The 57,671-nt window shown below is 61.5% G+C and carries 48 protein-coding genes and 1 tRNA gene (2 of these 49 only partly in view); 34 read left to right on the top strand and 15 right to left on the bottom strand.

All coding sequences use genetic code 11. The features are described 5' to 3' along the window. Both carB and greA read left to right on the top strand, forming a co-directional pair. Positions 1–1,578 carry the 3' portion of a carbamoyl-phosphate synthase large subunit gene (gene carB / locus C8D92_RS10720; protein ID WP_116919353.1) on the top strand. 1,638 nt of this gene lie to the left of the window's left edge, so only the last 1,578 of its 3,216 coding nucleotides appear in the window; its start codon lies beyond the left edge, outside the window; it ends in the stop codon at positions 1,576–1,578. Positions 1,579–1,583: 5 nt separating this feature from the next. Continuing rightward, positions 1,584–2,063, top strand: coding sequence for a transcription elongation factor GreA (gene greA, locus C8D92_RS10715; protein WP_095610141.1), 480 nt, complete (start codon positions 1,584–1,586; stop codon positions 2,061–2,063). A 90-nt stretch (positions 2,064–2,153) separates the two neighbouring features. Here greA and yhbY read toward each other — a convergent pair whose 3' ends face one another. Beyond that, positions 2,154–2,459: a ribosome assembly RNA-binding protein YhbY gene (yhbY, locus tag C8D92_RS10710; RefSeq protein WP_116919352.1), complete on the bottom strand. Its 306-nt coding sequence runs from the start codon at positions 2,457–2,459 to the stop codon at positions 2,154–2,156. Between the two features lie 130 nt (positions 2,460–2,589). Between yhbY and rlmE the strand changes: the two genes are divergently transcribed. The 13 genes from rlmE (at position 2,590) to rpsO (ending at position 15,662) form a co-directional block, all read left to right on the top strand. Further along, on the top strand, positions 2,590–3,210 hold the full coding sequence (rlmE, locus tag C8D92_RS10705; RefSeq protein WP_116919351.1) for a 23S rRNA (uridine(2552)-2'-O)-methyltransferase RlmE: 621 nt from the start codon (positions 2,590–2,592) through the stop codon (positions 3,208–3,210). Between the two features lie 169 nt (positions 3,211–3,379). Beyond that, positions 3,380–5,320: an ATP-dependent zinc metalloprotease FtsH gene (gene ftsH, locus C8D92_RS10700; protein WP_228151106.1), complete on the top strand. Its 1,941-nt coding sequence runs from the start codon at positions 3,380–3,382 to the stop codon at positions 5,318–5,320. An 87-nt stretch (positions 5,321–5,407) separates the two neighbouring features. Then, entirely contained in the window at positions 5,408–6,235 is an 828-nt protein-coding gene (gene folP, locus C8D92_RS10695) for a dihydropteroate synthase (protein ID WP_116919350.1), read from the top strand. Then, a complete protein-coding gene (glmM, locus tag C8D92_RS10690) occupies positions 6,232–7,578 on the top strand; it encodes a phosphoglucosamine mutase (protein ID WP_116919349.1) in 1,347 nt (448 codons plus the stop codon). The genes folP and glmM overlap by 4 nt, the downstream gene beginning before the upstream one ends. 60 nt (positions 7,579–7,638) lie before the next feature. After that, positions 7,639–8,388 carry a triose-phosphate isomerase gene (gene tpiA, locus C8D92_RS10685; protein ID WP_116919348.1) on the top strand — a complete coding sequence of 250 codons (750 nt, stop codon included), beginning with the start codon at positions 7,639–7,641 and terminating at the stop codon, positions 8,386–8,388. An 11-nt stretch (positions 8,389–8,399) separates the two neighbouring features. Continuing rightward, positions 8,400–8,831 (top strand): preprotein translocase subunit SecG, encoded by a 432-nt coding sequence (gene secG / locus C8D92_RS10680; RefSeq protein WP_116919347.1) that lies wholly within the window; start codon positions 8,400–8,402, stop codon positions 8,829–8,831. A 7-nt stretch (positions 8,832–8,838) separates the two neighbouring features. Beyond that, positions 8,839–8,923, top strand: a tRNA-Leu gene (locus tag C8D92_RS10675). A 321-nt stretch (positions 8,924–9,244) separates the two neighbouring features. Then, positions 9,245–9,706 carry a ribosome maturation factor RimP gene (rimP, locus tag C8D92_RS10670; RefSeq protein WP_095610149.1) on the top strand — a complete coding sequence of 154 codons (462 nt, stop codon included), beginning with the start codon at positions 9,245–9,247 and terminating at the stop codon, positions 9,704–9,706. A gap of 42 nt (positions 9,707–9,748) precedes the next feature. After that, positions 9,749–11,242, top strand: a complete 1,494-nt coding sequence (nusA, locus tag C8D92_RS10665; RefSeq protein ID WP_095610150.1) for a transcription termination factor NusA — start codon at positions 9,749–9,751, stop codon at positions 11,240–11,242. A 19-nt stretch (positions 11,243–11,261) separates the two neighbouring features. After that, a complete protein-coding gene (gene infB / locus C8D92_RS10660; protein WP_116919346.1) occupies positions 11,262–13,820 on the top strand; it encodes a translation initiation factor IF-2 in 2,559 nt (852 codons plus the stop codon). Between the two features lie 104 nt (positions 13,821–13,924). Further along, the gene (gene rbfA / locus C8D92_RS10655) at positions 13,925–14,347 is read left to right on the top strand and encodes a 30S ribosome-binding factor RbfA (RefSeq protein WP_095610152.1); all 423 of its coding nucleotides are present in this window, start codon (positions 13,925–13,927) and stop codon (positions 14,345–14,347) included. Further along, on the top strand, positions 14,344–15,255 hold the full coding sequence (gene truB / locus C8D92_RS10650) for a tRNA pseudouridine(55) synthase TruB (RefSeq protein WP_116919345.1): 912 nt from the start codon (positions 14,344–14,346) through the stop codon (positions 15,253–15,255). Before rbfA ends, truB begins: the two co-directional genes overlap by 4 nt. Positions 15,256–15,392: 137 nt before the next feature. After that, positions 15,393–15,662 carry a 30S ribosomal protein S15 gene (gene rpsO / locus C8D92_RS10645; protein ID WP_095610154.1) on the top strand — a complete coding sequence of 90 codons (270 nt, stop codon included), beginning with the start codon at positions 15,393–15,395 and terminating at the stop codon, positions 15,660–15,662. Between the two features lie 94 nt (positions 15,663–15,756). Here the strand turns inward: rpsO and C8D92_RS15595 are convergent, their stop codons facing one another. Further along, positions 15,757–15,939 carry a hypothetical protein gene (locus C8D92_RS15595; RefSeq protein ID WP_133243126.1) on the bottom strand — a complete coding sequence of 61 codons (183 nt, stop codon included), beginning with the start codon at positions 15,937–15,939 and terminating at the stop codon, positions 15,757–15,759. Between the two features lie 67 nt (positions 15,940–16,006). Between C8D92_RS15595 and pnp the strand changes: the two genes are divergently transcribed. Beyond that, on the top strand, positions 16,007–18,124 hold the full coding sequence (gene pnp, locus C8D92_RS10640; RefSeq protein ID WP_095610155.1) for a polyribonucleotide nucleotidyltransferase: 2,118 nt from the start codon (positions 16,007–16,009) through the stop codon (positions 18,122–18,124). Between the two features lie 139 nt (positions 18,125–18,263). Here the strand turns inward: pnp and C8D92_RS10635 are convergent, their stop codons facing one another. The 3 genes from C8D92_RS10635 to C8D92_RS10625 all read right to left on the bottom strand — a co-directional run bounded on the left by C8D92_RS10635 (position 18,264) and on the right by C8D92_RS10625 (position 21,497). Beyond that, complete coding sequence (locus C8D92_RS10635; RefSeq protein ID WP_116919344.1) at positions 18,264–19,133, bottom strand: alpha/beta hydrolase; 870 nt, start codon at positions 19,131–19,133, stop codon at positions 18,264–18,266. Continuing rightward, positions 19,103–20,962, bottom strand: a complete 1,860-nt coding sequence (locus C8D92_RS10630; protein ID WP_116919343.1) for an Lnb N-terminal periplasmic domain-containing protein — start codon at positions 20,960–20,962, stop codon at positions 19,103–19,105. The genes C8D92_RS10635 and C8D92_RS10630 overlap by 31 nt, the downstream gene beginning before the upstream one ends. Positions 20,963–21,035: 73 nt before the next feature. Then, positions 21,036–21,497, bottom strand: coding sequence for a DUF3015 domain-containing protein (locus C8D92_RS10625; RefSeq protein WP_095610158.1), 462 nt, complete (start codon positions 21,495–21,497; stop codon positions 21,036–21,038). Between the two features lie 226 nt (positions 21,498–21,723). Between C8D92_RS10625 and traT the strand changes: the two genes are divergently transcribed. Together traT and C8D92_RS10615 are read left to right on the top strand one after the other, a co-directional pair. Further along, positions 21,724–22,554, top strand: a complete 831-nt coding sequence (gene traT, locus C8D92_RS10620) for a complement resistance protein TraT (protein WP_095610159.1) — start codon at positions 21,724–21,726, stop codon at positions 22,552–22,554. A gap of 159 nt (positions 22,555–22,713) precedes the next feature. Beyond that, complete coding sequence (locus tag C8D92_RS10615) at positions 22,714–23,157, top strand: hypothetical protein (RefSeq protein WP_095610160.1); 444 nt, start codon at positions 22,714–22,716, stop codon at positions 23,155–23,157. Positions 23,158–23,306: 149 nt separating this feature from the next. On the opposite strand, the gene C8D92_RS10610 is transcribed toward C8D92_RS10615, so the two are convergent. The 6 genes from C8D92_RS10610 to C8D92_RS10585 form a co-directional block, all read right to left on the bottom strand. Next, positions 23,307–24,008, bottom strand: coding sequence for an ABC transporter ATP-binding protein (locus tag C8D92_RS10610; RefSeq protein ID WP_095610161.1), 702 nt, complete (start codon positions 24,006–24,008; stop codon positions 23,307–23,309). 9 nt (positions 24,009–24,017) lie between these two features. Next, positions 24,018–24,773 (bottom strand): high-affinity branched-chain amino acid ABC transporter ATP-binding protein LivG, encoded by a 756-nt coding sequence (gene livG / locus C8D92_RS10605; RefSeq protein WP_095610162.1) that lies wholly within the window; start codon positions 24,771–24,773, stop codon positions 24,018–24,020. 4 nt (positions 24,774–24,777) lie between these two features. Continuing rightward, positions 24,778–26,049 carry a high-affinity branched-chain amino acid ABC transporter permease LivM gene (gene livM, locus C8D92_RS10600; protein WP_095610163.1) on the bottom strand — a complete coding sequence of 424 codons (1,272 nt, stop codon included), beginning with the start codon at positions 26,047–26,049 and terminating at the stop codon, positions 24,778–24,780. Further along, positions 26,049–26,972 carry a high-affinity branched-chain amino acid ABC transporter permease LivH gene (livH, locus tag C8D92_RS10595; RefSeq protein WP_095610164.1) on the bottom strand — a complete coding sequence of 308 codons (924 nt, stop codon included), beginning with the start codon at positions 26,970–26,972 and terminating at the stop codon, positions 26,049–26,051. Before livH ends, livM begins: the two co-directional genes overlap by 1 nt. Before the next feature lie 136 nt (positions 26,973–27,108). After that, on the bottom strand, positions 27,109–28,230 hold the full coding sequence (locus C8D92_RS10590) for a branched-chain amino acid ABC transporter substrate-binding protein (protein ID WP_423837080.1): 1,122 nt from the start codon (positions 28,228–28,230) through the stop codon (positions 27,109–27,111). Positions 28,231–28,369: 139 nt separating this feature from the next. Continuing rightward, the gene (locus C8D92_RS10585; RefSeq protein WP_095610165.1) at positions 28,370–29,353 is read right to left on the bottom strand and encodes a tetratricopeptide repeat protein; all 984 of its coding nucleotides are present in this window, start codon (positions 29,351–29,353) and stop codon (positions 28,370–28,372) included. Positions 29,354–29,699: 346 nt separating this feature from the next. Here C8D92_RS10585 and C8D92_RS10580 point away from each other — a divergent pair, with 346 nt between their 5' ends. Together C8D92_RS10580 and C8D92_RS10575 are read left to right on the top strand one after the other, a co-directional pair. Further along, entirely contained in the window at positions 29,700–30,212 is a 513-nt protein-coding gene (locus C8D92_RS10580) for a MarR family winged helix-turn-helix transcriptional regulator (protein WP_095610171.1), read from the top strand. 125 nt (positions 30,213–30,337) lie between these two features. Next, complete coding sequence (locus tag C8D92_RS10575) at positions 30,338–31,906, top strand: methyl-accepting chemotaxis protein (protein ID WP_116919341.1); 1,569 nt, start codon at positions 30,338–30,340, stop codon at positions 31,904–31,906. Positions 31,907–32,058: 152 nt separating this feature from the next. Here C8D92_RS10575 and lon read toward each other — a convergent pair whose 3' ends face one another. Further along, positions 32,059–34,488 carry an endopeptidase La gene (gene lon, locus C8D92_RS10570; RefSeq protein ID WP_423837078.1) on the bottom strand — a complete coding sequence of 810 codons (2,430 nt, stop codon included), beginning with the start codon at positions 34,486–34,488 and terminating at the stop codon, positions 32,059–32,061. A 158-nt stretch (positions 34,489–34,646) separates the two neighbouring features. On the opposite strand from lon, the gene C8D92_RS10565 reads away from it, so the two are divergent. Together C8D92_RS10565 and C8D92_RS10560 are read left to right on the top strand one after the other, a co-directional pair. After that, on the top strand, positions 34,647–35,510 hold the full coding sequence (locus tag C8D92_RS10565) for a thioredoxin family protein (RefSeq protein ID WP_116919340.1): 864 nt from the start codon (positions 34,647–34,649) through the stop codon (positions 35,508–35,510). Positions 35,511–35,695: 185 nt separating this feature from the next. Continuing rightward, on the top strand, positions 35,696–36,016 hold the full coding sequence (locus C8D92_RS10560; protein ID WP_116919339.1) for a hypothetical protein: 321 nt from the start codon (positions 35,696–35,698) through the stop codon (positions 36,014–36,016). A gap of 297 nt (positions 36,017–36,313) precedes the next feature. On the opposite strand, the gene C8D92_RS10555 is transcribed toward C8D92_RS10560, so the two are convergent. Then, entirely contained in the window at positions 36,314–37,678 is a 1,365-nt protein-coding gene (locus C8D92_RS10555; protein ID WP_095610320.1) for a KamA family radical SAM protein, read from the bottom strand. Between the two features lie 582 nt (positions 37,679–38,260). Between C8D92_RS10555 and aceE the strand changes: the two genes are divergently transcribed. Together aceE and aceF are read left to right on the top strand one after the other, a co-directional pair. Beyond that, positions 38,261–40,921: a pyruvate dehydrogenase (acetyl-transferring), homodimeric type gene (gene aceE / locus C8D92_RS10550; protein ID WP_095610321.1), complete on the top strand. Its 2,661-nt coding sequence runs from the start codon at positions 38,261–38,263 to the stop codon at positions 40,919–40,921. A gap of 10 nt (positions 40,922–40,931) precedes the next feature. Then, a complete protein-coding gene (aceF, locus tag C8D92_RS10545; RefSeq protein WP_116919338.1) occupies positions 40,932–42,587 on the top strand; it encodes a dihydrolipoyllysine-residue acetyltransferase in 1,656 nt (551 codons plus the stop codon). Positions 42,588–43,077: 490 nt separating this feature from the next. Here the strand turns inward: aceF and C8D92_RS15700 are convergent, their stop codons facing one another. Further along, positions 43,078–43,356 (bottom strand): hypothetical protein, encoded by a 279-nt coding sequence (locus C8D92_RS15700; RefSeq protein WP_116919337.1) that lies wholly within the window; start codon positions 43,354–43,356, stop codon positions 43,078–43,080. Positions 43,357–43,489: 133 nt separating this feature from the next. Here C8D92_RS15700 and C8D92_RS10535 point away from each other — a divergent pair, with 133 nt between their 5' ends. From C8D92_RS10535 to astB, 7 genes are all read left to right on the top strand, one after another. Next, positions 43,490–44,959, top strand: coding sequence for an exonuclease domain-containing protein (locus C8D92_RS10535; protein WP_116919336.1), 1,470 nt, complete (start codon positions 43,490–43,492; stop codon positions 44,957–44,959). Positions 44,960–45,027: 68 nt separating this feature from the next. After that, positions 45,028–45,591, top strand: a complete 564-nt coding sequence (locus C8D92_RS10530; RefSeq protein WP_095610325.1) for a DedA family protein — start codon at positions 45,028–45,030, stop codon at positions 45,589–45,591. Positions 45,592–45,614: 23 nt separating this feature from the next. After that, positions 45,615–46,232 carry a class I SAM-dependent methyltransferase gene (locus tag C8D92_RS10525; RefSeq protein ID WP_207775160.1) on the top strand — a complete coding sequence of 206 codons (618 nt, stop codon included), beginning with the start codon at positions 45,615–45,617 and terminating at the stop codon, positions 46,230–46,232. Positions 46,233–46,342: 110 nt separating this feature from the next. Further along, positions 46,343–47,554: an aspartate aminotransferase family protein gene (locus C8D92_RS10520; protein ID WP_116919335.1), complete on the top strand. Its 1,212-nt coding sequence runs from the start codon at positions 46,343–46,345 to the stop codon at positions 47,552–47,554. A gap of 5 nt (positions 47,555–47,559) precedes the next feature. Next, positions 47,560–48,624 (top strand): arginine N-succinyltransferase, encoded by a 1,065-nt coding sequence (gene astA, locus C8D92_RS10515; protein ID WP_095610327.1) that lies wholly within the window; start codon positions 47,560–47,562, stop codon positions 48,622–48,624. Then, entirely contained in the window at positions 48,621–50,099 is a 1,479-nt protein-coding gene (gene astD, locus C8D92_RS10510; protein WP_116919334.1) for a succinylglutamate-semialdehyde dehydrogenase, read from the top strand. Before astA ends, astD begins: the two co-directional genes overlap by 4 nt. Positions 50,100–50,115: 16 nt before the next feature. Beyond that, positions 50,116–51,459, top strand: coding sequence for an N-succinylarginine dihydrolase (gene astB, locus C8D92_RS10505; protein ID WP_095610329.1), 1,344 nt, complete (start codon positions 50,116–50,118; stop codon positions 51,457–51,459). A gap of 236 nt (positions 51,460–51,695) precedes the next feature. Here astB and C8D92_RS10500 read toward each other — a convergent pair whose 3' ends face one another. After that, positions 51,696–52,337 carry a TetR/AcrR family transcriptional regulator gene (locus tag C8D92_RS10500; RefSeq protein WP_095610330.1) on the bottom strand — a complete coding sequence of 214 codons (642 nt, stop codon included), beginning with the start codon at positions 52,335–52,337 and terminating at the stop codon, positions 51,696–51,698. Between the two features lie 136 nt (positions 52,338–52,473). Between C8D92_RS10500 and C8D92_RS10495 the strand changes: the two genes are divergently transcribed. From C8D92_RS10495 to C8D92_RS10485, 3 genes are all read left to right on the top strand, one after another. Then, positions 52,474–53,532 carry an efflux RND transporter periplasmic adaptor subunit gene (locus tag C8D92_RS10495; protein ID WP_243402424.1) on the top strand — a complete coding sequence of 353 codons (1,059 nt, stop codon included), beginning with the start codon at positions 52,474–52,476 and terminating at the stop codon, positions 53,530–53,532. After that, positions 53,529–56,543 carry an efflux RND transporter permease subunit gene (locus C8D92_RS10490; protein WP_116919332.1) on the top strand — a complete coding sequence of 1,005 codons (3,015 nt, stop codon included), beginning with the start codon at positions 53,529–53,531 and terminating at the stop codon, positions 56,541–56,543. Before C8D92_RS10495 ends, C8D92_RS10490 begins: the two co-directional genes overlap by 4 nt. A 144-nt stretch (positions 56,544–56,687) precedes the next feature. After that, a protein-coding gene (locus C8D92_RS10485) for a malate dehydrogenase (protein WP_095610333.1) crosses the window boundary here: on the top strand, positions 56,688–57,671 show its 5' portion. The gene runs 111 nt beyond the window's last position; only the first 984 of its 1,095 coding nucleotides appear in the window; the start codon lies at positions 56,688–56,690; its stop codon lies off the right edge, out of view.

Here is a 57,671-nt window from a genome sequence, read left to right as displayed (position 1 = left end):
TATGAGGAAGAATGCGAAGCCGATGTGTCGGACCGCAAGAAGATTGTGGTGATCGGTGGCGGCCCCAACCGCATCGGTCAGGGGATCGAGTTCGATTACTGTTGTGTCCACGCCTCCCTCGCCATGCGCGAAGACGGCTACGAGACCATCATGATCAACTGCAACCCGGAAACCGTGTCCACGGACTATGACACCTCAGACCGGTTGTATTTCGAGCCGATTACGCTCGAGGACGTGCTGGAGATCGTGTACATCGAAAAACCGGACGGTGTGATCGTCCAGTTCGGTGGTCAGACCCCGCTCAAGCTGTCCCGTGGCCTGGAAGCAGCGGGTGTGCCCATTATTGGTACCAGCCCTGACGCGATCGACCGCGCCGAGGATCGCGAGCGTTTTCAGGAGATGATCGGTCGCCTGGGGCTGCGTCAGCCGGCCAATGCCACTGTGCGCAGCCACGAGGAGGGCATTGTTGAGGCCCGCGGGATCGGTTATCCGCTGGTCGTCCGGCCGTCCTACGTTCTGGGTGGTCGCGCCATGGAAATCGTTTACAACGAGGAAGAACTCGTCCGCTATATGCGGGAGGCTGTGCTGGTCTCCAACGACAGCCCCGTGTTGCTGGACCACTTCCTGAATGCCGCCATTGAGGTGGACATTGATGCGGTCTGTGACGGTAACGATGTCGTGATCGGTGGCATCATGCAGCACATTGAGCAGGCCGGCGTTCACTCCGGTGATTCGGCCTGCTCATTGCCCCCGTACACGTTGCCGGCCGAGGTGCAGGATGAAATGCGGGAGGCCGTCCGCCGGATGGCGCTGGAGCTGGAGGTGGTCGGCCTGATGAACGTCCAGCTCGCCTGGCAGGACGATACGATCTATGTGATCGAAGTAAACCCGCGGGCGTCACGGACCGTGCCCTTCGTCTCCAAGGCCATTGGTGTGTCGCTGGCGAAAGTGGCGGCGCGCTGCATGGCGGGCGTCTCGCTCAAGGAGCAGGGCTTCACGAAGGAGGTGACCCCACACTATTATTCGGTAAAAGAGTCCGTCTTCCCGTTCCCGAAGTTCCCGGCGGTAGACCCGATCCTGGGTCCGGAAATGAAATCCACCGGTGAAGTGATGGGCATCGGCGACAGCTTTGACGAGGCTTTTGCCAAGGCGGCGCTGGCAGCGGGCGAACAGCTCCCGGTCAAGGGCACCGCGTTTATCTCTGTCCGGGAGGCCGACAAGCCGCGAGCGATCACGCTGGCGCGGGATCTGGTGGAAGCCGGTTTCGAGCTGGTGGCCACCGGCGGCACTGCGCAGACGCTCGAAGATGCCGGCATTTCGGTGGACCGGGTCAACAAGGTCCGGGAAGGCCGACCGCACATCGTTGATGCGATCAAGAACGGCCAGATTCAACTGATCATCAACACGACGGAAGGGCGCCGGGCAATTGCTGATTCCGCCCAGATCCGCCAGTCCGCGCTACAGCACAAGGTGACCTATACCACCACGCTGGCGGGCGGCGAGGCCTTCTGCCGTGCCATTAAATTCGGACCGGAGCGGACCGTGCGTCGGCTCCAGCAACTGCATGCAGGAAATTGATTGCCATGAATGACCGAGTACCCATGACCGTCAATGGCGAAAGCAAGCTCCGTGAGGAGCTGCGGCACCTCAAGTCTGTCGAACGCCCGAGGGTCATCGAAGCCATCGCCGAGGCCCGTGAGCATGGCGATCTGAAGGAAAACGCCGAATACCATGCAGCCCGTGAGCAGCAGAGCTTCATTGAAGGGCGGATTCAGGAAATTGAATCCAAGCTTGCGGGCGCCCAGGTGATCGACATCACCAGCATCAACAACACCGGGAAGGTCATCTTTGGCGTGACGGTGACTCTGATCAACGCGGACACGGACGAAGAAGTCCGTTACCAGATCTGCGGTGAGGACGAGGCGGATGTGAAAGCCGGTCGCCTGTCTGTGACGTCACCGATTGCCCGTGCGCTGATTGGCAAAAGCGAAGGCGAGGTGGTTGAGGTGAAAGTGCCGTCGGGCACAGTTGAGTACGAGATTGATCAGGTGGAGCATCTCTGAAGGCGCTGATAACGCGCCTTTCAGTGGCAGAGCCAGTCGCGTCGCCGGGCGGGAGTCCGGCGACGCATTTCGTTGTGGCGGGATCTGTTGTCAGGTGCGGGTCAGGTTGGACAGCTTGGGGTTGGGCTTGGCAGCGCGACGCAGCAGCACGGCCACTTTGCCAATCACCTGAACCAGTTCCGCGCCGGTGTCTTCGCAGATCGCGTCAATCGCGGCCCGTCGTTCGTCCCGGTCCGGGCTGGCCACTTTGACCTTGATCAACTCATGGTCATCCAGAGCCCGCTCCAGTTCCTGCTGCAGGCCCTCCGACAGGCCCTTGTCACCCACCATGACGACGGGTTTCAGGTGGTGGGCAATGGCGCGGTATTCCCGGCGTTGTTCGGGGGACAGGCTCATAATACAGTCTCTCAATCGCAGTCATTTGTCGGGCGACCCGGGGTGACGCTCCGGTTTGCTGTAAACTCGCATTGTAACAGGGAAGCGGGCGTCGATGGGCTGCCCGCACGCCCAGACTCGGAGGTGTCCGTTGGCCAAATCCGGTTCCAGCCGTCGCTGGCTTCGCGAACATCATGACGACCCCTACGTGCGCCAGTCCCGTGCTGAGGGGTATCGCTCCCGTGCCAGTTTCAAGCTCAAGGAGCTGGATGATCGGGACCGCTTTTTTCGGGGCGGTCAGCTGGTCGTCGATCTGGGGGCGGCGCCGGGTGGCTGGTCCCAGGTCGCCATGGAGCGCATTGGTCATAAGGGACGTGTAGTGGCGAGCGACATTCTCGCCATGGACCCATTGCCGGGTGTCGATTTCGTTCAGGGCGATTTCACCGAACAATCGGTGCTCGATGACGTGTTGGCCTCGCTCGGTGATCAGCCGGCGGACGTTGTAATTTCCGATATGGCCCCCAATATGAGTGGTATGGCAGCGGTGGATATCCCCAACGCCATGTACCTTGTCGAGTTGGCGCTGGATACCGCCCAACAAGTGCTCCGCCCGGGTGGCGTATTCGTCACCAAAGTGTTCCAGGGTGAAGGGTTCGATGAACTGCTCCGGGATATGAAGCAGCAGTTCGACAAGGTGGTCAGCCGCAAGCCGGACGCCTCGCGGGCCCGATCGCGTGAGGTCTACCAGGTTTGCCGGGGCTTTCGGGGGTAATTCTTGCCGGACGTTCATCCGAAGGTCGGTCGACCATGGTGGGCCAACGCTGGTTGATGGGCGTACAATTAGGGTAAGGTTGACGATAGCGCGACAGTCCAACCCTTTTCGAAGGGCCCTGTCGCGACTGGGTGGCGTATACCACCCTCTCATTCACAGGTGATGATCCTTGAGCGATATGGCAAAGAATCTGGTTCTCTGGCTGATTATTGCAGCCGTCCTGCTGATGGTTTTTCAGAACTTCTCCCCGACCACGGGAGCGCAGGAAGTCAATTATTCCCAGTTTGTACAAATGGTGCAGCAGGAACAGGTCCGCGAGGTCACAATCGACGGGCTGGAAATTCAGGGCGTGCGTGAGAACGGCTCGCGCTTCCAGACGGTGCGTCCGCCGGTGCCCGACACCAAGTTGATGGACGACCTGCTCGCCAACAACGTACAGATCGTGGGCAAAAAGCCGGACCGGCAAAGCATCTGGACTCAGTTGCTGGTCGCGTCCTTCCCAATCCTTATCATCATCGCGCTGTTCGTGTTCTTCATGCGCCAGATGCAGGGCGGCGGTGGCGGCAAAGGCCCCATGTCGTTCGGCAAGAGCAAGGCCCGCCTGATGAGCGAGGACCAGATCAAAACGGTGTTTGGTGACGTTGCCGGCTGCGACGAAGCCAAAGAAGACGTGAAGGAACTGGTGGACTTCCTGAAGGACCCCAGCAAGTTCCAGCGACTCGGTGGCCAGATTCCCAAGGGCGTCCTGATGGTGGGGCCGCCGGGTACTGGTAAGACGCTACTCGCCAAAGCGATTGCTGGCGAGGCGAAGGTCCCGTTCTTCTCCATCTCCGGCTCCGATTTCGTTGAGATGTTCGTCGGCGTGGGCGCGTCCCGCGTTCGCGACATGTTCGAGCAGGCCAAGAAGCAGAGCCCCTGCATCATCTTCATTGATGAGATCGATGCGGTCGGTCGCCATCGTGGCGCTGGTATGGGCGGTGGCCACGACGAGCGTGAGCAGACGCTGAACCAGTTGCTGGTCGAGATGGACGGTTTTGAGGGCAACGAGGGCGTCATCGTCATCGCCGCCACCAACCGGCCGGACGTGCTGGACCCGGCGCTGCTGCGTCCCGGACGCTTCGATCGCCAAGTCGTGGTGAACCTGCCGGACATCCTGGGCCGCGAGCAGATTCTCAAGGTGCACCTCAAGAAGGTGCCGATGGCCGATGACGTGGACCCGAAGCTGGTCGCCCGTGGCACGCCTGGTTTTTCCGGCGCTGACCTGTCGAACCTGGTGAACGAGGCGGCGCTGTTCGCGGCGCGTCGGAACCAGCGGCTCGTGTCCATGGAAGAGCTTGAGCTCGCCAAGGACAAGATCATGATGGGCGCTGAGCGCAAATCCATGGTCATGAACGAGAAAGAGAAGCTGAACACGGCGAACCACGAGTCCGGTCACGCGATCATCGGGCGCCTGGTGCCCGAGCATGATCCGGTCTACAAGGTCACCATCATTCCGCGCGGTCGGGCGCTGGGTGTGACGATGTTCCTCCCCGAGGAAGACAAGTACAGCCACAGCCGCCGGGCCATTATCAGCCAGATTTGCAGTCTGTTCGGCGGTCGGATCGCCGAGGAACTGACGCTGGGTGCGGATGGCGTGACGACCGGTGCCTCCAACGACATTAAACGCGCGACGGAGCTGGCCCGTAACATGGTCACCAAGTGGGGGCTGTCCGAGAAGCTGGGGCCGCTGCAGTACGACTCCGACAACGAGGAGCCGTTCGTCGGCTACTCGGCGGGGCAAAGCAGCCAAACGGGGCACTCCCCGGAGACGGCCCAGCGCATCGACGAGGAAGTACGGAACATCATCGATGAGTGCTACGAGACGGCCCGTCGCCTGCTCATCGAAAACCGCGACAAGCTCGATCTGATGGCCGATGCCCTGATGCGGTACGAAACCATTGATCGCTTCCAGATCGATGACATCATGGAAGGCAAGGTGCCGAGACCGCCGCAGGGCTGGAATGGTCCGGACGACGGTGGCAACACCAGCGATGGGACGGCCGCTGCGGACGATCGCGACGCCGGTCGTCAGCCCGGAGAAGGTATCGGCGGTCCGGTGGGCGACCACTGACGGTCGACTACCGGCCCGTGCTCATGACGCCGCCCAACGGGCGGCGTTTTTCGTTATGGCAACACAATCATAGGGGGGCGCCCGCCCATGCAGTTTGGGACCCAGCAATGCCGACTCGACGCGCCACGCGTCATGGGCATCATCAATATCACACCGGATTCGTTTTCCGATGGTGGGCACTTCAATACGGTGGATCGCGCTCTGACGCATGCGCGTGAGATGGTGGCTGAAGGCGCCAGCTTTGTGGATGTCGGAGGGGAGTCCACGCGCCCGGGGGCCGCGCCGGTGTCCGTGCAGGAAGAGCTGGACCGGGTCTGTCCGGTCGTGGAGGCGATCGCCTCGGAAGTGGAGACGATCATCTCAGTGGACACCAGCACCCCGGAAGTGATCCTAGAGACGGCGCGCCTGGGGGCGGGGTTGATCAATGACGTGCGGGCGTTGCGGCGCGAGGGGGCGCTATCGGCCGCCGCCGACAGCGGTCTGCCGGTCTGTCTGATGCACATGCAGGGCGAGCCCGGTACCATGCAGGAGCGTCCCCGCTATGACAGTGTCACTGAGGAAGTAGCCGGATTTCTGAAGGCTCGTGTGGATGCGGTCCGGGCGGCCGGTATTGCCGGCGACCAACTGATCCTTGATCCCGGTTTCGGGTTTGGTAAGTCCGTGACCCACAACCTGCAGTTGCTGGGGCGCCTGGAGCGATTCCACGAACTGGGCTATCCATTGCTGGTCGGCATGTCCCGCAAGTCGATGCTCGGCCATGTGACGGGCCGTTCCGTGGACGAGCGCTTGCCTGCCAGTGTGGCGGCGGCGACAATATCCGCCCTGAAGGGTGCACAGATACTGCGTGTCCATGACGTGAATGCGACGATTGATGCCGCCCGGTTGGTGGCTGCGATGGAGGACGCCATAACATGACGGAACGCCGTTATTTTGGAACCGATGGGATTCGGGGGCGGGTTGGCAGCGAGCCCATCACGCCGGATTTTATGCTCAAGCTTGGTTGGGCCGCCGGCCAGGTGTTGCGGCGCGACGGTCAGCGCAACCGGGTGCTGATCGGCAAGGATACCCGTCTGTCGGGCTACATGTTCGAGTCGGCTCTTGAGGCCGGCCTCGCCGCCGCCGGGATTGATGTGCGCCTGCTGGGGCCCATGCCGACGCCAGCGATTGCCTATCTCACCCGCACCTTCCGCGCGTCGGCGGGGATCGTCATCAGCGCCTCTCACAACCCCCATCATGATAACGGCATCAAGTTTTTCTCGCATGAAGGGACGAAGCTGAGTGATTCCGTCGAGGCGGAGATTGAGGACTGGCTGGATCGACCGCTGGCAGTTTGCGATGCTGCGGATCTGGGCAAAGCATCCAGGGTGGACGATGCGCCCGGGCGCTATGTCGAGTTCTGTAAGAGCACGGTGCCCAACGAGTTTCGGCTCGATGGCATGCGCATCGTGCTGGATTGCGCTCACGGCGCGACCTATCACGTCGCACCCAAGGTGTTTCAGGAGCTGGGCGCGATCGTCTCGGTGATTGGTTCTGAGCCCGACGGCCTCAATATCAATCTCGGGGTGGGCTCCACCCATCTGGATGCGCTCCAGAACGAGGTGGTGCATCGGCAGGCGGATCTGGGGATCGCCTTTGACGGGGATGGGGACCGGGTCCAGTTCGTGGACCGGGATGGCAGCGTCGTGGACGGCGATGAGCTGCTGTACATCATTGCCGCCCAGCGCCATCGGGAAGGCCGTCTGCGGGGCGGTGTGGTCGGCACGCTCATGACCAACCTCGGGGTCGCGCTGGCACTGCAGGAACGTGACATTCCCTTCGTCCGCGCGAAGGTGGGCGACCGGTACGTCATGGAGCAGCTCATCTCGCGGGGGTGGCAGCTGGGAGGCGAGGGCTCTGGCCACCTGGTGATCCGCGACTGCACCACGACGGGCGATGGCATTGTTTCCGCTTTGCAGGTGCTGATGGCGGTGTGGCGAGCAGACCGGCCGCTGGCGGAGTTGCGCCGTGAGATGACAAGGCTCCCGCAGGTGCTTGTGAATGTCACTGTCGAAGAACGGTTTGACCCGATGAGTCGGAAGGTTGTCGCCGACGCCGTGGCCGAGGCCGAGAAAGCCCTCGGGGATGCCGGGCGCGTTCTGCTGCGTGCCTCCGGAACCGAGCCGCTGATCCGTGTGATGGTCGAAGGCGAGGATGAATCGGCGATGACAGAGTGGGCTGACCGACTCGCGAACGTGGTGCGGGATTCCGGCGCTGCCTGACGCTTGCCGTGTCCGGGTGCCTCCTGTATAGTTCGCCTTCGCTTGAGGCCGGGGTGAGGTATGCGACGGAAGCTGATCGCCGCCAACTGGAAGCTCAATGGCTCCACGGCAATGGCCAGTGGTCTGGTCGGTGACATTCAGGACGGGCTCGCCGAGCTTGATAATGGTGTTGAGGTTGTTATCATTCCTCCCGCTATTTATGCGACGCTCGTGAATGCTGCTCTGGCCGAATCCGAAACGTCGGTTGGTATTCAGGACGTTTCACGGTGGAACAAAGGGGCGTACACCGGCGAAGTGTCAGCGCCGATGGCGCACGATGCCGGGTGCCGGTACGCATTGGTTGGTCATTCCGAGCGCCGCGAGTTGCTTGGCGAGACCGACACGCTGATCGCCGACAAAGTGGACAACGCGCTGTCGGCCAGCCTCAACGTGATCCTCTGCGTTGGTGAAACAGAGGCTCAGCGTGAGGCAGGCGCTCAGGACCGGGTGGTTGGTGAGCAGTTGAAGCAGGGCTTGTCCCGCGTCAGCGATGCCGATTGGCTCCGGGTCGTTGTGGCTTATGAGCCAGTCTGGGCCATCGGTACAGGCCGGACCGCGACGGCGGAGGACGCACAGAGCGTGCATGCCGTGATTCGCCAGACACTCAAAGGGATGGGTGCTCCGGCAGAAGAGATGACGTTGTTATACGGCGGAAGCGTTAAGCCGGACAACGCGAAAGAATTGTTTGCGCAGCCCGATATTGATGGGGGCTTGATTGGCGGTGCCTCGCTGAGTGCGCCGGACTTCCTAGCCATCTGTCGGGCGGCTTGAGAGAGCGGATTATGTTGGAAACACTGGTAGTCGTTGCTCACGTGCTGATTGCTGTCGCCCTGGTGGCGCTGGTGCTGATCCAGCAGGGCAAGGGCGCGGATGCTGGCGCCGCTTTTGGCGGTGGCGCTTCCCAGACCGTGTTTGGCAGTCAGGGGAGTGGAAACTTTCTGAGTCGTGCCACGGCGTTTCTGGCTGCGGTGTTTTTTGTGACCAGCTTTACGCTGGCCGTGTTCGCCAAAGAGCGGGCGGAAGTGGCTGGTCAGGTTGGTGTGCCTGAGGCTCAGGAGACCTCGGCGCCGGCGCAAAGCGCGGGCGGCAGCCAGGAGCAGTCTGGTGAAAGCGGCGATGTGCCGGCTCTGGAAGAGAGTGGCTCTGACGGCCAGTCGGGTGAGACGAATCAGGGCGAGTCCGGGGGTGGTTCTGACATTCCCGAGCTCGAGTAAGTTTGTTGCCGAAGTGGTGGAACTGGTAGACACGCTATCTTGAGGGGGTAGTGGCGCAAGCCGTGCCGGTTCGAGTCCGGCCTTCGGCACCATACAGGAGCGTTGCCCGAGAGGGTGGTGCAGACTGGTCAAACCTTGACCAGTTTCGCCGGGGTTTTTATACTTCGGCGATCATTGCGGCGGCTACCTGTGCCCGTCCGTGGGATGGGGCACAAAGCCGCTCAGGCAGGCCAGGTGTCTGTCGGCGGAAAAGCAGGGAGCTTTTCCGGCACGCAACGTCTTCAGAAGGCCCCGGATGTACAGGGGCTTTTTGTTAAGGGGCCTGGCACTGACGGGCCCGTGTTTGAAAAAGGGCTGGGAATCAGGCCCTTTTTTTGTTTGTAGCGAAAGAATGTGACGGAGACAGAAGCGACTTGTCCGCCAAACTGCAGAAGCTTGAATCAATACTGACCCCGGTCATTGAAGGGCTGGGCTTCGAGTGCTGGGGGATCGATTATCGCTCGCAGGGCCGTCACTCTGTCCTACGGGTGTTCATTGAGGACGCTGAGAATGGCGTCTCCGTGGATGACTGTGAACGCGTCAGCCGGCAGATCAGCAGCGTGCTGGATGTCGAGGACCCCATCCGTAACGAATACACCCTGGAGGTGTCGTCGCCCGGGATGGATCGTCCGCTTTTCTATCCCCACCAGTACGAGGCATGGGCCGGCCACCGGATTCGGCTTCGCCTGAGAATGGCGTTTGAAGGACGTCGCAAATTCGAGGGACGACTGTGCGGGCTGGAAGACGGTGATGTCGTCGTTCAGGTGGATGACGAAGAACTGGTGCTGCCGTTTGACAGCATTGAAAAGGCGAACATTGTTCCGGTGTTTGATTGAATCATTTGAGTCCAAGTCAAAGGGTTAAGGCAGGGCAAACAGATGAGTAAAGAGATCCTGGCGGTCGTGGAGGCTGTCTCTAACGAAAAGGGCGTGGAAAAGGATGTCATTTTTGAGGCCATCGAGCTTGCCCTGGCGACGGCTGCCAAGAAGCGGTACGAGGAAGAGGAAGCCGATATTCGGGTCGCCATTGACCGCAAGACCGGCGACTACGAAACCTTCCGCCGCTGGCTGGTCGTTGATAATGATGCCGTTCCGGCACTGGGCACGGAGCTGACGCTCCAGGAAGCCGATGAGCTGGAAGGCAGTCTGCAGCCCGGCGATGTGTACGAGGAAAAGGTCGAGTCGGTCTCGTTCGGCCGCATCGGAGCCCAGGCTGCGAAACAGATCATCTTCCAGAAGGTGCGGGAAGCCGAGCGCAGCCGCATCGTGGACAGTTACCGAGATCGGGTCGGCGAGCTGGTTGCCGGCTCCGTCAAGAAGGTCACACGTGACAACGTCATCGTCGATCTGGGGGGCAACGCCGAGGCGTTGCTGCCACGCGATCAGTTGATCCCGCGGGAAACGTTCCGCATGGGGGACCGTATCCGGGCCCTGCTGCTCGAAATCCGCACCGACCATCGTGGCCCCCAGTTGATCCTCAGCCGGACCAGTCCGGCAATGCTGATTGAGCTGTTCCGCATCGAGGTGCCGGAGATTGCCGAAGAGCTGATTGAAATCCGGGGTGCGGCCCGGGATCCGGGCTCCCGCGCCAAGATTGCCGTGAAAACCAACGATCGGCGCATTGATCCTGTCGGTGCCTGTGTTGGCATGCGCGGATCACGGGTTCAGGCGGTGTCCAACGAACTGGGCGGTGAGCGCGTTGACATCGTGCTTTGGGACGACAACCCGGCTCAACTGGTGATCAACGCCATGGCGCCGGCGGATGTCGCGTCCATTGTCATCGACGAGGACCGTCAGTCCATGGAAGTGGCTGTTGCTGAAGACAATCTCGCACAGGCCATCGGCCGTAATGGCCAGAACGTTCGCCTTGCAAGCGAACTGACCGGCTGGACGCTGGACGTGATGACCGAGGATGAGGCCGGCGAGAAGCAGGAAGAGGAATACAACCGTCTGCTCAATCACTTCATCGATAATCTCGATGTGGATGAGGAGTTTGCGGGCGTGCTGATAGAGGAAGGGTTCACCACGCTGGAAGAGGTGGCCTATGTCCCGATGGATGAAATGCTCGAGATCGAAGGGTTCGATGAAGAGACGGTGACCGAGCTGCGGCGCCGGGCCAAAGACCAGCTTCTCAACAAGGCTCTGGCCAGTGAGGAGGCTCTGGAGGGCAATGAGCCTGCCGAAGACCTGCTCAACATGGATGGTATGGATCGGACCCTGGCCTTTCAGCTGGCCGGCATGGGCATTCGTTCCATGGACGATCTGGCGGAACAGTCCGTCGATGATCTGATGGAAATCGACGAAATGGATGAAGAGCGCGCGGGCCAACTGATTATGACCGCACGTGCGCCCTGGTTCGAGGACCAGGAATAACCGGGAGAGGAGGACCAGTATGGCTGAAGTGACTGTAAAACAGCTGGCCGATGATGTAGGCGCTCCCGTGGATCGTTTGCTGCGCCAGATCGTTGAAGCGGGCCTGAAAGCCCGCTCTGAGGACGATTCGGTCTCCAGTGACGAGAAGCAGCAACTGCTCGCGTACCTGCGGAAACATCATGGTGAGGCAGAAGCCGAGCCGCGCAAGATTACCCTGAAGCGCAAGACCACCACGACGCTCAAAACGGGCGCCGGCAGCGGTCGGTCCAAGACGGTGAACGTCGAGGTGCGTAAGAAGCGGACCTATGTAAAGCGCGCCGAAGCGGCAAAACAGGCGGAAGCAGAGGCGGAAGCCGAAGCGCCGGCGACTGAAGCTCCTGCATCGCAGCCGGAGCCGTCCCCGGAACCGCCCCCGGAGCCGGAGCAACCGGCACCGGAGGTTCAGGCTGAAGCGCCGGAGAAGCCAGCGCCGGAAGACGCTCAGGAGGAGGCTCCAAAAGCGGAAACCCCGGAAGCCACTCAAGATCCGGAACCGGCCGCTGCCGAGGAACCGGCACCGGTCGAGGACATGCCGGCCCCGCCGCCCGATCCGGAGAAAGCCAAGCGCAAGGCGAAGAAGAAAAAGGACAAGGGGCGCCGCGACGACGATTTCGAAGACGGCAAGCCGAAGAAGAAATCGGCCGGCCACCGTGGCCCGCGCAGCAGCCGCGCGGCCGCAATGCCGGACGACGAGATGCGTAAGCCGCTCAAGGCCAAGCGTCGTGGTAAGTCGCAATCGAATCGGCATGGCTTCGAAAAACCCACCAAGCCGATTGTCCGTGAAGTGGAAATTCCTGAGACCATCACGGTGGGCGAGCTGGCCCAGCGGATGGCCATCAAGGCCGGTGACGTGATCAAGGCGCTGATGAACATGGGCGTGATGACCACGATCAACCAGGCGCTGGACCAGGAAACCGCCGTACTGGTGACCGAAGAAATGGGCCACAAGGCCAAAACGGTCAGTGAAGACGCTCTGGAGGAAGATGTCCTGAGCGAGATCGCCTCCGAAGGTGAGAAAGGCGAGAAGGAAAAGCGTGCGCCGGTCATCAGTGTCATGGGGCACGTGGACCACGGTAAGACGTCGCTGCTGGACCACATCCGTCGAACCAAGGTGGCCGCAGGCGAATCCGGCGGCATCACCCAGCACATCGGTGCGTATCACGTGGATACGGACCAGGGTATGGTCACGTTCCTGGATACACCGGGCCACGCGGCGTTCACGTCCATGCGGGCACGGGGCGCGCAGTCCACGGACATCGTTGTTCTGGTTGTCGCCGCTGATGACGGGGTTATGCCGCAAACCCGGGAAGCGGTCGATCATGCCCGCTCGGCGGGTGTTCCGATCGTTGTCGCCATCAACAAAATGGACAAGGAAGGCGCGGATCCTGACCGGATCAAGACCGAGCTCGCAGGCATGGAAGTCATCCCCGAAGACTGGGGTGGTGACATCCAGTTCGTGCCGCTGTCCGCTCACACCGGTGACGGCATTGACGACCTGCTTGAAGCGCTGCTGCTGCAGTCGGAAATTCTGGAGCTGGAAGCCGCACCGGAAGGCCCTGGTATGGGCGTCGTCGTCGAGTCCAGCCTGGAGAAGGGGCGCGGTTCCGTTGCCACCGTCCTGGTACAGAACGGCACCCTGCGTCAGGGCGAAACGATTGTCGCTGGCGCTTTCTACGGCAAGGTCCGTGCTCTGATGGACGAAACGGGGCAGCAGGTGAAGTCGGCGGGGCCGTCGATTCCGGTCGAGGTGCTGGGTCTGAACGGCACCCCGGATGCGGGTGACGAGTTCTACGTCGTAGCCGATGAAAAGAAAGCCAAAGAGCTGGCCGAGTTCCGTCAGAAGCGCGAGCGTGAGCAGCGTCTGCAGCGACAGCAGGCGGCGAAGCTTGAGAACCTGTTCGAGAACATGGGCAAAGATGAGGTGAAAACCCTCAACGTGGTCCTGAAGGCGGACGTACGTGGTTCTCTCGAGGCGATCACCAAGGCCCTGCAGGATCTGGGCAACGACGAAGTCCAGGTCAAGATCGTATCGTCCGGCGTCGGCGGCATTGCCGAAACGGACATCAGCCTGGCGCTGGCCTCGGAAGCGGTCGTGTTCGGCTTCAACGTCCGTGCGGATGCCGCCTCCAAGCGCAAGGTGGAGGAAGAAGGGGTCGATCTGCGCTACTACAGCATCATCTACAATATGATTGATGATGTGAAGGCGGCGCTGACCGGCATGCTGGCGCCCGAGTACCGCGAAGACATTGTGGGCATTGCAGACGTTCGCGATACCTTCCGCTCACCCAAGTTCGGCCAGGTGGCCGGCTGCATGGTGACCGAGGGTGTGGTGTACCGGAACAAGCCGATCCGCGTCCTTCGGGACAACGTGGTGATCTTTGAGGGCGAGCTCCAGTCGCTGCGCCGCTACAAGGACGACGTCCAGGACGTGAAGAAAGGCCTCGAGTGCGGTATTGGCGTTAAAGGGTATGACGTCAAGGTGGGAGACCAGATCGAGGTCTTCGACCGTGTTCAGGTGCAGCGTGAGCTGCAGAGCTGAGGCGTCAGCCGTCACGTAAACCACTGAAGCGCCCCGGGTCAGGCCTGTCCGATAGGACAGACCTGGCAGTCCGGGGCGCCGTTCATTGAGACCGAGTCCGATTCATGCCGAAAGAATTCAGCCGAACCGAACGGGTCGGCGACCAGATCCAGCGCGAGCTGGCACAACTGATCCAGCGTGAGGTCAAGGATCCGCGCCTGGGCATGGTGACCATTAACGCGGTGCGCGTCAGCCGTGACCTGGGGTATGCCGACGTCTACATCTCGCTGCTGACCACCGATGATCTCTCCGAGGATCATCCGGACATTGCGGACGCCCTGATGGTCCTTCGCAAGGCGGGCGGTTTCCTTCGTGGGCAGATCGGGCGGGCGATGAAACTGCGTGTTGTGCCCGAGCTGCGATTCCACTTCGACAACGCCATGAGTCAGAGTCGTCGACTTGACGACCTTATCGATCAGGCGGTCGGTAAGGAGCCGGTGGTGCGGCACACTCCGGATGACGATGGCGACGGGGAGAGCCGCGAGTGAGTCGGCGTCGCAAAGGGCGACCGGTTAACGGCCTGCTGGTCGTCGACAAGCCGGCGGGTATGACCTCCAACAAGCTTCTTCAGGCGGTGCGTCACCTTCTGGGCGCGGCCAAGGCCGGTCACACCGGCGCGCTGGATCCGCTCGCCACCGGTGTGCTGCCACTGTGTTTCGGTGAGGCCACCAAGTTTTCCCAGTGGATGCTCGACAGCGACAAGGGGTATCTCGCCCGTGCCCGGTTGGGGGTGACCACCGAGACCGGCGACAGCGACGGTGAGGTGGTGTCGACCGACCCTGTCCCTGAACTCGATGAAGACCGTCTCGAGTCGGTACTGGCCTCCTTCCGCGGTGAGATCGAGCAGATTCCCTCCATGTATTCCGCGCTCAAGCACAATGGTCGACCGCTGTATGAGTACGCGCGGGAGGGCATTGACGTGGAGCGCCCCCCAAGACCGGTCACCATCCGGGAGCTGGTTCTTGAATCCCAGGGCGCCGATGAATTTGAGATTCGTGTGACCTGTACCAAAGGCACCTACATCCGCACTCTGGTCGAGGACATTGGCCAGGCTCTTGGTTGTGGCGCCCACGTGACCGCGCTCCGCCGGACGCTGGCCGCCGGGTACACGCTGGAGCAGGCGATGCCGCTCGAAGAGCTGGTGCGGCGACGGGAGGGCGGTGAGTCCCTTGACCCGTTGTTGTATCCCGTGGACACCGCGCTGGCGGGATGTCCGGCGATCACGCTCGATGATGACGAATCACGGTCGATATTGAACGGCCAAGCAGTTAGAATGAAAAGCCAGTCCGGCACCGGCTCCGTGCGCCTGTATCACGGCGCGGAACGGTTTCTCGGACTGGGAGAAGTCACACCCGCTGGCGAGGTTGCCCCTCGGCGGCTGGTGCGGCAGGACTGACCCGTGGAAACATCCCGGGATGTCGGTCCCGTTGGCGAGACGGTGTGGTGATTCACTACGCCGGATGGCCCTAGCCGGGCTGTAGAGATGCGCGGTTCGGCTGGACACTATTGGCATCGCAATTAACGAGGTGAACTATGGCACTCTCTGCCCAGGAGAAGTCCGAGATCGTCCAGAAGTACCAGCAGACGGACGGTGACACCGGCTCCCCGGAAGTGCAGGTGGCGCTGCTGAGCGCGAACATCAACAAGCTCCAGAGCCACTTCAAGACCAACAAGCAGGATCATCATTCCCGCCGTGGTCTGATCCGGATGGTCAACCAGCGCCGCAAGCTGCTGGACTATCTCAAGCGCAAGAATGCGGATCGCTATCTTGACCTGATCCGTAGCCTTGGTCTGCGTCGGTAAGTCCGGCGTCAGTCTCCTGACCGTTCCGGCGACCCAATGGGTGGCCGGAACGGGAGCTGCCGGTCGGGATGAGTCCTGCCGGTAGTCATTCTCCTCACCAGGCCGATGCATCGACATTGGCTGACAACAGGGTGATCCCGTGAACCGTCCGTGCCTTCAGCGGTCCGTCGGCATCCGAAGAAAGCCCGTGTAGCAGGTTGTCGAAAGGCGCTGATTGCGGCGTCCTTTCGACAGCCTGTTCGCTTTCTGTCGTCAAGCTGAGGTTCTGTGGTGTCACGGTGGCCCTCCCGTGACGGGGGTTCCCCTCCCGTCGGATCGCAATCAGCGACAAGCAAGGAGATACCGTGGAATCGGTTAAGAAATCATTTGAACTCGGTGGCAAGACCGTCACGCTGGAAACCGGGCAGGTTGCCCGCCAGGCGACCGGCTCGGTCATGGTCACAATCGACGACATTTCGGTACTGGGTACCGTTGTCGCCAAACCGGAAGCGAACCCCGGTCAGCCGTTTTTCCCGCTGACCGTCAACTATTCCGAAAAGACCTACGCGGTCGGCAAGATCCCGGGCGGTTTCCTCAAGCGCGAAGGCCCACCTTCCGAAAAGGAAACGCTGACAAGCCGTCTGATCGACCGTCCGATCCGCCCGCTATTCCCGGAAGGCTTCATGAACGAAGTGCAGGTCATCTGTACCGTCATGTCCTCCAACAAGAATCAGGACCCGGACATCGCCGGCATGCTGGCCGCTTCCGCCGCGCTGGCCCTGTCCGGCGTACCGTTCGATGGCCCGGTCGGGGCCTCCCGTGTGGGCTTCACCGCCGAGCGTGGTTACTTCCTGAACCCGACGTTTGAAGAGCGGGAAACGTCCGAGCTGGACATGGTCGTCGCCGGTACGAAGGACGCCGTGCTGATGGTCGAATCCGAAGCCAAGGGCCTCACCGAAGACCAGATGCTGGGTGGCGTGCTGTTCGCGCATGAGGAAATGCAGGGCGCGATCGAGGCGATCCAGTCCCTGGCGGACGAAGCGGGCAAGCCGCGTTGGGACTGGCAGCCGGAACCGGAAAACACCGATCTGCTGGAAGCGGTTCAGTCTGGATTCGCCGGCGCGATTGAAGAGGCCTACGGCATCAAGGACAAGATGGAGCGCTTCGCCAAGCTGAAAGAGGTGAAACAGGCCGCCGTCGAGAAGCTCGCCGCTGGTGAAGACGACGCCGAAGGCCCGTCCGAGGACGAGGTGAAGGAATACTTCGGTAAAGTTGAGAAGAACGTGGTTCGTCAGCAGGTGCTGGACGGCAAGCCGCGGATTGATGGCCGGGACCACCGGACCGTGCGTCCGATCGACATCGAAGTCGGTGTGCTGCCGGGGGCCCATGGTTCCGCCCTGTTCACACGTGGCGAAACCCAGGCGATCGTCTCCACGACGCTTGGCACCTCCCGCGATATGAAGATCGTGGATGCGCTGGAAGGTGAGAGCAAGGATCCGTTCCTGTTCCACTACAACTTCCCGCCATACTGCGTTGGTGAAACCGGCCGTGTCGGCGCGCCCAAGCGCCGGGAAATCGGTCACGGCAAGCTGGCCAAGCGCGGTGTGTCCGCGGTGATGCCATCGGTTGATGACTTCCCGTACACCATCCGTTCCGTGTCCGAAATCACCGAATCCAACGGCTCCAGCTCCATGGCGTCCGTCTGCGGTTCCAGCCTGGCGCTGATGGACGCTGGTGTTCCGGTATCCGACGCTGTTGCCGGCATCGCGATGGGCCTGGTCAAGGACGGTGACAAGTACGCCGTACTGACCGACATCCTCGGTGACGAGGACCACCTGGGCGACATGGACTTTAAAGTGGCCGGTACCGCCAAGGGTGTCACCGCGCTGCAGATGGACATCAAAATCCAGGGCATCACCGACGAGATCATGGAGCAGGCCCTGGATCAGGCCTACGAGGCCCGTCAGCACATCCTCGGCGAGATGGCCAAGGTGATCGACAAGCCGCGTGCCGAACTCTCGGAGCGTGCGCCGAGCATCACGACCATCAAGATAGATCCGGAGAAGATCCGGGACGTCATCGGCAAGGGCGGTTCCGTGATCCGCTCCATCACCGAAGAGACCGGGGCCTCCATTGATCTGGATGATGATGGCAACGTCCGCATCTACGCCGAGAGCCAGGCGGAATCGCGTGCGGCTGAAAAGCGTGTTCGTGAGATCACCGCCGAGATCGAGGTGGGTGCGATCTATCAGGGCAAGGTTGAACGCATCGTCGACTTCGGCGCCTTCGTGAACATCCTGCCGGGTAAAGACGGTCTGGTGCACATCTCCCAGATAGCCGACCACCGGGTAGAGAATGTCACGGATGAGATCAGCGAAGGTCAGCAGGTGCTGGTCAAGGTGCTGGACGTGGACAACCGCGGCCGCGTCAAGCTGTCCATGAAGGAAGTGAAGGAGGGCGACAAGCCGACCGAAATGGCTTGATTCCCCTCTCTTCAAAAAGCCCGCCACGGTTCGCCCTGGCGGGCTTTTTTTGTGTTGGCCACGGAATCCACGAAAGAACACGGAAAAAGGAACCGCATTTGGCGCCCGGCGGGCGCCTTCCGTGCTCTTCCGTGGCGAATCAATCGGTCTTTTTGTGTTTTGCCATGAACGCGAGCACCGCCTCCCGGTACGCCGGTATCACAAACGTCCCCGCGTGGGCGGTGTCGGTTTTCAGGAAGCGTTTCGGTTCCTTCGCCGCCTCGAACAGCGTCCGCCCGTGGTGGTACGGAATGACCGGGTCACGAACGCTGTGAATCACCATAACCGGCGTGGGGTGGATGGCGGGAAGACGCTCAACGCCCTCGTACTCCCCCGGAATGGTCCAGCTCAGTGGAATCTGGAACGGCCAGGTCAGCCAGAAGCCGTCAAGCTTCTCCCGGGCGATGGCGCGAAAGCCGGAGAACGTGCTGTCGAGAATGACGCCCTGCAGTGGCGGCGCCTGGTCCTGCGTCTGCCAGCGTTCGGCCAGCACTGTGCCCAGGCCCCCACCGAGGCTTTGCCCGAGCAGGAAGACGGGGCTCTGGTCGTGATTCCCGGCGATCCACTCCATTCCGGCGCGTGCGTCCGTCAGGGCGCCGGGAATGTCGGGCTCGCCCGTGGACTGGCCGTACCCCCGGTAATCCAGAATGAAGACGTTGTAGTGCCGCTCAGGCAGCCACGCCACGTTGAGCAGATGGCTGCTGATGTTCTGGGCATTGCCATGGAGAAAATAGACGGTGCCTTTCGCGTCGCCATGGGCCGGTAGCCACCACCCATGCAGGGTTTCGTCATCCGGCGTCTCGACGTAGACGTCCTCGTAGTCCAGGTTCAACCGATCCGGTGTGATGTAGACGGTCTGGTCCGGGTAGAAGAACAGGCTGCCACACCCGGTTTGCAGCAGAGCCAGTAGCGCCAGCAGAGCGAACGGCAGGCGACGAATCAGAAGTAGAGTTGCAGCCCCGTGCGCCATGTGGTCTCCATCCGGTCAAAGTGGTCCTCGCGCTCCCAGCGCGCCTGAAGGCTGAGGCCGCGATCCAGGTGCCAGCGAACCTCGGTGTAGGCCCGGTCTTCCCGGTGTTGCGAGTTGATCAGCCACGCCTTGGTCTTCAGGCCGGCCATCAGGCTGACGGTCCGACCCTGATGAAGCAGCCCGAGGTCAGCGCCCGGGGCCAGGTTGTGCCCCCGGGCGATGTCATCGTCAATCTCCAGGTCCGCAGTGGCCATGGCAAACGCCTGCAGTTCACCCGGCTGCCCCCAGCTTCCGCCGACGCCACCTTCAAGGTATGGCGTCAGTACGCGTCGTCCGTTCCGGGTGTCCGTCCGCCGTCCGCCGACGCCCACCTGCCAGGACAGCGGTGAAAAGAACCGGTCCCGGACGGACAGGGAGCGAATCTCAATGGCGGTGAGCTGCTCCAGTTGCAGCTCCTGATTGCCAGTATAGAAACGGGCATCGAGGCGCAGGAACTGCAGTTGGGCTCCGGGCCGGTAACCGGCTGGCGGGTCCAGCAGGTCATGGTAGGCCGGGCGGACGCTCAGTTGGGCAAAACCCCGGTTTCCCTCACGTCCGCCGCCAAGCCCAACCCGGAACGTGTCGTGGCCCTGGTCATCGCGTACCTCGGGCCTCGGGGCAGTAGGGCGGGGCGCCTCCGCATCAATCCGGCTGCGTTCGCTCAGTAGGGCATGGGACAGCGTCGCGCGCCGTTCGCGCCGCCATTCGTCTTCTCTGGCCCGGAACTGAACGTATTCATAGGTGGTGTCGAGTACCTCGGCACGACGTCGGGCCGGCAGCTCCCGCACGCGGGGTGCCGCAGGCATGACGTCGCCTTCCACCATCTCGAGCACGTGGTCCTGCTCGGTCTCGGACAACGAGTCGATGGCATGACGGACTTCGGTCGCGGAGGAGGGGCGGTAATTCACCGATGCCACCAGATTCTCGTCCACCACCCAACGAACGGTGTCGGAAGGGATGGCATGGGTGCCAACGCGATCAAGCAGGTCGGTCCCGGGCCGGGCCACGTCAATCAGCGCCAGCAGTCGGTAGGCGCAGTTCTCATCGAAGAAATAGTAATCGAAGTTCTTGCCGGTCAGCTCCCAGGCATGGGCAAGCATCCGGTCGATTTCCTGGTCGGTCAGGTTGAGCCGGTATTCCCAGAGATCGCGATTTTCTATGTCCGAGTATAGGCGGATTTTCTCGTAGTAGGGTTTGACGCTGGTAATGCCCGGATAGCCACCGAAAATACCCCGGTAAGCAAACATCAGCTCGCTGTCGTGCGCTTCGGCATCCGCCGCGTAGGAAATGGTGTCGGCCAGCAGGAGGTCGGCGGCTTCATCCGTGTCGTCCGGGTCCAGCCGGAGAAACGTGTGCCCGAACATGGACGAGGGCGAGTTCAGGTAAGAGGCCGCAAATACCAGTGTGACGGCTTCCGTATTGAGCTCGCTCCGCCAGGTGTCGTAGTCCGGGCAGTCAATCGGGCGCGCCGGCAGGTTCAGTTGTCGACGGAGCCATTGATCGCGGGCGGGGAATCGGCAACGGGCATGGTCATTTCCCCCTCCCGGCTGCTGAATGGCTTCCAGGGTCGCCCTCAGTTCGGCTTTCGGGTTCGTTGCGCCCTCCGGGCTGAGAAAAAATGCCGCATCATCCGCCTGGGACTGATCGGCGTCGGAATAGGTGGTCTCCTGATAATGCAGCAGGGTCAGCCACTCGTCGGACTGGGCCAGTTGATCAATTCGGGAGGACGGGGTGGTTGCGGACAGACAGACGGGCGGAAGCAGACAGAGGCAGAGCAGCAGTGGCCTCAAAACCGGACTCCTGGGCGGTGAATGGTTATTGGGTATGCGGGTGCGCCGTCCCTGGCGCGGGTAACAGGGTTCTTCAGCCGACGTACTGGTTGAGCGTCTGGTGCTGTTCCATCAATGCCACGATGGCCGAAACGGCCTGGTCGGCAGTGGTGTCTGCAGACGGGAATACCGTCGCAAAGTTGTCTTTCATCAGCGTCCGGAAGGCGTCCCGATCCGCCGGCGCGACGTCCAGCAGAACGGCCAGAGTCTCAAGGTTCTCACCTTCGCCACGGGACATGTCACGCGCCACCTTGTCGATGTTGGTGTTCATGTACATGGCCATGGACTGAACGGACTCGTTGGTCTGGCAACCGAGTGTGCCGGTTGTCATGCCGAAAGTCTGGTTACCGAAGGTTCCATTGGTGGTGGCAGCCAGAACGTGCGGAGCAATGCCGGACTGTCCTTTCCAGATCATGGCGCCGACGCCACAACCGGGCTGCGCGAATGCCATGGAAGAGGCGCCAAGAAGCAGTGCTGCCGAGATCACTTTTTTCATGATGTTCTCCTTCGTTCGTTTCTATTCGGTAGGCCAGATGCGTTGAATCGACCATCAGGCTCGATTCTGAGTGTGGTCCGAGAATCAGTGTAGTTCAAACGACCGTCATGCGCGGGAAATTCGTCTCTCGCAAATCGCTCGATAATTGTCGATACTAAGTATTGGGGCGGCTCAGGATGTTGGTGGATGCCCGCCCTAATCAATCCACAGCAGGAAGGGAAACCAAATGAGTACATCCCAACGACTCTTGATACTTTCTCTGACAGTTATGGTGATCGTGGCGTCGGGCTGCACCACGGTTTCACGCCAGATGGGCTCCCTGACCGATAATAAGTACGCGGAGCCGCGCAGTGGCACGGTCTGGGTTGTCCCGCCTCCGCAGCTTGAGCCGCCGCGCCCGAGCGAGAAGACGGTCTACATTTCCTATCGCAACATCAGTGACAGTGACATTGACCTGCGCAATCTTCTTATCGAATCCGCCCGTGAACAGGGATGGACCGTGACCAGCGATCCGCGTTCGGCCCACTACCGTTTGCGGGCATCCAACCGGTTCTTTGGGGAAGTCGAGCCGGAGTCCGGTGGTGCTGGTACTGGCGCAGCGATGGGGGCCATTGCTGGCGCAGCAACTGGCCTCGGGACGGGTGCCGCGGTCGCTAACGCCACGGATTCCGGGTTGGCCGGCGCGGCAGCGGGTGTTGGCGTAGGCGGGCTGGTCGGCGCTGGTATCTCCAATGCGTCCAAGCCGCGTGAATGGGCGATGATTGTGGATGTGGTACTGGAAGTGAAACAGGATCGGCCAGTCGAGTTCACGGTTGCGACCGACTCTGGCTCCGGGACCGCTGATGTGGCTGGCGCCAGTAATAGTCGCATGGCGTCAGGCGGGGGAACCAGTCAGACCAACACCAGTTCGGCAACCGCCACACGTAAAAGCCAGTACTTCCCCCACGGTGTGCGTTTGTCTGTCTGGGCCAATCAGATGAATATGAAAAAGGATGAGGCGCTGCCGCACATTGAAGAGCGCACTCGGAAAGTCGTTACCCAGATGTTGCCGATGTGATTCGGAACCGGCGCCCTGGCGGCGAGGCCGCTGCCGGGGCGCTGCTTTGTCTGGCAGACCAGTTGGTTGCGTGGCACCCTCATTGTAATCCCCCGATCTCTCCGGTATATTTCCGCTCGCCATTGACGGCAAACCCACTGACTTACGGAGAGAGTTACTGTGAAAAAAGGACTGATTGTTTCCAGCCTGTTGCTGGCGGGCGCACTGACCGGTTGCAGCTCACTGAACACGAGTTCCAACCCCATGCCGCTGGCAGGGAACGTCCAAACCGATATCAATGCTGACATTGAGGTTGGCGAGAAGATTTCGGGTTCCTCTTCTGCAACGAAGATCCTCTTCTTCACCATGAGCTCCGACAGCGAGTACGCTGACGGCGTTGTTTATGGTGCGCCGAACGGGAACGGGGGTGGCTCACTGCTGCCGTTCAACCTGGACCCGACCGCTTCCGTGAAATCCGCTGCTGCGTACAACGCCATTGAAGCCTCTGGTGCCGATGTGATCGTTGCGCCGCAGTACACGGTCAAAAAGAAGGACTTCGGTGTCTACGGAACCATCGACGTAACGGTCGAAGGTTACAAAGGCACGATCAACAGCATCGAGTGATTCGTTCACTGGCTGTTTAGCCCGCTCGGGGGCGTCGGTAACGCCCGGCAGACCCCGACGGACGAAAATACCCGCGATCAGAGTCTCATGAAGGCGTCTGATTGCGGGTATTTTTGGTTTGGGGGTCGATAATGTGAGCGGCCGTAGTCTCAGCCGCCCAGATAGGCCTGCTGGACTTCTTCGTTATCGAGCAGGTTCGCGCCGGTGTCTTCCAGTCGGATGCGACCGGTTTCCAGCACATAGCCCCGATCGGCCAGCTTGAGGGCCTGCTTGGCGTTCTGTTCCACCAGGAACACGGTAATGCCCTCGTCCCGGAGTGTTCGGATGATGTCGAAGATCTGGCCGATGATCAGTGGCGCCAGCCCAAGCGAGGGCTCGTCCAGGATCATCATCCGGGGTTTGGCCATCAGGGCGCGGCCGATGGCCAGCATCTGCTGCTCACCGCCGGACATGGTGCCGGCGCGCTGGTTCTTGCGTTCGGCCAGGCGCGGGAACAGCTCAAACACATGTTTCTGGTTCCGGCGGATCTCGTCCTTTGACGTGAAGAAGCCGCCCATGTGCAGATTTTCCTCCACGGTCAGCCCGGGGAATACCCGACGGCCTTCGGGAGCGATGGCAATGCCCGAGCGCATAATGTCCGAGGTCGGCTTGTGGGTGATGTCCTCGCCCTGAAACAGGACGCGGCCAGCGCTGGCCTGCGGGTCACCACAGATGGTCATCAGCAACGTCGTCTTACCGGCTCCGTTGGCGCCGATCAGCGAAACGATCTCACCCTCATTGACCTCGACTGAGACGCCATGAAGCGCTTCGATCTTGCCGTAGTGGGTGTGGATATTCTCAAGTGACAGCATGATCGGTCCTTATGCCTCGCCCAGATACGCTTTGATCACGTCATCGTTTTTCTGGATGTCTTCCGGCTTGCCGGATGCCAGAGGGCGGCCCTGATTGATGACGTTGATGCGGTCGGAAATGTCCATGACCAGGCTCATGTCGTGCTCGATCAGCACAATGGAGACGTTGTAGTCCTCCTTGAGGCTGATGATCAGCTCGTTGAGCTCGCGGGTCTCATTCGGGTTGAGCCCGGCGGCCGGTTCATCGAGCATCAGCAGCTCGGGTTCGGTCACCATGCACCGGGCAATCTCGAGGCGGCGTTGCTGCCCATAGGCCAGGTTGCCGGCTTCCCGATTGGCCAGCTCCAGCAGCCCGACCCGGTCGAGCCAGTAGGCCGCCCGATCCAGCGATTTCTGCTCCCGCTTACGATAGGACGGCGTATTGAGCAGCCCGGCGATCAGGTTGGTGTTCAGGTGACGGTGTTGGGCGACCAGCAGGTTTTCCACCACCGTCATGCGACTGAACAGCCGCACGTGCTGGAATGTCCGCACCAGCCCCATGCGGGAAATCTTGTGATCGGGTTTGCCCTGAATCTCCTGGCCCCGATACAGGATCTTGCCACCGGTGGGGCGGTAAAAGCCGCTCATGCAGTTGAATACGGTGGTCTTGCCCGCCCCGTTCGGACCGATGATCGAAACGATTTCGTGTTCCTGTACGTCCATGGACACCTGATCCACGGCCAGCAGACCGCCAAAGCGCATGGACAGATTCTGTACTTCCAGCATGTCCTTACTCCAGACGGTTCAGTTGCACATGGATGCGGCGCATCGGCAGCAGGCCCTGAGGCCGCCAGACCATCATCATGACCATGGCGGCGCCGAAGATCAGCATCCGGTACTCGGAGAACTCCCGGGCCAGTTCCGGCAGGATTGTCACGGCAATGGCCGCGAGAATCACGCCAATCTGCGAGCCCATGCCCCCAAGCACCACGATTGCCAGAATGATGGCCGACTCCAGGAAAACGAACGACTCCGGGCTGATGAAGCCCTGTTTGGAGGCGAAGATGGTGCCGGCAAACCCGGCGAAAAACGCACCGATCGTGAATGCAGAGAGCTTGACCGCCGTCCGGCTCAGACCTAGTGAGCGGGCGGCAATTTCGTCCTCGCGCAGCGCCTCCCAGGAGCGCCCCACCGGCATGCGGATCAGTCGTCGGATCACGACCAGTGTGAACACCGCGAGAACCAGCGTGATCAGGTACAGAAAAATGACTTTGTGTACGGACTCATAGGGCAGGTTGAATACCTCATGGAAGGACGCATTGCCTTCCTCTTTAACGCGGCGACCAAACTCCATTCCGAACAGCGTCGGATCGGGAATGCCGCCGATACCGTTGGGGCCACCGGTGATTGACGTCAGGTTGTTCAGGACAATGCGGATGATCTCGCCGAAGCCCAGCGTCACGATGGCCAGGTAATCCCCCCTCAGCCGCAGGACCGGGAAGCCCAGCACAAACCCGAAAAGGGCAGCCAGCAGAGCGCCCAGCGGCAGTGCCACCCAGAAGGAGACACCGAGATACTGGGACAGCAGTCCGAAGGTATAGGCACCGACCGCGTAGAAGGCCACGTAGCCCAGGTCCAGCAGCCCGGCCAGACCGACCACCACATTCAGGCCCAGCGCCAGAATCACGTAGATCAGGACCAGTGTGGCGAGGTCCACCGCGCCCCGGGAGGCCATGAACGGCCAGATCAATGCCAGCAGAACGATGATGGTCAGGGCGCCGCGCTCCAGCTTGAGGCGCTTGTTCTGCTCCATGGGTGGCCGGTTGGCAAGTGGGTTGAGGCCGACCAGCCGGGCCAGCGTGCCCATAATGGCGGGCCGGAACAACTGGAAGACAAAGACCGCTGCCACGGCCAGCAGGATGCCGGCAATGGTGCCCGCCTCGACCTGCTGCAGCTCGAGGGACAGGCCGGTAAACACCAGATCGAACCCGACGATCGGGTAGGAGATGATCAGGGTGATCATGGCGCAGAACAGGGCGTGTCCGAAATTACGTGCCACCATCAGATCTTCTCCACTTCCGGTTTGCCGAGCAGGCCGGTCGGGCGGAACAGCAGGATCAGGATCAACAGACTGAAGGACACGACGTCCTTGTATTCGCTACTGAGATAACCGGCGGTAAAGCTTTCGGCCACGCCCAGAATGAGTCCGCCGAGCATGGCGCCGGGGATACTGCCAATGCCGCCAAGTACGGCCGCCGTGAACGCCTTGAGGCCGGCGATGAACCCGAACAACGGGTCGATGGAGCCGTAGTACATGCCCAGCAGCAGGCCGGCAACCGCGGCCAGGGCCGCGCCGATAACGAAGGTCGCGGCGATGATCCGATTCGTGTCGATGCCCAGCAGGCTCGACATCTTCCGATCCTGCGAGACCGCACGGCATGCCCGGCCGGTCTTGGAACGGGAGATGAACAGCGAGAGGAGTGTCATGCAGACCAGCGTGGTGGCGAAGATGGTCAGCTGCATGTTGGAGATGGTGGTCTGGAAGCCTTCACTCGTTCCGAATGTGAAGCCGCCGTCGATCAGCGAGGGGAAACCGATGTTGCGTGACCCCTGGGCGAGGTGTACGTAGTTCTGCAGGAAAATCGACATGCCGATGGCGGAAATCAGCGGGATGAGGCGATGCTGGCCGCGTACCGGGCGATAGGCGACGCGCTCGACCGCCCACCCCATCGAGCTGGAGACAATCATCGCGCAGATCAGGGCCACCAGCAGTACCAGTGGTAGCCACACCGGGTTCAGTGCCGCCAGGCCGGTGATGACGATCAGTGATGTGTAGGCACCGATCATGTAGATCTCGCCGTGGGCAAAATTGATCATGCCGATGATCCCGTACACCATCGTGTAGCCGATGGCGATCAGGGCATAGGCACTCCCCACGGTCAGCCCGTTGATGAGCTGTTGAAGAAAGTAGAATTCGTCGAACATCGATCAGGCTCCGATAGGTGGGGATCCTTTCCCGTAACCTGGATTCAAAAAAACACCTTCCCTGTGACGGGAAGGTGTTCGGAGGACCGGCCGGGCCGGTCCCATCGCGCAACCATTACTGTCTGTTAATGGTGCGTTATTCTACCGGAGTTTTGCTGTTGTCTGAATGCCATTCGTACACGACGAAATCGAATGACTCCAGATCTCCCTTCTGATCGAAAGAGATGTCGCCGATTGGCGTGCCGAATGTGCCCTGACGCAGTGCCTCAGACACCTCGAACGGGTCCTCGGATTCCGCCTGGCGGATGCCCTCGGCAATCACTTCGACGGCTGCATAGGAGGTCAGGACGAACGGGCCGGACGGGTCCTCGCCCTTCTCTTCGAACGCCTTGACCAGCGCCTGGTTCTCTTCCTGCTCGTCAAAGCTCGGCGGCAGTGTCACGAGCAGGCCTTCAGCGGCTTCGCCGGCGATGTTGGTGATGCCCTCGTTGCCCACGCCTTCCGGACCCATAAACTGAGCGTCGAGGCCCGCCTGGTCTGCCTGACGCAGGATCAGGCCCAATTCCGGGTGATATCCGCCGTAGTAAACGAAGTCGACGTTGGCCTGCTTGAGCTTGGTGACCAGAGAGGAGAAGTCCTTCTGCCCGGCGGTGATGCCCTCGTACATGACGACATTGATGCCGGCGTCCTTAAGATTGTCACGGACCGCGCTGGCAATGCCCTCGCCGTACTGCTGCTTGTCATGCACAACCGCCACGCGGTCGGGCTTCTGGTCGATGATGTAGTCCGCCGCGGCCGGGCCCTGCATGCTGTCCAGGCCGATGGTGCGGAAGATCAGCTCATAGCCGCGCTCGGTAATGGCCGGGTTGGTGGCCGCCGGGGTGACGGCGAGGATGCCTTCGTCCTCATAGATGTCAGAGGCCGGCTGCATGGAGCTGGAACAGAGGTGGCCCACGACGAACCGGACACCCTCGTTGACCATGTTGTTGGCGACGGTGACAGCCTGCTTCGGGTCACAGGCGTCATCCTGCTCGACAGCAACGAGCTCTTCACCCATGACGCCGCCATTCGCGTTGATGCGTTCAATGGCCATTCGGGCGCCCGAGAACTGCATGTCGCCATACTGGGCCACCGGACCGGTGACCGGGCCGGCAATGCCGATGCGGATTTCTGCAGCGGCGGGACCAGCCGTCATCAGGGCAGCGGTCAGTCCCGCGCCCGCTGCCAGTTTGCTCATTGAAGTCTTCATGCTGGTGATTCCTGTCCTGAAGCGTTGATTTTTCTTCTGTACTGGCTGGCTCAAGAAGCCGCCAGCGATGCAACAAACAAACACCAGCGTCAAGCGATTGTCAAGAAAGCGGAGGCGTCGGTGCGCCCCCGGTCAGTCGGCCGAGGGGTCAGGGGGTGGGTGGCGGCGTTTCGCTGTTCTCGTCGTTCATGTCGTCTGGTTCGACGAGTAGCCGGAAGCCTTCGTATTCGCGAATCCGGTCAAAGCTGGGGTCAACGGACGCGTCGTCCTGATATGCCTCGGAGATATGAATTGCCGCGGCGAGTGTGTTGACGGCATCCTCCCACCGACCGATCTCCGCGTAGGCGCAGGCGAGCTGATAATGCGCGTGGCCGTTGTTCGGTGCAAGCTTGAGGGCTCGCTGGCAAAGGGAAATGGCCCAGAGCGGCTCGTTCAGTTCCAGAACGGCGTCGGCCTTGTAGCTCAGTGCCTCTATGTCGTCCGGGCGCAGGTCCAGAATCTTGTCATAGGCAAAGATCTTGTTCTGCTGCGAAGTCTCCTGGCTGGCTTTGAGCCACAGGGAGTGAACCTCATTGGTCCGCTCGATCTCCTCCTGGTTTTCCTTGATGATGTCCGATTTCTGCTGCAGCTGCTCCTCAATGAACTTCAGCCGGGTCTCGTACTCGGTCACCAGCTCGTTGACCCGTTTCTCGGCAAGGCTGGACAGCTGACTGCGCATATCGCGGATCGAGTTCCAGCCGATGACCACCAGAATGGATGTTGCGCCGGCAATCAGGTAGAAGAAGTAGGTGACCGTGTCCGTGGCGTAGGACATCGACTTGTCCGCCACGGACAGCTCCTTGTCCACGACCTTCTCGATCAGTTCCGCCCGCGTGTTGAGAATCTCTTTGCGCAGCGCCTTGGTTTCCTCCAGGAGGTACAGTTCCACGAAAGGGGTGTACATCGGTTCCTCAAGGTCCGGTAGCTCTTTGCGGACGTCCTGCGCGTCAGTGGGCGTTTCCTCCGGCAGCTTGTCCGATGAGGCAGTGGGACCATCGGGGGATGCCATGTCCTGTGCCAGCGCCGGCATGGTCAGGGTCAGCAACAGTAGAAGCGGCCGTAACAGTCGGCCAGTGGAGTACAGCCAGTTCATTATGTGTCCGTTGGTATCATGGTACGGAGGATGGGCGCAGCGGAGCCCTGCACTATTGGGGAGCAACGATAGCACAGAGTCACCCGTAAAGGCGTTGCCATGCTGGCCCGGGCCCCTGTGGAAAACCGTAACACGGCCCCCGGTAAATGGACGCGTTGGAGGAAAATGGTTACAGTGACGAGCCTGCCGTGAGGCCGCTGCCGTCGCGTTGCGACACTCGCACCCGCAAAGCCCCGCACCTGCAAAGACAAGAGGACGTGGACCCTGAATGAGTCGGACCATCCCCGAAATCGGCGAGGCACAGCATCGACGCTCAGCGTCCCAGACATCACCCGTGGATGCCACCATGGACAACTATGAACAGGTTCTGGTCGCGTTGCGCCGCGTCATCCGCGCCACCGATCTCCATTCCAAACGGCTCAGCAAGAATGCGGGCCTGACTGCACCTCAACTGCTCATCATGCGCACGATCCGTGATCTGGGGCAGGTCACGATTGGTACCATTGCCGATTATGTCAGCCTGAGTCAGGCCACGGTGACAACCATCCTCGATCGCCTTGAGCATCGCGGGCTTGTCTACCGTGTCCGCAGCACGGCCGACAAGCGCAAGGTTCACGCCCACCTCACCGAGCAAGGGGGCGCGTTGCTTTCGGGCGCCCCTCAACCGTTGCAGGAGGAGTTCATTCTCAAGTTCCAGAACCTGCAGCAATGGGAACAGAGCATGATCGTGGCCGCGCTGCAGCGGGTCGCGAACATGATGGACGCCGACGACATCGATGCCTCCCCGGTGCTGGATGTCGGCCCAATCAACCGAGAAGACGGCTGGAAAGGCTCGCCCGGTAAAAACTCCAGTAGCTGAGGGCGGGTGTTACGTCTTTCCGGCCTTTGTGGTCTACAGTTTTTGTCACAAAGGTCGATACCATGCCCAGATAGCGGGCAGGCGTGGCTTCGTCGACCAGGCCAGTGTGAGGGGACCCATCCGATATGCGAAAGAACTATCCCGTAACCCAGCGTGAGGTCAGCATGCGGGAGGGTGATCGGCTGATCACCAGTACCAACCCGAAAGGCGTCATCACGTACGTCAATGATGCATTTGTTGAGATCAGCGGCTTTTCGGAGGACGAACTGCTGGGGCAGGCCCACAACATCATCCGCCACCCTGACATGCCTCAGTCCGTGTTCAAACACATGTGGGACACGATCCAGGCGGGCAAGCCCTGGATGGGGGTGGTCAAGAACCGCTGCAAGAATGGTGACCACTACTGGGTCAGCGCCTATGTAACGCCGGTCTCCGAACGAGGCGAGCTGGTGGGGTTCGAGTCCGTCCGGACCTGTCCGACCCGCGGGCAGGTCGAGCGCGCCGAAAAGATGTACAAGCGACTCAGTGCGGGTAAGACCTATTCTCAGGAAGATGCCCATGTTGAGAGCGTCAGCTTTGCGGGGCTGCCGTTCCTGATATCGCTCATCGTATCGGGCCTCGGGCTGTGGCTGGGTGGTGGATGGGCCGCCGCCGGCGGTCTGGTGCTTGGCCACGTGGTGGGTCTGGGTGTCGCGAAGTACATGATCGAGCAGCGCATGGAAAGCTTCCTGCGGATGCGGTCCGACGCCTTTGCCGATCCCCTCATCGCCCGCATATACACCTCCCACAAAGGGCGCTCGGCTCAGCTGGCGATGCTGCTGATCAGCGAGCAGGCCCGGTTGCGCACAGCACTGGCAAGAATTGAAGACCAGGCAATGAGTCTGGCTGACAAGTCGACCGATGCCCACCACCTGATTCGCGAAGGTTCCGCCGAAATTCAACGTCAGCGCTCCGAGACGGATCAGGTCGCCTCGGCGATGAACGAGATGACCACGTCCATTCACGAAGTCTCTGAAAACGTTAACTTCAACGCCCGGGAATCGGAGGACGCGAACAGGCAGGCGAATGAGGGTAGCGAGCTGTCGCGTCAGGCTCTGGAATCGATTCAGCGCCTAGTTGAGCGTGTTCAGCAGATCGGTAACTCGGTTGAGGCTCTGGGCAAGTCCACAGAAAGCATTGGCGAGGCCACCAACCTGATCACGGAGATCGCGGACCAGACCAACCTGCTGGCGCTGAATGCGGCGATAGAGGCGGCGCGGGCCGGTGAGCAGGGGCGTGGCTTTGCCGTGGTGGCGGACGAAGTCCGCTCGCTGGCGTCCCGGACACAGGAATCGACCAAGCGGATTCACGACGTGATTGAGGACTTCCGCAATCAGGTGAACGATGTGCTCCAGTCGACCAGGGAAGGGGAGCAGGTCGCGACGGCCGGTCTCACGAAGGTTCAGGAGACGGAGTACTCGCTCGGCGAAATCGTTGATGCCATGGGGCGTATTACGGATCGTTTCCTTCAGGTCTCCGCCTCCGTCGAAGAGCAGAGCAAGGTGGCCGAAGACGTGAACAAACAGGTTGTTTCGATTGCCGAGCTTGCCGACAGCAGTGAGCAGAAAGCGCGTGGGGCGGATGAGGCCAGCGGCGAAATGAATCGGCTGTCCACCGGGCTGCATGATGTCGTCGCGCGGTTTATCGGAAAATAGCTCAAAAAAAAGCGCCCCGTTGCCGGGGCGCCAAAGGCTCTTCTCAGATGACAGGAATTCGACGCGAGTGCGATGAATTCGATAGCGTCATCCTAGCTCGTTGCCAGAGAGCCGGCCATACGGGCTTTCCACGATCAGCAGACTAAAGAACACTAATGCACGCTGGCGCCCTGTTTGGGCTGATGGGCAAAGCAGACGTTGTAGACGTCCTGATAGCGCTTCGCGAAGTGCACCTCCAGGCCTTCCCTCAGGTAGTCCGGTAGTTCCTCAAAATCACCCCGGTTGCCCTCCGGCAGCACCAGTGTGTTGATCCGCTGCCGACGGGCCGCAATGACTTTTTCCCGAATGCCGCCGACCGGCAGAACCTGCCCGGTCAGGGTGAGTTCGCCCGTCATGGCGACATTGGCGCGTGGTGTCTCTTTCCGGGCAATCGACAGCAGTGCGGTGGCCATCGTGATGCCGGCGCTGGGGCCGTCCTTCGGCGTGGCACCTTCCGGCACGTGCAGGTGCACAAAGGACTTGTCGAAGAATGTCGGATCGCCCTTGAAGCGCTTCAGGTTGGATGAGACATAGCTGTAGGCGATTTCCGCCGATTCCTTCATGACGTCCCCGAGCTGTCCGGTCAGGCGGAAGCCGCGTTGCGTGGAATGGATCCGGGAGGCCTCCACGTTGAGCGTCGCCCCGCCCATTGCCGTCCACGCCAGACCGGAAACGACACCGATGCCACTGAGTGATTTCTCTTTCCTGAACGCCGGTTGGCCAAGGTAGTCGCTCAGGTCGTTCACGCCCACTTTGATGGGGGTGTCCGGCGATTCGAGCAGCTTCACAATGCCCTTGCGAACGATCCGGTGCAGCTGCTTCTCCAGATTCCGGACGCCGGCCTCTCGGGCGTAGCCTTCAATGATCTGGCGCAGCGCCGCATCCGTGATGTTGAGCTGCTTCTTCAGCAAGCCGGAGCGCTTGAGCAGCCGGGGCAGCAGGTGGTGTTTGGCGATCACCACCTTCTCTTCAGTGATGTAGCCTGAGAGGCGGATCATATCCATCCGGTCCAGCAGGGGCCGGGGGATGGTGTCGAGCTGGTTGGCCGTGCAGATGAACAGCACCTTTGACAGGTCCAGGCGGGCGTCCAGGTAGTGATCGAGGAACTCCCGATTCTGCTCCGGGTCGAGTGTTTCGAGCAGGGCAGAGGCCGGGTCGCCCTGGAACGACGCCCCGATCTTGTCGATCTCGTCCAGCATGATGACCGGGTTGGACACCTCGCACTCCTTTAGCGCCTGAACGAGCTTGCCGGGCATGGCGCCGATATACGTACGCCGGTGGCCCTTGATCTCCGCCTCATCGCGCATGCCGCCCAGGCTGAATCGGTAGAACTGCCGACCCAGCGCGTCGGCCACTGAGCGCCCGATCGAGGTTTTACCGACACCGGGCGGGCCGACCAGCAGGATGATGGACCCCGAGATTTCCTGTCGGTAGGCGCCTTCGGCCAGGAACTCCACAATCCGGGATTTCACATCGTCGAGTCCATCGTGATCGCGGTCGAGTACCCGGCGTGCCTCGGCCAGATTGAAATGATCCTCTGAGTAGCGCCCCCAGGGAATCTGGGTCAGCCAGTCGAGATAATTCCGCGTAACGCCGTATTCCGGCGAGCCCTGTTCCAGAACTGACAGTTTCTGGATTTCATCATCGAACCGCTCCTGAATGTGTTCGGGCGGGGCGAGCTCTGCCATGCGTTCCTGGAAGCGCTCCACGTCGGCGGTCTTGTCGTCCTTGGCCATCCCCAGTTCGCGCTGGATGACCTTGAGCTGCTCCCTCAGGAAGAACTCGCGCTGGTGTTGCTGAACCTTCTCGTTGACCTCCTCATTGATCTCCGCCTGGAGACGGGCGACTTCCTGTTCCTTGCGCATCAGGGGCAGCACCTTCTCCATGCGCCGTAGCAGCGGCACGGTATTCAGCACATCCTGCAGGGCGTGACCCTCGGCACTGGTCATTGAGGCCCCGAAGTCAGCCAGCGGGGAGCTGTCATCCGGACCAAAGCGCGACAGATACTGCTTCACATCCTCCCCGTAGAGTGGGTTGCTCCGCAGCAGGTCCTTGATGGCGCTGATGATGCTGAGCGTATAGGCGCGCAGCTCGTCCGGCTCTTCGTCGGGCTCCTCGGGGTACTCGACTTCGACCAGAAACGGGGGCTTGCGCCGCAGCCACTGGGCGATCCGGAACCGTTGCAGCCCCTGGGCGATGAACTGGATTTTGCCGCCTTCCTCCTGCGCGTGATGGATGCGCACGGCGCAGCCCATTGTGGACAGCTCATCGCTGTCCGGCGCGTCTTCGTTGGGCTCGCCATCCACGAAGCAAAGGCCCAGAATGTAGTGGTCCGTCTCGCTGACACGTTTGATGGTCTCGTGCCACGGCGCCTGGTTGACGACAACCGCCTGGACCTGCGCCGGAAAAAAAGGACGGTTGTAGACGGGCAGCAGATAAATGCGGCGCGGCAGGGATTGCTGGGGGAGCGCCAGGCTGTGGCCACCACGATCCTCCCGGCCGATGTATTCCATGGTTTCGTCAGTCGCGTCGTCTGTCATCATGGGCTGTGTCCTGTCCGGGTCAATCGATCCATTACCAGTGACGTGTTCTGATGGATTTGACGGCAGCGGGTGGAATTTCAAGGTGGCGGTGGGTGAACCTTGAAATGCCGGGCAAAGACGCCATCTCATCCCCAGTCGTATTTTGCAGGAGCCAGATCATGAACGAATCGCCGTACAGTTTTGACGCCACCATCGATAATTTCCAGGAGCAGGTGCTGCAGGCGTCCATGCAGACACCGGTGCTGGTGGACGTCTGGGCAGACTGGTGTGAGCCCTGCAAGACCCTGATGCCCATGCTGGAGAAACTGGCGGAGGAATACCGCGGCAACTTCCTGCTGGCGCGGGTGAATGCGGACCAGCAGCAGGAGCTGGCCGGGCATCTGGGCGTGCGCAGCCTGCCGACGGTGCTTCTGGTCAAGGAAGGTCAGGCCGTTGACGGATTCAACGGGGCGTTGCCTGAAGGCGAGATTCGCAAGGTGCTGGAGAAGCACGTGGCCGCGCCGGCGGAAGATCCGTATGACAAAGCGCACCGGCTCTGGGAACAGGGCGATAAGGAGGGCGCGCTGGCGGTGCTGACGGAGATGAATCAACAGGACCCGTCCAACACCGACGTCCTGATCGACCTGGCCCAGCTCAAGGCCGAACTCGGTGATCTGGACACCGCCCAGCAGGTGCTCGACAGCCTGGCGACCGAAGACCGCATGCAGCACAAGGCCAAACAGCTCGAAGCCCGTCTCAAGTTCCTGCGGCAAGCTGGCGAACTACCGCCTGTGGCGGATCTGGATCGTCGGCTGGAAGCCGACCCGAAGGATGCGGAGGCGCTGCACAAACGAGCGCTTCACCATACCCTCGCCGAAGAGAATGGTGATGCCATGGCACTGCTGATCCGCCTGATGCAGGTGGCGCCGGAATACGAGGACGGGGTGGCGAAAACCACGCTGGTGGAGCTGTTTGAAAAACTCGGCAACACCGATCCCAATGTCCGTACGTATCGTCGGAAGCTGTATACCCTGATGCACTGACTGATTGGTGGCCACGGAAAGACACACAAAACACGGAAAACTGAAGGGTTTTAAGGTCTTAACGTTTTAAAGCGAGCCAGAATTCTGAGGCTCATGCCCTTCAAACCTTAAAACTTTCAAACCTTTTTCATTCTGCCCGAAGGGCATTTCCGTGTTTTCTGTGTTTTTCCGTGGCCAAATCATCTATGCCCAAACTGCCGCCCAAACCCGACCACTGCGAACTCTGCCAACGCCCGGTGCCGGACCTGACTCGGCATCACCTGATTCCCCGTCACCTGCACCGTAAGAAGCGGTTCCAGAAGGCCTTCGATCGCGACGATCTCATCGCCCGCACCCTCTGGGTCTGCCGGCCCTGCCACAACGCGATTCATCGTATCTGCTCGGAGCGCGAACTGGGGCTTTACTACAACACCCGCGACAAGCTGCTGGAGCTGGAGGAGCTGCGCACGTTTGTGGACTGGCTGAAGGACAAGCCGGCCGGATTCATCCCAAAAAAGCGGCGATAAAAAGTTCGTCGCAGACTTGCGTGAAAACGGAACACCATGACCTGTAGCCGATGTCTCCGACTTCGGAGTCGTCCGCAGGACGACCGGGGTTGCAAGCAAACTCCTGTGGGGTGGGGGCAGTCCTGCCAATCTGGCAGGCCTGACGGCCTGCTCCGAAGTCGGAGACATCGGCTACAGGTTCAGTACCATTTAACAAGACAGCTTGGCGCTCCCTTTGCGTTTTCACGCCGGTTTGTGATGAGCAACAAAAAAGGGCAGCCCGCGGGCTGCCCTTGTCTTTCGGACGAATCGTCTTGATCAGCCGTTGCCCCGGCGCATCTGCTCGTACTCATCCTCAAAGAAGAACTTTTCTTCGCCAAGGGCCGGTTCCAGTTCGTGGAGCCAGGTGGCGGTATCGCTGTATTTGGCGAAGAAGGGACGCTGGACCCAGTCCGGGTTGCGGCCCTGCAGGAAGCGCAGGACGAACACTTTCTCGCCCTTGATCTCGGTGATGCCCTGGATTTCGACCTTGCCGGGGCCGGCGCTCATGCTCGGCCCGCGGGCGGTGCGGGCGAGGCCGGACACCTGCTTGATCGCATCCCGGTAAATGTCGTAAGCACGGGCCAGCGGCAGTTCGAAATGGTTCTTCGCGCCGGTGTCGCGCTCGACGAACATGTAGTAGGGGATGATGCCCAGCTCCACCTGTTTCTGCCACATCCTTGCCCACGCATCGGCATCGTCGTTGACGTGCTTGATGATCGGCCCCTGGGCGCGGATCTCGGCGCCGGTGAAGCGGATGCGACGGATGGCTTCCTCGGCGATCTCGGTGGTGATTTCCTGCCAGTGGTTGTAGTGAGCCATGATGGCCACGTGCTTGCCTTTCTCCACCAGCCGGGCGAACAGCTCGATCAGCTCGTCTGCATCCTTGTCGGTGACAAACCGGTACGGCCAGAACGTCAGCGCCTTGGTGCCGATCCGGATCGTGCGGATGTGGTCGAACTCCGGCTCCAGCAGCGGTTCAAGGTACTGCACCAGGTGCTTGGTCTTCATGACCATCGGGTCCCCACCGGTCAGCAGCAGGTCGGAGATTTCCGTGTGCTGCTGGAGATAGCCGTGAAGCTTCTCCGCATCGGTGCTGGCCATCTTCAGGTCCTTGTCGCCGACGAACTGCGCCCACCGGAAACAGAAGGTGCAGTAGCTGTGACAGGTCTGCCCCTGTGAGGGGAAGAACAGCACCGTCTCCCGGTACTTGTGCTGCACGCCGTCCAGCACCTCGCCGTCCAGCTCCGGCATGTTCATCTGCATCTGCCCGGCCGGATGCGGGTTCAGTTCCTCGCGGATCTCCTTGGCGACGGCGTTGATGGTCTGCTTGTCGGCGCCTTCCCGGATGGTCTCAGCCATGCGGTCGTAGTGCTCGGGTCTGAGCATGTCGCGCTGGGGGAAGACCAGTTGGTAAATCGGGTCGTTGGGGATGTTGTCCCAGTTGATCAGCTCGTTGATCACGTACTCGTTGACGCGGAACGGCAGTACGCTGGAGACGACCTTCATTTCGAACAGCGTGTCTTCCGGCAGCTGCTGAATGACGTCGATCTTATCGAGGTGCTTGGCGGTGTAGACCTGGAAACGGCGTTCCTCGAATTCCACCGTGGGAATGCGATTGGGAAACTGGACGACCGAGTTCATGGGCCTTCCTCCTGAAATCGTTGTGTCTCTCTCCGGGGCGCTCACGTGTTGTTGTGACGTGGGAGTGAGGCCCCGCCAGAATTTGTGGACGGCGGAGTATAACTGATGGAGCAACTATTTTCAGGTCTAAAGAAATTGGCCGGGATGAGCCGGGGTTGCAGTGGAACGTGCGTTTACTGGCGGGGGTTTTAGCGATGTTTTAAATTTCGCGTTTCAAAATAGTGGTTGGCCGAGAGGGTTTCCGCGGCGAAGGCGTCGATCAGTCAAGCGCGACAGGGGAGACGGTTCTGTACTCGTCAGACATTGGTCGCAAATGTCTTGCCCCTGTCATTTGAAAAGAGGATTCTGCCAACAAATGACCGATCCTGTTCTATGCTTACCCAGAGCAGAACAGAGTTGACGTCCACCGGAAGCCGGCTTTCGGAGGTCATTCCGACCCGCAGGTACCCGTCGATGAGCACCGGCAACGCCGCCGGCCGCCTCCCATGGCTCCGCACCAGCGGGACGTCCCCAGGCCATTGCCAGGGCCCACCCGCCGTTCCGACTCCGGGTGGGATACAAGATAACCCTCAGGAGGATTGGATGAAGCAGGACGACGATCCGATCGAAACCCGGGAGTGGCTCGACGCCCTCGACTCACTGATTGAATACGAAGGCATCGACCGCGCCAAGTACATCATGGAGCGCCTGTCCGAGCGCGCCAGCCGAGACGGCACCCAACTCCCCTATTCCATCACCACCCCATTCCGTAACTCGATTCCAGCGACCAAGGAAGCCCGCATGCCGGGGGACCTGTTCATGGAGCGACGCATTCGCTCGCTGATCCGTTGGAATGCCATGGCCATGGTGCTGCGTGCCAATCAGCGCCCGGGCGATCTGGGCGGTCATGTGTCCAGCTTCTCGTCCGCCGCGACACTGTATGACGTGGGCTTCAACTATTTCTTCCACGCGGGTGACGACAAGCGCGAGTCGGATCTGGTCTACTTTCAGGGCCATTCCGCGCCCGGAATCTACGCCCGCTCTTACCTGGAAGGGCGCTTCGATGAAGAGCACCTCGACAAGTACCGCGAGGAAGTCGGTGGCAACGGCCTCTCCTCCTATCCGCACCCCTGGCTGATGCCCGACTACTGGCAGTTTCCGACGGTGTCCATGGGGCTGGGCCCGATCCAGGCAATCTACCAGGCCCACGTCATGAAGTACCTGCACAGTCGTGAAATGATTGACATGAGCGACCGCAAGGTCTGGTGCTTCGTGGGCGATGGCGAATGCGACGAGCCGGAGACGCTGGGTGCCATTTCCATGGCCGGGCGTGAGAAGCTCGATAATCTGATCTTCGTTATCAACTGCAACCTGCAACGGCTGGACGGGCCCGTGCGGGGCAACAGCAAGATCATCCAGGAGCTGGAAGGGGTCTTCCGGGGTGCGAACTGGAACGTGCTCAAGGTGGTCTGGGGCCGCATGTGGGATCCGCTGTTCGAGCAGGACTCGGAGGGCGTCATGCAGCGCGCCATGGACGAGAGCTGTGATGGCGATCTGCAGAACTACAAGAGCAATGGCGGGGCCTACACCCGCAAGCACTTCTTCGGGAAGTACCCGGAAACCGCCCGCATGGTCGAGAACATGTCGGACGACGACATCAACCGGCTCAACCGGGGCGGCCATGATCCGTACAAGGTCTATGCGGCCTACCACCAGGCGGTGAACCAGACCGGTCAGCCGACCGTGATCCTCGCCCACACCATCAAGGGCTATGGCTTCGGCGATGCCGGTGAGGCGCAGAACACGGCGCATTCGCTGAAGAAGCTCGACATCGAGCAGCTCAAGCGCTTCCGGGACCGGTTCGCCGTGCCGCTCGGGGATGATGAGCTCAAGGACGTGCCGTACTACCGGCCGGCGCCCGACAGCCCGGAAATGGTGTACATGAAGAAACGGCGTCAGGAGCTGGGTGGTTTCTATCCCAAGCGCCGGACCGACAGTCAGCCGCTGGAGATTCCCAAGCTCGACGTCTTCAAGAACCTGTTGCAGGGCTCCGATGGTCGGGAAATCTCGACGACGATGGCGTTCGTGCGCCTGCTCACATCGCTGACCAAGGACAAACGGGTCGGTAAGCGGGTGGTGCCGATCGTGCCTGATGAGGCCCGGACTTTCGGCATGGAGGGCATGTTCCGTCAGCTCGGGATCTACACGTCCGAAGGCCAGAAGTACGTGCCGGAAGACCGTGACCAGATCATGTACTACCGGGAAAGCGAGAAAGGGCAGATCCTTGAGGAAGGCATTACCGAGGATGGCTCGATGGCGGCCTGGATGGCCTGTGCGACCTCCTACAGCACCAACAACTTCCCGCTGATCCCGTTCTACTGCTTCTACTCCATGTTCGGTTTCCAGCGGGTCGGCGATCTGGCCTGGGCCTCCGGCGACATTCAGGCGCGAGGTTTCCTGATCGGCGGCACGTCCGGGCGGACCACGCTCAACGGCGAAGGCCTTCAGCACCAGGACGGTCACAGCCATGTGCTGGCGCAGACCATCCCGACCTGTGTGGCCTACGACCCGACCTATGGCTACGAGCTGGCGGTGATCGTGCATGAAGGCATGAAGCAGATGTACGAGCGCAACGAGAACGTCTTCTACTACATCACCATCATGAACGAGAACTACGAGCAGCCGGCCATGCCCGAGGGTGTCGAGGACGGCATCATCAAAGGCATGTACAAGCTCGAGTCCGTGGAAACCAAGGGTCGCAAGAAAACGCCCCGGACCCAGCTTCTGGGCTCCGGCGCCATCCTCAACGAGGTGCGGGCGGCCGCTCAGTTGCTGAAGGACGACTTTGGCGTCGCCAGCGATATCTGGAGCGTGACCAGCTTCAACGAGTTGGCCCGGGACGGTCAGCATGTCGATCGCTGGAACCGCCTGCATCCGGACGACAAGCCGCGCAAATCGTGGCTGACCCAGTGTCTGGAGAAGCAGGAGGGGCCGATCGTCGCGTCGACCGATTACATGAAGCTGTTCGCCGACCAGGTCCGTGCCTGGGTGCCGGGACGCTTTGAGGTGCTGGGTACGGACGGCTTCGGGCGCAGTGACACCCGCGAGCGCCTGAGACACTTCTTCGAGGTGGATCGATACTACGTCGTTGTGGCGGCGCTGCATGCGCTGGCCGAGGAGGGCGACATCGAACAGAAGCAGGTTCTGGAGGCCATGCGCCAGTACGGGATTGATCGCAACAAACCCAACCCCGTCCGGAATTAAGGAGACCGTCATGAGCACACAGGACATTAAAGTGCCCGATCTTGGCGGTGCGGACGAGGTGGAAATCATCGAGATCACCGTCAGCGAGGGCGACCAGGTTGAGGAAGAGGACCCGATTCTCACCGTGGAATCGGACAAGGCATCGGTGGAGCTGCCCGCCCCGGCGAGCGGCACCATCCAGTCGCTGACCGTCAAGGTCGGCGACAAACTCAAGGAAGGGGATGTGGTCGGCACGATGGAGGCGGGTGAGTCTGGCGGCGCTGACGACCGTGCCAGCGAGGACAAGGCTGAAGCCGGCGATACCGTCTCTTCCGACAGTAAGTCTGACGAACCGAAAGAGAGTGCGACACCGGCTCCATCCGGCGGCACGCGCCAGGAAACGGTCAAGGTGCCCAACCTGGACGGCTTCGACAACGTGCCGGTCATCGAGATCAATGTCTCGGTCGGTGACGAGGTCGAGGAAGAGGATGCTCTCGTCTCGGTGGAATCCGACAAGGCCACCATGGAAATTCCATCGTCCCACGCCGGTCGCATCGATGAAGTGCTGGTGAATGAGGGTGACAAGATTTCCGAGGGCGATGACCTGGTCCGGATGACCATCACCGAAGGTGGCGGGGAAGAAGCCGCCGCTGCCGAGGGGCCGGCCAAGTCGTCCGGGAAAGAGGAAGCGCCGGCTGAGCCCGGTCAGGACAAAGCGCCCAGTGAGCCCCAGCCGGCGGCAGAGCCGGCTTCATCCGAACCAGTGACCAAGCCGGGCGCGTCAGTCCATGCGGGCCCGGCGGTGCGCAAACTGGCCCGTGAGTTTGGCGCCGACCTGACCCGGATCAAGGGCAGTGGCCCCAAGGGGCGCGTCCTCAAGGATGACGTCCAGAGCTACGTGAAAGGTCAGCTCAAGCAGACGCAGGAAAGCGGTGCGGCGGCATCCGCCGGTGGTATCCCGGGCATTAAGCTGCCGGACTTCAGCCAGTTCGGCGAGGTGCAGCGTGAGTCCATGACGCGCATGCAGGTGGCGACGGCGGAGAACATGCATCGAAGCTGGCTCAACGTGCCCCACGTGACCCAGCATGATGACGCCGACATCACCGACCTGGAAGCATTCCGGAAAAGCCAGAAAGCGGCCGGCGAGAAGCGCGGCGTGAAAATGACGCCGATGCCGTTCCTGCTCAAGGCCGCCGCTCAGGCGCTGGCGGAACTGCCGCAGTTCAACGTGTCGCTGGACATGGAGCGCCGTGAGATTGTCCGCAAGCAGTACATCCACATCGGTATTGCCGTCGACACGCCCTCCGGGCTGATGGTGCCGGTGATTCGCGATGTGGATAAAAAAGGACTCTGGGAGCTGGCGGAAGAAGCCGGTGACCTGGCCGCCAAGGCGCGAGACAAGAAGCTCAAACCCGATGAAATGAAAGGCGCCTGCTTCTCGATCACCAGCCTGGGGGGCATCGGAGGCACCGCCTTCACGCCCATCGTGAATCCGCCGGAAGTGGCGATTCTGGGTGTCTCCAAGGCGGCCATGAAACCGGTCTGGGACGGCGACGCCTTCCAGCCGCGGCTGATGATGCCGCTCTCCCTATCCTACGACCACCGGGCCGTGAACGGTGCGGATGCCGCCCGCTTCACGTCGCTGATGGGCGAGTTGTTGGGAGATATCAGACGCCTGTTGTTGTAGTCCGCCACTGAAAAACACGGAAAGCACGGAAGCAATCGGTTAATGTTGGTCCGTGTCTTTCCGTGTCTTCCGTGGCTCATAATAAAAACCGCCGATCGAAGTCGGCGGTTTTTTTGTGTCGGTCTGTTGCGCGTGCGATCAGTTCGCGAAATACATCCCGTCAAAGTAATCGTGCAGGTCACGCATCAACTGCGTGTCGCCGGGGTGGGTGAGTTCGAACAGCAGATTGGGTTTCTGTGTCGCTTTCATGGCGTTCCTCCATTGATCCGGTCCGAAAATGTGGACTCAACCAAAAGGGAGCATGGAGTGTGCCAGATGCCCCGTGTCATTTCTTTTTCATTATAATCAGTGTGTTAGTGATTTAAAGGGGGTGCGACTCGACGGGCGGACGCACCATAGTGAACCGCTCGCACCAGCAGAGTGCCTTGGCGGACAAAAAAAGCCCCGGTGTCGCCACCGGGGCTTTTCACTTCCGTTTCCCGAATCGGGTTTAGAAGTTGTACTGGCCAGCGAAGAGAACGCGGCTGGCATCGCCGTCCGCACCGCTCAGCTCGTCCACCATGAAGTGCTGCAGCTCAACACCCATGTTGACGTTCTGAACCGGGCTCCACTGGTAGTTCACCATCACGTTGGTGTTGTTTTCGTGCTCGGCACCGGTGTTTACTGCAGCAAAGGACCCGGACCTGGTGCCGAACGGCGTTGAGATGTCTTCGTCAATATAAGTCGTTGTTGTCGCGTCTTCGTAAACGTAGTTACGAATTGACGACAAAGCAAACAAATTGGTTAATTTTCAGACGAATGTCTCAGCAAACTGTCATGGCTTGGAGGAAAGGTGTGGGTGTGTTCGCAGTCCCTTCCCCTGAACACGGTCCAGATGGTGCCCCGAAACGTATGACGTCAGCATGACAGAGCCCGCATCATTCCTGGATTCCAACACGCTGGCCTTTCTCGACCTGGAAACGACCGGTGGAAACAGCCGTCGTGACCGGATTATCGAAATCGGCCTCCGGCTGTGGCGTCACGGTGAGGTCATCGATGAGTGGCAGACGCTGGTGAATCCCGGCACAACCATCTCGCCGTTCATCCAGCGCTTCACGGGCATCAGCAACGCCATGGTGGCCGATGCGCCGCCCTTCGCCGATGTGGCAGACGAGTTGCGCGAGCGGCTGACGGGTGCGGTGTTCGTGGCGCACAACGCCCGGTTTGACTATGGGTCCATCAAATCCGAGTTCCAGCGGCTGGGTCAGGCGTTCAGTGCCCGGGTGCTGTGCACGGTCAAGCTGTCGAGGCGACTCTATCCCGAACATCGACGTCACAACATGGATGCTCTGATCCGCCGGCATGGCCTGCCGGACGTCGCCAGGCACAGGGCGATGGGAGACGTGGATGCCATGATGGCGTTTTTCGATGCGGTCCTGGCGGACCACGGCGAGGCTTCCGTGGAGCAGACCGTCCAACACCTGCTCCGCCGGCCGAGTGTGCCATCCCATCTGCCGCCGGATATTCTCGACGAGCTCCCGGCCTGCCCGGGGGTCTACCGGTTCTACGGCGAAAACGATGTGCTGCTTTATGTCGGTAAGAGCACCAACATTGCGCAGCGCGTTGCTTCCCACTTTTCCGGCGATCACGGCAGTCACCGAGGGGTGCGCCTGTCCCAGAGTCTGCGACGGGTGGATTGGACCGAGACCGCTGGTGAGCTCGGCGCCCTGCTGCTGGAGTTGAAGCAGATCAAGACTCTGCGTCCGCTCTACAATCGCCGCTCACGCCCGGTGAAACGACTCTGGAGTGTGGAGCTGGCGCCTGCGGAGGATGGCTATCTCGAGGCCTGGCCGGTTACAACCATAGAGCCGTCGCGACTTGGCGATTTCTATGGTCTGTTCCGTGGAAAAAAAGACCTTGAGAAGGCCCTTAGCGGTATCGCGGCCAGTAACGACTTGTGCAATCAGCGACTGGGACTGGAGCCCTGGCGCGATGGAGGCTGTTTCCAGCGTGAGTTGGGGCGGTGCAAGGGCGCCTGCGAGGGTCAGGAGGATGTCACGCGTTACAATCTGCGCATGCAGATCGCCTTCCACAGCCTGCGGTTAACGACTTGGCCATGGCGCGGCCCGGTGGCGGTTGTTGAACACAACGCCAAACGGGACCAGACGGACATTCTGGTGATCTATAACTGGATGCATCTGGCCACCGTTCATTCCGAGGACGAGCTGCGGGACTGGTCCTGGCGGTGCCAGAATCCGGTCACTTTTGATCTCGATTCCTATAAGCTGGTGGTCCGGACTCTGCTCAAGCCGGACACCCGGGCACAGGTGATTGAACTGGAGGCGTTGACCGAAGAGCCGGACTGGTGGGTGGGTGACTCGCCGGCGGAATGATCGTCAAAACGGCCTATATCGGTTAGCCTCCGTGATAGCCCGAGGGTCGCCGGCAACAGGAATTCACCGTGGACTACGTCTCACTCATCCAGCAGTTTGGTTACATCGCCGTCTTCATCGGAACGATCGTTGAGGGCGAGGCTGTGCTGTTGCTGTCTGGTCTCTTTGCGCAGAAAGGCTACCTGTCCTATCCGGCGGTGTTTTCGCTCGGTGCGCTGGGCACCTACGCGAGTGAGACGTTCATTTATTATATGGGCCGCTGGCATGGCCGGGCTTTCATGAAGCGCCGGTCCGAGTCCTGGCGCGAGCGCTACTATCGTTTCGCGGACCGCCTCCACCGCCACCGCTATCTGATCATCCTCTTCTATCGTTTTCTGTACGGCATGCGCAGTGTTGCGCCCTTCGCGATCGGGTCGAGCGGTGTCCGCCCGATCACGTTTCACAGCCTCAACCTGGTAGGTACGCTGTTGTGGACGGGGATGATGTCCGGCCTGGGCTACTTCTTCGGCCGTTCGGTTGAACGGTTTTTTCAGGAGTACGCGGAATATAATATGTGGGTGGTCGGCAGCGTCGTCGGCGCGGTGCTGGCTTATGTTTTCTATTTCCACTGGTGGCGCAGGCCCACGCCCTGATTAATGATAGAAGAACGACTGCTATGAACAACGATGAGGTGAAACCGTCGGTCATGGAGAATGACGACTCAGGATCGGGGCGCGATGTCCGCGCCATTGATTTCTTCCGGGGCTTCCTGAAAGAACCCAAGCAGGTCGGCTCCGTGATTCCCAGCTCCCGGTTTCTGGAGCGCCGTATCGTCTCGGCGGCCGGGCTGGAGCAGGCCGAGCTGGTCGTCGAGCTGGGGCCTGGTACCGGCGGCACCACCCGGGCGTTTCTTGAACGGCTGGGAACCAACGCCCGATTGCTGACGATCGAGATGAGCGCCGATTTCGTGTCCCTGCTGGACCGGATCGGCGACGACCGACTGGTCAACCACAACGGCAGTGCCGAGCACCTCCCTGCCATTCTGGCAGAGCATGGTCTGGGCGCTCCGGATGCGGTGATCTCCGGCATCCCGTTTTCCGCCATTCCCGAAAGCGTGGGTGGCCGGATCGCCGAATCCATTCGTGACAGCCTCGCGCCCGGCGGGCGCTTCGTGGCCTACCAGTTTCGGGGCGATGTGGCGGATCGGACCTCGCCGGTCATGGGGAGCCCCCATGTCAGCACCGAGTTCCTCAACATTCCTCCCATGCGCGTCTATTGCTGGCAAAAGTCCTGATTGGGGAGCCGCCGGCGACCGTCTCATCCTTTCGGGCCCCCGTTTGGTGCGCTAATCTTGTGGCATTGGCCTGAATGAACAACCCACCCGAATAAGGCAACGATCCAACCATGACCAACAACACCATTACCCGCGAGATGTTCGACGACGTGATGGTCCCGAACTACGCGCCAGCGTCCATGATCCCCGTAAAGGGTCGGGGCTCGCGGGTCTGGGACCAGGAAGGCAACGAGTACGTGGATTTCGCCGGTGGCATTGCCGTCACCGCACTGGGCCATGCCCATCCGGGGCTGGTCGGGGCCCTCAAGGATCAGGCAACGAAGATCTGGCATCTGTCCAACGTGATGACCAACGAGCCGGCCATCCATCTGGCCCAGACGCTGTGCCATCTCACCTTCGCTGAGCGCGTGTTTTTTGCCAACTCCGGTGGTGAAGCCAACGAAGCCGCCTTCAAACTCGCGCGCCGCCATGCATGGCAGCATCACGGCGAGGACAAGCATGAGATCATCGCCTTCCGCAACAGTTTCCACGGCCGCACGCTGTTCACCGTCAGTGTGGGCGGGCAGCCCAAGTATCTGGAAGGGTTTGAGCCGGCGCCAGGGGGGATCCGGCATGCCGAATTCAACAATCTGGATTCGGTGAAGGAATTGATTTCCAGCAAGACCTGCGCGGTGGTGGTCGAACCGGTTCAGGGTGAGGGCGGTGTGCTGCCGGGTGATCCGGAGTTTCTCAAAGGGTTGCGTGAGCTGTGCGACGAGCACGATGCGCTGCTGGTTTTTGATGAAGTCCAGTCCGGTGTGGGCCGAACCGGTCATCTCTATGCCTATCAGCATTACGGCGTGACGCCGGATATCCTGACCACGGCCAAGGCACTGGGGGGTGGCTTTCCGATTGGTGCCATGCTGACCACTGCCGGGATTGCCCAGAGTCTCAGTGTCGGCACCCATGGCAGCACCTATGGCGGCAACCCGCTGGCCTGTGCGGTCGCCCAGCGGGTGATCGACGTGGTCAGCCAGCCGGAAGTGCTCAAGGGCGTTCGCGAGCGCTCGAAAACCTTCCGGGATGGGCTGAAGTGGATTGGCGACAAGTACGACCTGTTCGACGAGGTCCGCGGCGAGGGCCTGCTGCTTGGGGGTGTCCTGTCCGAGACCTGGAAGGGCCGTGCCAAGGAAGTCCTCAAGGCCGCGGCCGAAGAGGGCGTCATGGTCCTGGTGGCGGGTCCGAACGTGGTTCGTCTGGCGCCCTCGCTGATCATCCCGGAGAGTGATATTGAAGAGGGGCTGGAGCGCTTCGAGAAAGCCGTGAAACGGCTCGTCGGGTAAATTTCATGCGCCTGATCCGCCCTTTGCAAGCCGATGATCTGGACGACCTCTATCGCATGGCGGGCAATGCCGGCAAAGGCCTGACGTCATTGCCCCCGGATCGGGAGTTTCTCGCACGCAAGATCGACCGCGCTGACGCCACCTTCTCCGGCCGGCAGCCCGCCGATGCGGGCATGTATCTGTTCGCACTGAGCGATACCGACACGCATCAGTGCGTCGGCATAAGCGGGATCGAAGCCCGCGTTGGTCAGGACGAGGTGTTCTACAACTACCGCCTCAGCACCAACGTCACGGCGTCCCGTGAACTGGGCGTGCATGTGCGCACGCCCACGCTCTACCTCACCAACGACATGACGGACGCCACCGAGATCTGCTCCCTGTTGCTGGACGCGGATCACCGGGGTGGGGGGAACGGCCTGTTGCTCTCACGCTGCCGGTTCCTGTTCATGGCGGATTTCGGGGGGCTTTTCGCGGACAAGGTGTTCGCGGAGATGCGGGGCTACTCGGACGAGGACGGGCATTCACCGCTCTGGGAGTCCCTCGGGCGTCTGTTTTTCAACATGGACTTCGCCGAAGCGGATCGCCTGTCGGTTCAGGGGGACAAGTCATTCATTGCTGAGCTGATGCCGAAATACCCGATTTACCTGCCGCTGTTGCCCGCGGACGCCCGTGCCGTGGTGGGCCAGGTGCATGAGGGAACGGCGCCGGCCCTGAAAATGCTCGAAGCCGAAGGCTTCAACTTCAATGGTCTGGTGGACATCTTTGACGGCGGGCCGGTGGTGGAAGCATTCCTCCACAATGTCCGGACAGTGCGCGAGAGTCGGCTGCGGCCGGTAACGATCGCATCCGGTGCGCCGCGTCCGGCCGGTCCCCTGTCTTCGGGGGACCAGTTGATGGTGTCCAATCGCTCGTTTGCCGACTTCCGGGTGATCACCGCGCCGCGCTCGGCCCTGACCCCCGACCATCTTCAGCTCAACCCGGCCGAGGCCGACGCGCTGGCCATCGAGGACGGTGACGTGGTGCGCGCATCGCCGTTGAAAACGCCAACAACCGAAGGACCTTCGTCATGACACACGAGCTAACTGGCAAAGCCCTGTTGGGCGCCGAATGGGAAGCCGGCAGCGGACCGCTGTTCCAGTCCATCCAGCCGGTCAGTCGTGAGGTGGTCTGGGAGGGCAACGCCGCGACAGCCGATGATGTGAATGCCGCTGTCCGGGCCGCCCGGAGTGCGTTTCCGGACTGGCGTCGCCGGTCTTTCGAGGATCGCAAAGCCATCGTGGAAGCGTTTGGGCGCCAGCTGGAAGACCATCGGGAGGATCTGGCCACGCTGATCGCCCGTGAGACGGGCAAGCCGCTCTGGGAATCCCGGACTGAAATCGGCGCCATGATCGGCAAGATCGCCATTTCTATTGACGCCTATCATGACCGCACCGGTGAGCGAGTAAATCCCGCCCCGGTCGGTCGTGCTGTCCTGCGCCACCGGCCCCACGGTGTGGTGGCCGTGTTCGGGCCCTATAACTTCCCGGGGCACCTGCCTAATGGGCACATCATCCCGGCATTGCTGGCCGGCAATACCGTCATCTTCAAACCCAGTGAAATCGCACCGGCCGTGGCGGAACTCACTGTCCGGCTCTGGCGCGAGGCCGGATTGCCGGACGGTGTCGTCAATTTGGTGCAGGGCGAGAAAGACACGGGCGTGGCGCTGTCCGGCCATCCCGGCATCGACGGTCTGTTCTTTACCGGCAGTGCCACGGTCGGCCATCTGCTGCATCGCCAACTGGGCGGTCAGCCGGAGAAAATACTGGCGCTGGAGATGGGGGGCAACAATCCGTTGATCGTGGACTCGGCGCCGGATCGGGATGGTGCTGTACACCACGCCCTGCAGTCGGCGTTTCTCTCCGCCGGGCAGCGCTGTACCTGTGCGCGTCGGCTGCTGGTCCGTGAGGGTGACGAGGGCGACCGGTTCCTGGAGCGCCTGGTGTCGGTGGCCTCAACCATCACGGTCGGCGATTGGAACGACGACCCGCAGCCCTTCATGGGCTCGCTGGTTTCCAAGGCCGCCGCAGACCATCTGCTGGCGGGGCAGCAGCGGCTCATTGATGCCGGCGCCCGGTCCCTGCTGACGATGGAGCGCCAGGACGCCGGACCGGCCATGGTCTCGCCGGGCATCATCGACGTTTCGAAGCTCGAGGAGCAGCCCGATGAGGAGTTCTTCGGGCCGCTGCTGCAGGTGATCCGTTACCAGCACTTCGATGACGCCATCCAAATCGCCAATGATACGAGCTTTGGGCTGTCCGCCGGTTTGCTGAGCGAGGATCGCTCGCTGTTTGAAAAGCTGACCGAAGAGGTCCGGGCCGGCATCGTCAACTGGAACCGGCCGCTGACGGGAGCCAGTAGCGCCGCGCCCTTTGGTGGTGTCGGTGCCAGTGGTAACCATCGCCCGAGTGCCTACTACGCGGCGGATTACTGTGCCTGGCCCATGGCCTCGCTGGAGGCCGAGCAGGCAACCCTGCCGGAGCAGACCGCGCCCGGCCTGACATTCTGATCACTCTGGAGCCGCTATGAGCCAGCCCGCCCAGGAAGCCAACTTTGACGGCATCGTCGGCCCCACCCACAACTATGCGGGGCTGTCGTCCGGCAATGTGGCGTCCCAGTCCAACCGCAATGCCGTATCGAACCCCCGTGAGGCGGCCCTGCAGGGCCTGGCGAAGATGAAGCGCCTGGCTGACAGGGGCTTCCTGCAGGGGGTTCTGCCGCCTCACGAACGGCCTCATTTGCCGACATTGCGTCACCTGGGTTTTTCCGGGTCGGACGCCGATGTGCTGCGGCAGGTTTCACAACAGCAGCCCTCACTGCTGGCGGCTGTCAGCTCGGCGTCGGCTATGTGGACGGCCAATGCCGCAACGGTATCGCCCAGCGCCGACACCCGGGATCATCGGGTGCATTTCACACCGGCGAACCTGAACGACAAGTTCCACCGCTCCATCGAGCACGATGTGACTGGGCGAGCGCTGAAAGCGATCTTCACGGACGAGGCCTATTTCGCGCACCATCATTCGCTGCCGCCGGTGAGTGCATTCGGCGACGAGGGCGCGGCCAACCACACACGGCTTTGCTCGCAGTACGGCGAGCCCGGTGTGGAGCTGTTCGTCTACGGTCGGTCGGGCTTTGATGCGAGCGCACCGAAACCGTCACGCTACAACGCCCGCCAGACACTGGAAGCCTCACAGGCGATTGCCCGGATGCATGGGTTGCACGACGGGCGGACGGTGTTTGCACAGCAGAACCCGGCCGCCATTGATGCCGGCGTGTTCCATAACGATGTGATTGCCGTCGGCAACGGCAACGCGCTGTTTTACCACGAGCAGGCCTTCCTCGATGAGCCGCGTCTGCTGGACGACCTGAACGCCGCGATGCCCAACGGCGACCTGCGGACGGTCCGGGTGCCGGCCTCGGACGTGCCGATGGGCGACGCCGTGTCGTCCTATCTGTTCAACAGCCAGCTTCTGACCGGGCCGGATGGGGGCATGACACTGCTGGTACCCGGTGAGTGTCAGGAAACGGCCAGCGTGAAAGCCTACCTGGATCGACTGATGGCCTCGGACGGCCCGATCACCAGTGTCGAAGTGGCCGACCTGCGCCAGTCCATGCGCAACGGCGGCGGACCAGCGTGCCTGAGGTTGCGAGTGGTGCTCACCGGCGACGAGATTGCCGCCATGCACGACGGCATCCTGCTGACCGATTCCCTTTACAAGCGACTGGTCACATGGGTCGAAGGTCACTACCGCGACGAAATCACCCCGGACGATCTGGCCGATCCGATGCTCCTGGAAGAAAGCCGCCACGCGTTGGATGAACTGACCGGGATTCTTGGGTTGGGGTCAATCTACGAGTTCCAGTGGTAGCGGTGTTTGCCACGGAATTCACCGAAAAACACTGAAAAAAGATTCGCCGCGGAAACCGCGGAAGGACGCGGAAAGAAATGATGGGTTTGCCACGGAATAACACCGAATAACACGGAAAGCGCCCTCTGGGGCGCGAAAAGAAGCAGCGAATCAAGCCCTCTAACCTGTCGTTCTCTTTATTCCGCGCCTTTCCGCGGTTTCCGCGGCAAAGTCGTCATTATTCCGCGGCGAATTCGTTAATCAGCCTTCAACGAATGCGTCAGCATCGCCATCGTATGGGCAATCAGCGCATCGCCGGAGTGTTCGGCCAGGGGGCCGGATTCGCCCATTTCCTGCTGCACCATCATGATCACGCCGTGGAGGGCGCCCCGCAGGTAAAGTGCGGTCTGGAACGGGTCGGACACGCGCTCTCTGGAGAGCGTGCCGTCCTTCAGGCCGTTTTCCAGCGCCTCCACCATCATGTGCATGGTGGCCTGTTCGGAACAGACCATGGTGTCGGCTTCGTCTTCCCCCGCTTCCTGCATGGCGGTTGTCGCCTCGGTCAGTGCGGCGAAGTAGTTGGGTTCCTCCAGATAGAAATGGTAGTAGGACTGTCCCATGGCGCCGATCTGCTCCAGTCCCGTCTTCCTTGAGTCCAGTGCTTCCCGGAATCGCTCCCGCAATCGCTCGGCCGCGCGTAGCATGATGCCTCGCTGAATGGCGGCCTTGTCGGTGAAGTAAACGTACAGCAGGGCCCGGCTGACCATGGCTCCCCGCGCAATGTCGTCCATGGAGGTGCGGTGGTAGCCCTGCTGGCAGAACACCACTTCCGCCGCATCGAGGATGGCATCGCGCCGGTCCTGCTTCTCCTGTTCGCGCCGTTTCTGGTGATTGCTCATTCAGTGATTCCGGTCGGTGAGATTGAACGCCCGCGCATTATAACGTGCTTTGACACTCTGTCATTGACAGTCTGTCAAAAAATGACATGATGTCCAGTAAAACCTCCGCGTGTGACTTCCGATGAAGGTGACTGACATGCTCCGCTGCTTTCGACTCCTGCCGTTTCTGTTGCTGGCTTTCAGTGCCGTGAGTCCGGCCCAGACGCCGGCGCCCGAACCGGTGACGGTGCGCACGGCACCGGTCACCGCCAATGGCGAATCCGCCGCACCACTGCGATTTGCCGGCATTGTTCAGGCCCGCCAGCGGGCGACGCTGACGTTCCAGGTCAGCGGTACGTTGACGGACCGGCAGGTGGAGTTGGGCGAGCGGGTCGCGGCGGGTCAGGTGCTGGCCCGGGTCGACAACCCCGGTCTGGAGCCGGGGCGGGATTCGGCCGAGGCGCGACTGGATGAACTCAAGACCCAGCTGGCCCAGGCGGAACGCGAACTCAAGCGGTCGCGGCGTCTCTATGAGCGCGGCGTCGTCTCCGAGCAGAATCTGGAGCAGCTGAAAGCCCGCCGCGACAGTCTCAAGGCCAGCGTCGCCACCGCACGTGCCTCGCTCGCCGAAGCCGACCAGATGGTCGCTGAAAGTGCCTTGACGGCGCCATTCGGAGGTCGGGTGGAAGCGTTGATGGTGGAAGAGGGCGAGTTTGTGGGTGTCGGCCAGCCGGTCATGCGCCTGTCCTCCCCGGATGGCCGGGAAGTGGAAATCCGTGTGCCCGCCTATCTGCTCGGGCAGGTTGAACGGGGCCAGACGTTGCCGGTCTGGTCCGTCCAGAACCGCGATGCCGGTTCCGTCGACGGCAGGGTGGTCGAGATTGCCCAGCCCGGTTCGGTGCGTGGTGAATTGCACCCGATTCTGGTGGCGTTGCCCAAGGACAGCCTGAGCGTGGGGCTTCCCGTCGAAGTGGGCGTCCAGCCCCGATTGCGGGCGAGCCTGACAGTGCCGTTGCTGTCGGTTATGCGCTCATCCGGCGGCACCAGCGTATTCGTCGTTCGGGACGGGAAGGTGCAGCGGGTGTCTGTGACGGTTGACCGGATCATCGGTGAGCGGGTCGCGATCGAATCCGGGGCGTTGTCGGCGGACGAGCCGGTCGTCTATTCGGGCATGACAAAACTGCTGGACGGTGATCCGGTGGAGGTGCGGCGATGATCGACCGCCTGCTCCGCAACCGCCGATTGCTGGGCATGGTGGTGACCATGCTGTGCCTGCTGGGCATTGCCGCCTACAACACCATGCCCCGTCAGGAAGACCCCAGCTTTCCCTACCGGGCCGCCATCCTGACCGTCAGTTACCCGGGTGCAAGCGCTGATGACGTGGAGCGGCTGATACTGAGGCCACTGGCTGACGAACTCCTGCAGGTGGAAGAGGTCGATTTTGCCCGGGGCACGGCGCGCACCGGTGTGGCAATCTCCAACATCCGGCTGCAGGACACGATCTACGAAACCGACAAGGCCTGGGATCGGGTTCGCCGGGCCATCGACCGGGCCCGGCAGGAGTTTCCCGACGATGTGGGGGCGATCAGCCTGGATGACCGCATCATCGACATCCCGGCGGTCACTCTGGCTGTCAGCGGCTCGCCGTCGGTCACCGAACTGACCGGGGTGGCCGAGCGGCTCAAACAGAATCTCTCGGACATCCCCGGTCTCTCGCGTATTGAGCTCGATGGGGACGCCGACGAGCAGATCACACTGGCGCTGGACGATGCGGCGCTGTACCGGCTTGGTATCTCGCCCGCGCGCATTCTCAACACCCTGTCCCGGCGCAATCAGACCACGCCTGGCGGGTTTGTGGTCGTGGATGGGCGGCGGCTGTCGATTCTGCCCAATAGCGAATTCCAGAGCCTAGAGGCGATCCGCGCCACGCCCATTGCCTTACCCGACGGCTCTCAGGTGCCTCTGGCCGCTGCCGCTGATGTCTGGCGGGGGCCGGCGGAGCCTCGCCAGCCGGAAGCCTGGCTCGACGGCGAACGGGTGGTGCTGCTGAACCTGATTATGGAGGAGGGCACGACGGACGCGATCCGGTTTGGCGAGCGGGTCCGCGAGCGCATCGAGGCGATTCGCGGGGAGTTCGAGCCCTACAGCATCGATGAGATGTTCTTCCAGCCGGACAAGGTGGAGGAGCGTCTGGAAAACCTGGCCTGGAGTCTGGTGCTGGCGGTCGTGATCATCGTGGCGGTGGTGTTCACGGGGATGGGCCTGCGCATGGGGCTGCTGGTGGCCTCGATCCTGCCGATGGTGGCGATGATCAGTGTCGGGCTCTACGACATGGGTGGCGGCGTTCTTCACCAGATTGCCGTGATTGGCATGGTGATCTCGCTGGGTATCCTGATTGATAACGCCATCGTCATGGTCGAGAGCATTCAGTCGGGGCTCGATCATGGTCGGTCCCGGTCGGAGGTGTTCCAGCGGTCGGTCCGGGAATTGGCGGGCCCGCTGGGTGCCTCCACGGGGACCACGATCGCCGCGTTTGCCCCGCTGCTGCTGGCCAAGGGCGGTACGGCCGACTTCACGCGCGGTGTGCCGGTCATGATCATGCTGACCCTGTCGGTCAGCTATCTGCTGGCGATTTCGGTCGTGCCCATGCTGGCGGTGCGCTTCCTCAAGCCCCGCAATCAGGCCGGTCGAGACCGGCTGGCGGGCCTGTCCCGGTGGCTGGGCGCCCGGGTTGCGGGCATGCCGGGCGGGCTGATCCTGATCGGGGGCGTCATGGTGGCGATCAGCCTTGGCATGACGCCGTTCATGAAGCAGCAGTTCTTCCCGAACGCGGATCGACCCAGGGTGGTCGTCGAGCTGTTCACGCCGGAAGGCACGGACATCGCCCGTACCGCCGAGCTGTCAGCCGATCTGGAGCGGGCCATTCGCCAGAAGCCGAATGTGTTGACCGTTCACCGTTTTGTCGGATTTGCCGGCCCCACCTTCTATTACAACCTCAGCCGCTATCCGCGTGCCGCCAATCGGGGTCGGATCGTTGTCGAAACGCCGACGTTGGAAGACACCACCGCGCTGGTCCGACAGGTTCGCGAGGAAACCCGTGAGAATTTCCCGGAGCTGGACGTTCGCGTCGGCATTCTTGGCCAGGGGCCACCGAGGGTGGCGCCCGTGGAAGTACGCCTCTACAACGCCAGTGACGATCAACGAGCCGAGGCGGTCAAGACCGTCTATGCCGGTCTGAGGCAGGCCAGCAGCACGGTCGATGTGCGTCACGATCTGGACCCGGGGGTGCCGAGCGTCGCCATCCATGTGGACGACGCCATAGCCGCACGTTACGGCATCAGCCGGGCGGATGTGGCCCAGAGCCTTTACGGACAGAGCTTCGGTGCCGTTGCCGAGCGTTACCGGCAGGAAGACGATCCGATCCCCATGGTCCTGCGCTCCCGGGAGGGGACGGCGCTGTCGTTACCGCGCCTGTTGTCGATCAACCTGTACAACGATCAGGGCCAGGCCGTGCCCCTGTCCGCTGTCGCGACTCTGGAAACGCGTTGGGAGCCGGCCTCCCGGTTCCTGCGGGACGGTGTCCGGGTCAACGCCGTGACCGCCAACCTCAAAACCGGGCACAGCTTCAGTCAGGCACTGGACTCGCTGGAACAGTATCTGGCCGACCACCCGCTGCCCGAAGGCACCCGAATGGCGTATGGCGGTGATGCGGAGGGCTCGGACGAGGCCAATAACGCGCTTCTGACGACCGCACCGATCGGTGTGCTGCTATTGCTGTTTTTCCTGCTGCTGCTGTTCAACTCCTTCGTGCGTGTGGGCATTGTCCTGCTGACGGTGCCACTGGCGGCCGTGGGGATCTTCCCGGGGCTGGTGTTGTCGGGCAATCCGTTTGGGTTCCAGTCGCTGCTGGGCGTGATCGCGTTGGTGGGGATCGTGGTGAACAACGCCATCGTGCTGCTGGATGTGATGGATCGGAAGCTCGAGGAAGGACACCCCATCCGCGATGCCGTCCGGCGGGCCGTCGAGGAGCGCACGCGTCCCATCCTGCTGACCACCGGCACGACGGTGGCGGGGCTCCTGCCGCTGGCCTTTTCCAGTTCCACGCTCTGGCCTCCCATGGCCTGGGCGATCATCTCCGGCCTGCTGGCCGCGACGGTGCTGACGCTGCTGGTGGTGCCCGCAGTCTGCGTGAAGCTGGTCCGGCCCCGACACCCGGAACCGGCCTGACCGGCGCGTGTCGCTTCCGGACCAGCCGGCCAGGCCCGTGTGCACCAGAATGATGACAGTCGCTTGACACTGCCATCGGCATCTCGTTTGATGGCGGTTCTCTCGTAGAGCCACGGTTTTCAAGGTTTGCAATGAGGTGATCCCATGAGACGTCCGGTTCGAATCGCGGTCACTGGGGCCGCCGGCAGCATCAGTCACTCGCTGCTGTTCAAGATCGCAACGGGCGAGATGGTCGGCCACGATCAGCCGGTCATCCTGCAACTGGTGGAAATGCCGGAGGCCATGGAGCCTCTGCGCGGTATCGCCATGGAGCTGGAAGACTGCGCTTTTCCGCTGCTTCACAGCATCAGCCTGCACGACAACATTGAGGAAGGGGTCGTCGGCGCCCACTATGTGATGCTGATTGGCGCCAAGCCGCGCGGACCGGGTATGGAGCGCAGCGAGCTGCTCACCGCCAACGCCCCGATCTTTGCCAAGCAGGGCAAGGCCATCAATGAGCATGCGAACCGGGACGTGAAGGTGCTGGTGGTGGGCAACCCGGCCAACACCAACGCGCTGATTGCCAGCCGCAACGCGCCCGACCTGAGCCCCGCCCAGTTCACGGCACTGACGCGCCTGGACCACAACCGGACCCGGGGTATTCTGGCGAACCGCACGGGCGCCAACCCCAAAGCCATCCGCCAGGTCATCGTCTGGGGCAACCACTCGTCGACTCAGTTCCCCGACCTGCGTCATGCCACCATCTACGGTGAACCGGCATTCCGCCAGATCGACCAGAAATGGTACCGGGAGCAGTTCATCGAAAAGATCCAGAAGCGCGGCTCCGCGATCATCGATGCGCGGGGGCATTCCAGTGCCGCATCGGCCGCTCAGGCGATCATCAACCACATGTATGACTGGATCAACGGCACGCCCGAGAACGACTGGGTCAGCATGGGGATCGTCAGTGACGGCAGCTACGGCATCGAGAAGGGCATTTTCTACTCCTTCCCGGTGCGCTGCGACTACGGTCGGTATCAGATCGTGCAGGGTCTGGAGATCAGCGAGTTCGCCCAGCAGAAAATGACCGAAACCGAGCAGGAGCTGATCGACGAGATGCGCACCGTCGGCGACCTGCTGCCGGCGGAA

The sequence above is a fragment of the Tamilnaduibacter salinus genome (assembly GCF_003096655.1).
Taxonomy (GTDB): domain Bacteria; phylum Pseudomonadota; class Gammaproteobacteria; order Pseudomonadales; family Oleiphilaceae; genus Tamilnaduibacter; species Tamilnaduibacter salinus.
The sequence above is the reverse complement of the archived record's forward strand: the minus strand, read 5'-3'. Positions and strand labels throughout refer to the sequence as shown.

Bases quoted from the DNA above. Each gene is read 5' to 3' on its own strand.
- C8D92_RS10490 (WP_116919332.1), top strand. From the start codon at position 53,529: ATGATCGACCGCCTGCTCCGCAACCGCCGATTGCTGGGCATGGTGGTG.
- greA (WP_095610141.1), top strand. From the start codon at position 1,584: ATGAATGACCGAGTACCCATGACCGTCAATGGCGAAAGCAAGCTCCGT.
- livH (WP_095610164.1), bottom strand. From the start codon at position 26,972: ATGTTCGACGAATTCTACTTTCTTCAACAGCTCATCAACGGGCTGACC.
- C8D92_RS10580 (WP_095610171.1), top strand. From the start codon at position 29,700: ATGGACAACTATGAACAGGTTCTGGTCGCGTTGCGCCGCGTCATCCGC.
- C8D92_RS10560 (WP_116919339.1), top strand. From the start codon at position 35,696: ATGCCCAAACTGCCGCCCAAACCCGACCACTGCGAACTCTGCCAACGC.
- C8D92_RS10565 (WP_116919340.1), top strand. From the start codon at position 34,647: ATGAACGAATCGCCGTACAGTTTTGACGCCACCATCGATAATTTCCAG.
- glmM (WP_116919349.1), top strand. From the start codon at position 6,232: ATGACGGAACGCCGTTATTTTGGAACCGATGGGATTCGGGGGCGGGTT.
- traT (WP_095610159.1), top strand. From the start codon at position 21,724: ATGAGTACATCCCAACGACTCTTGATACTTTCTCTGACAGTTATGGTG.
- C8D92_RS10555 (WP_095610320.1), bottom strand. From the start codon at position 37,678: ATGAACTCGGTCGTCCAGTTTCCCAATCGCATTCCCACGGTGGAATTC.
- C8D92_RS10495 (WP_243402424.1), top strand. From the start codon at position 52,474: ATGCTCCGCTGCTTTCGACTCCTGCCGTTTCTGTTGCTGGCTTTCAGT.
- C8D92_RS10585 (WP_095610165.1), bottom strand. From the start codon at position 29,353: ATGAACTGGCTGTACTCCACTGGCCGACTGTTACGGCCGCTTCTACTG.
- astA (WP_095610327.1), top strand. From the start codon at position 47,560: ATGCGCCTGATCCGCCCTTTGCAAGCCGATGATCTGGACGACCTCTAT.
- folP (WP_116919350.1), top strand. From the start codon at position 5,408: ATGCAGTTTGGGACCCAGCAATGCCGACTCGACGCGCCACGCGTCATG.
- rpsO (WP_095610154.1), top strand. From the start codon at position 15,393: ATGGCACTCTCTGCCCAGGAGAAGTCCGAGATCGTCCAGAAGTACCAG.
- yhbY (WP_116919352.1), bottom strand. From the start codon at position 2,459: ATGAGCCTGTCCCCCGAACAACGCCGGGAATACCGCGCCATTGCCCAC.
- aceF (WP_116919338.1), top strand. From the start codon at position 40,932: ATGAGCACACAGGACATTAAAGTGCCCGATCTTGGCGGTGCGGACGAG.
- livG (WP_095610162.1), bottom strand. From the start codon at position 24,773: ATGCTGGAAGTACAGAATCTGTCCATGCGCTTTGGCGGTCTGCTGGCC.
- astD (WP_116919334.1), top strand. From the start codon at position 48,621: ATGACACACGAGCTAACTGGCAAAGCCCTGTTGGGCGCCGAATGGGAA.
- C8D92_RS10625 (WP_095610158.1), bottom strand. From the start codon at position 21,497: ATGAAAAAAGTGATCTCGGCAGCACTGCTTCTTGGCGCCTCTTCCATG.
- C8D92_RS10610 (WP_095610161.1), bottom strand. From the start codon at position 24,008: ATGCTGTCACTTGAGAATATCCACACCCACTACGGCAAGATCGAAGCG.
- C8D92_RS10500 (WP_095610330.1), bottom strand. From the start codon at position 52,337: ATGAGCAATCACCAGAAACGGCGCGAACAGGAGAAGCAGGACCGGCGC.
- C8D92_RS10520 (WP_116919335.1), top strand. From the start codon at position 46,343: ATGACCAACAACACCATTACCCGCGAGATGTTCGACGACGTGATGGTC.
- nusA (WP_095610150.1), top strand. From the start codon at position 9,749: ATGAGTAAAGAGATCCTGGCGGTCGTGGAGGCTGTCTCTAACGAAAAG.
- C8D92_RS10535 (WP_116919336.1), top strand. From the start codon at position 43,490: ATGACAGAGCCCGCATCATTCCTGGATTCCAACACGCTGGCCTTTCTC.
- lon (WP_423837078.1), bottom strand. From the start codon at position 34,488: ATGATGACAGACGACGCGACTGACGAAACCATGGAATACATCGGCCGG.
- infB (WP_116919346.1), top strand. From the start codon at position 11,262: ATGGCTGAAGTGACTGTAAAACAGCTGGCCGATGATGTAGGCGCTCCC.
- aceE (WP_095610321.1), top strand. From the start codon at position 38,261: ATGAAGCAGGACGACGATCCGATCGAAACCCGGGAGTGGCTCGACGCC.
- tpiA (WP_116919348.1), top strand. From the start codon at position 7,639: ATGCGACGGAAGCTGATCGCCGCCAACTGGAAGCTCAATGGCTCCACG.
- C8D92_RS10635 (WP_116919344.1), bottom strand. From the start codon at position 19,133: ATGGCGCACGGGGCTGCAACTCTACTTCTGATTCGTCGCCTGCCGTTC.
- secG (WP_116919347.1), top strand. From the start codon at position 8,400: ATGTTGGAAACACTGGTAGTCGTTGCTCACGTGCTGATTGCTGTCGCC.
- C8D92_RS10525 (WP_207775160.1), top strand. From the start codon at position 45,615: ATGAACAACGATGAGGTGAAACCGTCGGTCATGGAGAATGACGACTCA.
- C8D92_RS10575 (WP_116919341.1), top strand. From the start codon at position 30,338: ATGCGAAAGAACTATCCCGTAACCCAGCGTGAGGTCAGCATGCGGGAG.
- livM (WP_095610163.1), bottom strand. From the start codon at position 26,049: ATGGTGGCACGTAATTTCGGACACGCCCTGTTCTGCGCCATGATCACC.
- astB (WP_095610329.1), top strand. From the start codon at position 50,116: ATGAGCCAGCCCGCCCAGGAAGCCAACTTTGACGGCATCGTCGGCCCC.
- rbfA (WP_095610152.1), top strand. From the start codon at position 13,925: ATGCCGAAAGAATTCAGCCGAACCGAACGGGTCGGCGACCAGATCCAG.